Origin of the sequence: Paraburkholderia sp. A1RI_3L (assembly GCF_048957895.1) — a bacterium.
Classification (GTDB): Bacteria; Pseudomonadota; Gammaproteobacteria; order Burkholderiales; family Burkholderiaceae; genus Paraburkholderia; species Paraburkholderia kururiensis.
In genome coordinates, this window is the sequence record NZ_JARCHA010000005.1 from 1 (window position 1) to 57,671 (window position 57,671).

46 protein-coding genes (1 of these 46 running past the window's edge) are annotated in these 57,671 nt (G+C 65.0%); 27 read left to right on the plus strand and 19 right to left on the minus strand.

Annotation, left to right across the window (positions count from 1 at the left end):
• Positions 1-950 precede the first annotated feature (950 nt).
• Positions 951-1,781: an IclR family transcriptional regulator gene (locus tag PXJ20_RS15375; RefSeq protein ID WP_017776488.1), complete on the minus strand. Its 831-nt coding sequence runs from the start codon at positions 1,779-1,781 to the stop codon at positions 951-953.
• Between the two features lie 652 nt (positions 1,782-2,433).
• Here PXJ20_RS15375 and PXJ20_RS15380 point away from each other — a divergent pair.
• The 3 genes from PXJ20_RS15380 to PXJ20_RS15390 are packed head-to-tail and all read left to right on the plus strand — an operon-like array spanning position 2,434 to position 5,258.
• The gene (locus tag PXJ20_RS15380; RefSeq protein ID WP_421030923.1) at positions 2,434-3,108 is read left to right on the plus strand and encodes a response regulator transcription factor; all 675 of its coding nucleotides are present in this window, start codon (positions 2,434-2,436) and stop codon (positions 3,106-3,108) included.
• Between the two features lie 50 nt (positions 3,109-3,158).
• Positions 3,159-4,556, plus strand: a complete 1,398-nt coding sequence (locus PXJ20_RS15385) for a sensor histidine kinase (protein WP_413213892.1) — start codon at positions 3,159-3,161, stop codon at positions 4,554-4,556.
• A gap of 21 nt (positions 4,557-4,577) precedes the next feature.
• Complete coding sequence (locus PXJ20_RS15390; protein WP_199539843.1) at positions 4,578-5,258, plus strand: response regulator transcription factor; 681 nt, start codon at positions 4,578-4,580, stop codon at positions 5,256-5,258.
• Positions 5,259-5,315: 57 nt separating this feature from the next.
• On the opposite strand, the gene PXJ20_RS15395 is transcribed toward PXJ20_RS15390, so the two are convergent.
• Positions 5,316-5,471, minus strand: coding sequence for a hypothetical protein (locus tag PXJ20_RS15395; RefSeq protein WP_156125654.1), 156 nt, complete (start codon positions 5,469-5,471; stop codon positions 5,316-5,318).
• Positions 5,472-5,562: 91 nt separating this feature from the next.
• Positions 5,563-5,838: a DUF4148 domain-containing protein gene (locus PXJ20_RS15400; protein WP_421029472.1), complete on the minus strand. Its 276-nt coding sequence runs from the start codon at positions 5,836-5,838 to the stop codon at positions 5,563-5,565.
• A gap of 351 nt (positions 5,839-6,189) precedes the next feature.
• Between PXJ20_RS15400 and PXJ20_RS15405 the strand changes: the two genes are divergently transcribed.
• Positions 6,190-7,371 carry a porin gene (locus tag PXJ20_RS15405; RefSeq protein WP_421029471.1) on the plus strand — a complete coding sequence of 394 codons (1,182 nt, stop codon included), beginning with the start codon at positions 6,190-6,192 and terminating at the stop codon, positions 7,369-7,371.
• A gap of 165 nt (positions 7,372-7,536) precedes the next feature.
• Here PXJ20_RS15405 and PXJ20_RS15410 read toward each other — a convergent pair whose 3' ends face one another.
• The 7 genes from PXJ20_RS15410 to PXJ20_RS15440 all read right to left on the minus strand — a co-directional run bounded on the left by PXJ20_RS15410 (position 7,537) and on the right by PXJ20_RS15440 (position 16,022).
• Positions 7,537-8,979 carry an efflux transporter outer membrane subunit gene (locus PXJ20_RS15410; protein ID WP_421029470.1) on the minus strand — a complete coding sequence of 481 codons (1,443 nt, stop codon included), beginning with the start codon at positions 8,977-8,979 and terminating at the stop codon, positions 7,537-7,539.
• A complete protein-coding gene (locus tag PXJ20_RS15415; protein WP_421029469.1) occupies positions 8,972-10,183 on the minus strand; it encodes an efflux RND transporter periplasmic adaptor subunit in 1,212 nt (403 codons plus the stop codon). The genes PXJ20_RS15410 and PXJ20_RS15415 overlap by 8 nt, the downstream gene beginning before the upstream one ends.
• Entirely contained in the window at positions 10,173-13,409 is a 3,237-nt protein-coding gene (locus PXJ20_RS15420) for an efflux RND transporter permease subunit (RefSeq protein WP_421029468.1), read from the minus strand. Before PXJ20_RS15420 ends, PXJ20_RS15415 begins: the two co-directional genes overlap by 11 nt.
• A gap of 214 nt (positions 13,410-13,623) precedes the next feature.
• Positions 13,624-14,298 (minus strand): response regulator transcription factor, encoded by a 675-nt coding sequence (locus tag PXJ20_RS15425; protein WP_017776498.1) that lies wholly within the window; start codon positions 14,296-14,298, stop codon positions 13,624-13,626.
• Between the two features lie 31 nt (positions 14,299-14,329).
• Positions 14,330-15,298: a LysR family transcriptional regulator gene (locus PXJ20_RS15430; protein ID WP_277596355.1), complete on the minus strand. Its 969-nt coding sequence runs from the start codon at positions 15,296-15,298 to the stop codon at positions 14,330-14,332.
• 11 nt (positions 15,299-15,309) lie between these two features.
• A complete protein-coding gene (locus PXJ20_RS15435) occupies positions 15,310-15,693 on the minus strand; it encodes a hypothetical protein (protein WP_033351536.1) in 384 nt (127 codons plus the stop codon).
• A gap of 29 nt (positions 15,694-15,722) precedes the next feature.
• On the minus strand, positions 15,723-16,022 hold the full coding sequence (locus PXJ20_RS15440) for a hypothetical protein (RefSeq protein WP_421029467.1): 300 nt from the start codon (positions 16,020-16,022) through the stop codon (positions 15,723-15,725).
• 103 nt (positions 16,023-16,125) lie between these two features.
• Between PXJ20_RS15440 and PXJ20_RS15445 the strand changes: the two genes are divergently transcribed.
• Complete coding sequence (locus PXJ20_RS15445; RefSeq protein WP_421030922.1) at positions 16,126-17,286, plus strand: porin; 1,161 nt, start codon at positions 16,126-16,128, stop codon at positions 17,284-17,286.
• A gap of 124 nt (positions 17,287-17,410) precedes the next feature.
• Here the strand turns inward: PXJ20_RS15445 and PXJ20_RS15450 are convergent, their stop codons facing one another.
• Entirely contained in the window at positions 17,411-17,719 is a 309-nt protein-coding gene (locus PXJ20_RS15450; protein WP_126876229.1) for a DUF4148 domain-containing protein, read from the minus strand.
• A gap of 11 nt (positions 17,720-17,730) precedes the next feature.
• Here PXJ20_RS15450 and PXJ20_RS15455 point away from each other — a divergent pair, with 11 nt between their 5' ends.
• A complete protein-coding gene (locus tag PXJ20_RS15455; RefSeq protein WP_421029466.1) occupies positions 17,731-17,874 on the plus strand; it encodes a hypothetical protein in 144 nt (47 codons plus the stop codon).
• Between the two features lie 117 nt (positions 17,875-17,991).
• Here PXJ20_RS15455 and lhpI read toward each other — a convergent pair whose 3' ends face one another.
• From lhpI to PXJ20_RS15470, 3 genes are all read right to left on the minus strand, one after another.
• A complete protein-coding gene (lhpI, locus tag PXJ20_RS15460) occupies positions 17,992-18,906 on the minus strand; it encodes a bifunctional Delta(1)-pyrroline-2-carboxylate/Delta(1)-piperideine-2-carboxylate reductase (protein WP_421029465.1) in 915 nt (304 codons plus the stop codon).
• Between the two features lie 15 nt (positions 18,907-18,921).
• On the minus strand, positions 18,922-20,196 hold the full coding sequence (locus tag PXJ20_RS15465) for an NAD(P)/FAD-dependent oxidoreductase (protein ID WP_421029464.1): 1,275 nt from the start codon (positions 20,194-20,196) through the stop codon (positions 18,922-18,924).
• Between the two features lie 69 nt (positions 20,197-20,265).
• The gene (locus PXJ20_RS15470; protein WP_421029463.1) at positions 20,266-21,198 is read right to left on the minus strand and encodes a LysR family transcriptional regulator; all 933 of its coding nucleotides are present in this window, start codon (positions 21,196-21,198) and stop codon (positions 20,266-20,268) included.
• 156 nt (positions 21,199-21,354) lie between these two features.
• Here PXJ20_RS15470 and PXJ20_RS15475 point away from each other — a divergent pair, with 156 nt between their 5' ends.
• The 9 genes from PXJ20_RS15475 (at position 21,355) to PXJ20_RS15515 (ending at position 34,061) form a co-directional block, all read left to right on the plus strand.
• On the plus strand, positions 21,355-22,383 hold the full coding sequence (locus PXJ20_RS15475; RefSeq protein WP_126876232.1) for a DUF1338 domain-containing protein: 1,029 nt from the start codon (positions 21,355-21,357) through the stop codon (positions 22,381-22,383).
• 10 nt (positions 22,384-22,393) lie between these two features.
• On the plus strand, positions 22,394-25,372 hold the full coding sequence (locus tag PXJ20_RS15480; protein ID WP_421029462.1) for an FAD-binding and (Fe-S)-binding domain-containing protein: 2,979 nt from the start codon (positions 22,394-22,396) through the stop codon (positions 25,370-25,372).
• A 334-nt stretch (positions 25,373-25,706) separates the two neighbouring features.
• Complete coding sequence (locus PXJ20_RS15485; RefSeq protein WP_421029461.1) at positions 25,707-26,858, plus strand: branched-chain amino acid ABC transporter substrate-binding protein; 1,152 nt, start codon at positions 25,707-25,709, stop codon at positions 26,856-26,858.
• Between the two features lie 120 nt (positions 26,859-26,978).
• Entirely contained in the window at positions 26,979-28,478 is a 1,500-nt protein-coding gene (locus tag PXJ20_RS15490; protein ID WP_421029460.1) for an aldehyde dehydrogenase family protein, read from the plus strand.
• Positions 28,479-28,583: 105 nt separating this feature from the next.
• Positions 28,584-29,756: an NAD(P)/FAD-dependent oxidoreductase gene (locus tag PXJ20_RS15495; RefSeq protein WP_421029459.1), complete on the plus strand. Its 1,173-nt coding sequence runs from the start codon at positions 28,584-28,586 to the stop codon at positions 29,754-29,756.
• Positions 29,757-29,801: 45 nt separating this feature from the next.
• The gene (locus tag PXJ20_RS15500; RefSeq protein WP_421029458.1) at positions 29,802-31,019 is read left to right on the plus strand and encodes a PLP-dependent aminotransferase family protein; all 1,218 of its coding nucleotides are present in this window, start codon (positions 29,802-29,804) and stop codon (positions 31,017-31,019) included.
• 21 nt (positions 31,020-31,040) lie between these two features.
• Positions 31,041-31,790, plus strand: a complete 750-nt coding sequence (locus PXJ20_RS15505; RefSeq protein WP_421029457.1) for an electron transfer flavoprotein subunit beta/FixA family protein — start codon at positions 31,041-31,043, stop codon at positions 31,788-31,790.
• A gap of 9 nt (positions 31,791-31,799) precedes the next feature.
• Positions 31,800-32,741: an electron transfer flavoprotein subunit alpha/FixB family protein gene (locus PXJ20_RS15510; protein WP_421029456.1), complete on the plus strand. Its 942-nt coding sequence runs from the start codon at positions 31,800-31,802 to the stop codon at positions 32,739-32,741.
• Positions 32,742-32,915: 174 nt separating this feature from the next.
• On the plus strand, positions 32,916-34,061 hold the full coding sequence (locus tag PXJ20_RS15515) for a porin (protein ID WP_017776515.1): 1,146 nt from the start codon (positions 32,916-32,918) through the stop codon (positions 34,059-34,061).
• An 88-nt stretch (positions 34,062-34,149) separates the two neighbouring features.
• On the opposite strand, the gene crcB is transcribed toward PXJ20_RS15515, so the two are convergent.
• Entirely contained in the window at positions 34,150-34,536 is a 387-nt protein-coding gene (gene crcB, locus PXJ20_RS15520; RefSeq protein WP_017776516.1) for a fluoride efflux transporter CrcB, read from the minus strand.
• Between the two features lie 240 nt (positions 34,537-34,776).
• On the opposite strand from crcB, the gene PXJ20_RS15525 reads away from it, so the two are divergent.
• Positions 34,777-35,112, plus strand: coding sequence for a DUF190 domain-containing protein (locus PXJ20_RS15525; RefSeq protein ID WP_421029455.1), 336 nt, complete (start codon positions 34,777-34,779; stop codon positions 35,110-35,112).
• Positions 35,113-35,208: 96 nt separating this feature from the next.
• On the opposite strand, the gene PXJ20_RS15530 is transcribed toward PXJ20_RS15525, so the two are convergent.
• Complete coding sequence (locus PXJ20_RS15530; protein ID WP_421029454.1) at positions 35,209-36,411, minus strand: ammonium transporter; 1,203 nt, start codon at positions 36,409-36,411, stop codon at positions 35,209-35,211.
• 463 nt (positions 36,412-36,874) lie between these two features.
• Between PXJ20_RS15530 and PXJ20_RS15535 the strand changes: the two genes are divergently transcribed.
• The gene (locus PXJ20_RS15535) at positions 36,875-38,509 is read left to right on the plus strand and encodes a sensor histidine kinase (RefSeq protein ID WP_026121800.1); all 1,635 of its coding nucleotides are present in this window, start codon (positions 36,875-36,877) and stop codon (positions 38,507-38,509) included.
• Positions 38,510-38,692: 183 nt separating this feature from the next.
• Here PXJ20_RS15535 and PXJ20_RS15540 read toward each other — a convergent pair whose 3' ends face one another.
• Positions 38,693-39,274, minus strand: a complete 582-nt coding sequence (locus PXJ20_RS15540; RefSeq protein WP_126876241.1) for a DJ-1/PfpI family protein — start codon at positions 39,272-39,274, stop codon at positions 38,693-38,695.
• Positions 39,275-39,358: 84 nt separating this feature from the next.
• Here PXJ20_RS15540 and PXJ20_RS15545 point away from each other — a divergent pair, with 84 nt between their 5' ends.
• The 5 genes from PXJ20_RS15545 to PXJ20_RS15565 all read left to right on the plus strand — a co-directional run bounded on the left by PXJ20_RS15545 (position 39,359) and on the right by PXJ20_RS15565 (position 44,597).
• Entirely contained in the window at positions 39,359-39,874 is a 516-nt protein-coding gene (locus PXJ20_RS15545) for a GNAT family N-acetyltransferase (protein ID WP_421029453.1), read from the plus strand.
• Entirely contained in the window at positions 39,871-40,446 is a 576-nt protein-coding gene (locus tag PXJ20_RS15550) for a hypothetical protein (protein WP_421029452.1), read from the plus strand. The genes PXJ20_RS15545 and PXJ20_RS15550 overlap by 4 nt, the downstream gene beginning before the upstream one ends.
• Positions 40,447-40,518: 72 nt before the next feature.
• Positions 40,519-40,977 carry an Rrf2 family transcriptional regulator gene (locus tag PXJ20_RS15555; RefSeq protein ID WP_421029451.1) on the plus strand — a complete coding sequence of 153 codons (459 nt, stop codon included), beginning with the start codon at positions 40,519-40,521 and terminating at the stop codon, positions 40,975-40,977.
• A 153-nt stretch (positions 40,978-41,130) separates the two neighbouring features.
• Positions 41,131-41,778, plus strand: coding sequence for an NAD(P)-dependent oxidoreductase (locus tag PXJ20_RS15560; RefSeq protein ID WP_017776524.1), 648 nt, complete (start codon positions 41,131-41,133; stop codon positions 41,776-41,778).
• A 320-nt stretch (positions 41,779-42,098) separates the two neighbouring features.
• Positions 42,099-44,597: a mechanosensitive ion channel domain-containing protein gene (locus PXJ20_RS15565; protein WP_421029450.1), complete on the plus strand. Its 2,499-nt coding sequence runs from the start codon at positions 42,099-42,101 to the stop codon at positions 44,595-44,597.
• Here PXJ20_RS15565 and PXJ20_RS15570 read toward each other — a convergent pair.
• Positions 44,594-45,307, minus strand: coding sequence for a cysteine dioxygenase (locus PXJ20_RS15570; protein ID WP_421029449.1), 714 nt, complete (start codon positions 45,305-45,307; stop codon positions 44,594-44,596). The genes PXJ20_RS15565 and PXJ20_RS15570 overlap by 4 nt on opposite strands.
• 135 nt (positions 45,308-45,442) lie before the next feature.
• Between PXJ20_RS15570 and PXJ20_RS15575 the strand changes: the two genes are divergently transcribed.
• Both PXJ20_RS15575 and PXJ20_RS15580 read left to right on the plus strand, forming a co-directional pair.
• Positions 45,443-45,919 (plus strand): Lrp/AsnC family transcriptional regulator, encoded by a 477-nt coding sequence (locus tag PXJ20_RS15575; protein WP_017776527.1) that lies wholly within the window; start codon positions 45,443-45,445, stop codon positions 45,917-45,919.
• Positions 45,920-46,051: 132 nt separating this feature from the next.
• Entirely contained in the window at positions 46,052-46,279 is a 228-nt protein-coding gene (locus PXJ20_RS15580) for a hypothetical protein (RefSeq protein WP_017776528.1), read from the plus strand.
• Between the two features lie 215 nt (positions 46,280-46,494).
• On the opposite strand, the gene PXJ20_RS15585 is transcribed toward PXJ20_RS15580, so the two are convergent.
• Positions 46,495-48,918: an FUSC family protein gene (locus tag PXJ20_RS15585; protein WP_421029448.1), complete on the minus strand. Its 2,424-nt coding sequence runs from the start codon at positions 48,916-48,918 to the stop codon at positions 46,495-46,497.
• Positions 48,919-49,188: 270 nt separating this feature from the next.
• On the opposite strand from PXJ20_RS15585, the gene recC reads away from it, so the two are divergent.
• The 3 genes in view from recC to PXJ20_RS15600 are tightly spaced (at most 41 nt apart) and all read left to right on the plus strand, a layout consistent with a single transcriptional unit that may run on beyond the window.
• Entirely contained in the window at positions 49,189-52,626 is a 3,438-nt protein-coding gene (gene recC / locus PXJ20_RS15590) for an exodeoxyribonuclease V subunit gamma (RefSeq protein ID WP_421029447.1), read from the plus strand.
• Complete coding sequence (recB, locus tag PXJ20_RS15595; RefSeq protein ID WP_421029446.1) at positions 52,623-56,393, plus strand: exodeoxyribonuclease V subunit beta; 3,771 nt, start codon at positions 52,623-52,625, stop codon at positions 56,391-56,393. Before recC ends, recB begins: the two co-directional genes overlap by 4 nt.
• A gap of 41 nt (positions 56,394-56,434) precedes the next feature.
• Positions 56,435-57,671 carry the 5' portion of an AAA family ATPase gene (locus PXJ20_RS15600; RefSeq protein ID WP_421030921.1) on the plus strand. It continues 860 nt past the right edge of the window, so 1,237 of the gene's 2,097 nt are visible here — the first part of the coding sequence; its start codon is at positions 56,435-56,437; the stop codon falls past the right edge of the window.

The window sequence follows — 57,671 nt, forward strand, 5'->3', positions numbered from 1 at the left end:
GGCACGGCCGCGGCCGCGCGGCTTTTGCGGCGGCGGGTTGCCGCCCGGCGAGCCTTGCGTGCCGTGTGTGTCCTGAGGTCCGGTCGGCGCGGACGGCGTCCGCGATGCCTGGGCGGGCTCGTCGTTGCGCGGCGTGTCGAGAGGCTTTTGTTGTTCGTCCATCGGTCAGATCGGTAACTGGCGTGTAGGTGGAAGCGGCGCGGCCGGTGCGGCGGGCGCCTGCGGAGTGGTCACGTGGCGCGGGCGCCGGTCCCGCAGCGGTACGGCGGCCGAGGCGCGCGGAATCGGCTCGATGCTACGCGAGGAACGTGGAAGAAGCGGTGACGTTCCCGCGATGACGCTCATCGGAATGGGCGGTCAGGCCGCGCGGTGGCCTGGGTTGCGGTCTGCCCGGTGCGCCGGTCCGCGGCCTTTCGCTGGCCGCATGCGCCGCGCCTTGTCCTGGGAGGCTCGTTCTCGGCGAACGGGACGAAGAGGTGGCAACGGGTATCGGATGTGCAATCGGTTGAGTGAGCGGGTGTGGTCGGCATGTGCGGCAAAAACAGTGCAAGCGAACGGCGCGACAGCGGTGCGTGCGGTGCATGCGGCGCGTGGGCGCCGGACCGTGAGGATGCGGGCAGCGGACAGGGCAGCGGGACACTGCGCCGCGCAACGGCCCCTCGCTCGCGCCTCGCCGGAACGGCACGCAAGCCGCACCGGCGGCCGTGTCGAAGAACCATGATGCTACGTCCGCGCCCAAGTTACAGTCCAGCGACGTATTTTTCGGTGGATTACGCGCGGGTCATGCACGCCGCGCGGGAGGGGTAACTGGCACGGCTGGCGCAGCTTCGGTGCCGACGGTGGCGTGATGGAGTGCCCGACGGCCGGGGTCAAACAAGAGGCGACCAGCAGACGGGCGCCGCCGCCCCTTGTCCCGCGGGCCAGGCCGCGAATGCGACAGACCGCCCGGCCTAGTTGTCCAGCCGCTGCCCCGGCGTGCCGCCGATCTCGCGCACGATGTTCGCAATGCATTCGGCGAGAGCCGGCACGGCGCGCTCGATCAGCCAGTCGCGCGGACACTGGTGCGCCGCTCCGCCGCAATTGACGGCGTAGCGCTCGCCGGCCGGCCCGACGAAGCCCGCGGCGATCGCATTGAGCCCTTCATGCCATTCGCCCGTCGCAATCGCAAAGCCTTGCGTCGCGGTCTCTTGCAGCGCTGCGTCGAGCCGTCCGCCGATCAGCGCCCAGTCGTCGCCTGTGGCTGCCTGCAGCGCGACGAGCATCTTGTCGCGCTCGGGCGCGTCGAGCGCGGCCAGATACGCGCGGCCTACGGCGGTGCGCGGCATGTCGATTCGTGAACCCACTTCGAGCCGCGATACCAGCACCGCGGAGCGCGGCCGGATGGCGTCGATCACGACCATGTCGAGCCGGTCGCGCACGGCGAGATGGACCGAGAGCGCGGTACGCTCGGCAAGCTCGATCAGGAACGGCCGGGAACGCGCCCGGATGTCGAAGTTGCGCAGAAAGCCATGCGAAAGCTCGAGCACGGAGGCCGTCAGCACGAAGCGTTCGCTGTCCGCGAGACGGAGCAGGAAGCCCGCGTTCACGAGCGTCGCAGTGATGCGTGAGAGCGTCGCCTTCGGGATGCCGGTCTGTTCGGTGAGTTCGCGGTTGCTGATGGGCGCGTGGGCTGCGGCGACGCAGCGGAGCACGGCAAGGCCGCGTGCGAGCGCCGTGACTTCGTCGCCGGATCCGTCCTTGTCTTTGGCGGGATTGGCGACCGGGTGGGGCGTCGTGGTCATGGTCAGTGTTTATGAAACATCATTTCAGTTTAGTTGAGCAACCTACGGAGGCCGGCATTGTCGATCTGGCCGCTCATCTCATATTGTGAGTCTCGTCCTGGGGCATGGGGTTTATCGTCGGAGTGCTGATTTTCGCGACAGATCATTCTACTGTACCGCGGCGTGCCGTCCGGCGCGGGCGATGCGCGCAAAGCCAAATTTTTCTTGACTTCGGCAGCATAAATGGAAAAAATGGAACCCGATTTCGAATTGCTGCTTTGGCGCACTATTTATTCTCGAACCATCGATGTGTGTCAAAATATGCGAATTGCATAATATGCCGCGACAACGAGGGCGCACAGGTGCTTTCATGCACGCTCCAGCCCGGCCGGCTGTGGTGCGCGCGATACCCGCACGAGTCCTCCAGGACTTCGGATTACCGTCTCTCAGGTTCTAGCACGGCCCTCGGAATGGCTAGAACTTTTCAAGCGTCACGCGACAGCGTGGCGCTTTTTTTTCGCCCTGCGTTTCCCTCTCCGAACGGCGTCGATTCGATGGTTCGCGCCTACATCTCGGGCGCAAACATGAATTTATATTCATGAACCGGAGCGCGAGCCGACATCTCGACGCGGGTAAAATCCGCGCATCGAAAAAGGAATGCGATATGGCGCAATTGCGCGTACTGACCGTCGAAGATGATGCCGTCACGGCAAACGAGATCATCGATGAACTCAGGAAATGCGGTTTCGAAGTCGACTGGACCGATAACGGCAAGGAAGGCATGAGCCGGGCGATGAGCGAGCAGTACGATGCCATCACGCTGGACCGCATGCTGCCCGGCGTGGACGGCCTCACGATCCTCACCACCATGCGCACGATCGGCGTGCAGACGCCCGTGCTGATGCTCAGCGCGCTGGGCGATGTCGATGAACGTATTCGCGGCTTGCGCGCCGGCGGCGACGACTATCTCACCAAACCGTTCGATCCCGAGGAACTCACCGCGCGGCTCGAAGTGCTGCTGCGGCGTGCCCAGGCGCGAACCGTGGCGCCGCAGACGGTGCTGTCCGTCGGCCCGCTGAGCCTCGATCTCATTTCGCGCAAGGTGCGCCGCGACGGCGAAGAAATCGCGCTGTTGCCCACGGAGTACCGCGTGCTCGAGTTCATGATGCGTCATGCGGGCAAGACGATTACGCGCACCATGCTGTTCGAGGCCGTCTGGGGTTATCACTTCGATCCCGGCACCAATCTGATCGACGTCCATATGGGGCGTCTGCGCAGAAAGATCGACCCGCCCGGCGTGGCGCCGTTGATCCAGACGGTACGCGGCGCGGGTTACATGATCGGCTGATCTATTAAGTACTCCCCTTGAACGAACTTTCTTCTTCCCCGCCGATCGGCGTGGGCCGGCGTTGGCACACCACGACATTCCGCTGGCTCTCGGGTTATGCGGCGATCTTTGCGGCTTCCATGACGTTGCTCGTGGGCGTCATCGCGTGGGCGGCGACGAACGCGATGGAGCACGACACCGACGACATCATGGCCTGGCAGCTCATCTACTTCGACTCCATACCCGACGTCGAACTGGCGGGCGCCATCCACAGCCGTCTCGAACACGAACGGATGCACACGAACTTCTACGGCCTCTTCACGGCCGACGGCCGCCATATTGCGGGCGACGTCGTGCACTTGCCGCCGCGGCTCACGTTCGACCGCAATGGGCGAACGCTGCGCCACACCCTGAAACTCGTGGACGGACAGCAGTCTCCAATCGTGCGTGCCATGTGCGAACGGCGCACGAACGGCACGATCCTGCTGGTCGCGCGCGACCTCACGCACATTCTCAAGATGCGAGAGGCCGTGATTCGGGCGCTCGTGATAGGCGGTCTTCTGGTCCTCGTTGCAGGTGTTGCCGGCGGGCTCGTACTGAGCGTGCGACAGTTGCGCCGCGTGCGCGAGATTCGGCGCGTCACGCAGCGCATTGCCCGTGGGGACCTCAATCAGCGGCTGCCGATTGGCGGACGCGACGAACTCGACATGCTCTCCCATCTCGTGAATCACATGCTCGAAGAAGTGGAGCGGTTGATGAGCGAGGTGAAGGGAGCGTGCGACGGCATTGCGCACGACCTGCGCACACCGCTTGCACACGTGCATACGCTGCTGGGACGAATCGCGGAGCGCACTGCGCAGTGCGGCGACGACGGCGTCGCGACCTTGCTCACGCGCGCGCGCAGTGAAACGGATACGTTGCTCGAGCGTTTTCGCGCCATGCTGCGTATCTCGGAGATCGGCGCGTTGCAGCGCAGAGGCGGTTTCGGTCGCGTCGATCTGCGTCTGCTCATTGAGGAGCTCGGCGAACTCTACGAGCCGCTGGCCGAGAGCCGGAACATGGGTTGGACACTGCTCGCCGAACCGGTCGATGAAATTCATGGCGACCGCGCACTGCTGTTCGAGGCGTTCAGCAACCTGCTCGACAACGCCATCAAGTTTTCGCCGGAAGGCGGGGCGGTGGGCATGACGTTGCGCGCAACGCCGTGGGGCCCGGCCGTCGACGTCTACGACGAGGGTCCCGGCATTCCACCCAACGAGCGGGATGCGGTCCTGCAGCGTTTCTATCGTAGCGAGCAGGGGCGTTACGTGCCGGGCTCGGGGCTCGGGCTCAGCATCGTATCTGCGGTTATGCGTGTGCACGATTTCACGCTGCATATCGAGGACGCAAACCGCCACGAGGTCAACGCGACGCACGCTGGTCCCGGCACGAAGATCACGGTCGAGTGCTGGCCGCGTGCGCTTGCGTGACCCGAACGGAACCGTGACGCCATGCGAATCCTTCTTGTCTCCGCGCCGCACGCAGAGGGCGCGTGGCTGCATAAGGCATTGCGCGAAAGTACCCATAGCGTGCAACGGACCGAAGATTTGCGCGACGGCGTGTTTCTCGCCTCGCAAGAGCCCTACGACGTCATTGTGATCGTGGCAACCGAAGCGGCGACGCTCGCGCCCCTCGTGGAAACGTTGCCGCGCTTCGCGGCCGTCGGCGCGGCGTCGATCATTGTGCTGCTCGGCCGCGCGAGCGCCGGCGATCGGTCCAGAGTGTTGCGCGCGGGCGCCGATGCGTGTTTCGACCAGCCATGGTCGTTCATCGAAATGCACGAACGGATGCAGGCGCTTCAGCGCACGGCAGCCGTGTCCCCGGTCCCGGCGTACGCGCCCGGCAGTATGCCGCGGCTCGATGGACTGACACGCGAACTGGTCGAGGAGCGCCGGCGCGTACCGCTGACCAAGCGCGAGTATCTGCTGATGGAGTGCCTGCTGCGTCAGACCAATGCGCCCGTGCCGCGCGAACAGTTGATTCGCTACGCGTGGCCCGAAAGGGAAGACATCGAACCGTCGAGCGTCAATCTCGTCGTGTCCAGGCTGCGTCGCAAACTTGAGGCGCACGCGCTTCGCGCGCGCATCGAAACCGTCAGCCGGTACGGCTACGAACTGAATACCGGCCAATAGAAACAAAAGAAGGAGGGCAACGGCGTGGCGCCGTTGCCCTCAGGACGAACGCGGTTTTCAGGAGCCGAAGTAGGGCACGCAGAAACTGGGCGGCCCCACGCAATCGGACTTTGCGCTGTTGGCCGGCGGCAGCGCGCAGCCGGCCAGCGCCGCGGCGGCAATCGCCGCGATGGCGTAGCGCGAGGACTTCTTCAAGAGGCTCATCGGGTTCAAGGTTGCCGCTCCACAGGCGGGCTATCCGGCGAGTACGCGGAGCCTTGCCGGCGCCGCGTACGGTCGTGCCGCCTATGCGCCGGCAAAGCGATCAGTGAGCGTAGATGGTGGAATTGAGGTATGCGAGCTGCCCGTCCTTCTCTGCTTCCACGAGTTCCTGATAGACCTGGGCACGCGTTTTCTGCATGACAGGCTGCCCATAGGGCGGCACCCAGCCGCCTTGCGAAGGCGTTGCCGCGGTGTTCTGGGCGACTTGAGTGGCTGCCGTGACCGGGCTCGAAGCGCTGGCGGACGGCGTGGACTGCGCGAAAGCGGACGTGGCCGAAGCGAGACCGACAAAGGTGGCAGCGATCAGCAGCGTTTTCATGTTGGCTATCCTCATTGACTGGATTGATGATCCGGTGTGCCAGGCAAGTTGTGCCGTTGCATTCCGGTCAGAGTCAGGATAGTGAGCAGCGCCTATCGAATTGAATGCGCGACCATGAAGAAAGTTTTAGAGATTGGCATGCGCCGGGGAAGTGCTGGCGGCCGTTCTGAAAAAAGGGTGTCGCGAAGATGAACGAAGTTTCATTTTTCACCTGCTTTTTAACACGCCGCTGTCACCGCCCAATCCTACATTTTCCGCTCCCACCAGGCGGTGGCGAGGATGCGCATACGAGGCAAATCACGCTTCGCGAGGCGCAACAGATTTTCATTCTTTTCCGCGGAAAACTTGAACATGAAAAAAGCGTTGTTGACTACGCTCGCTGTGGCAGCGGGGACGGTTTCATCATTTGCCCACGCGCAAAGCAGCGTCACGCTGTACGGTACGGTCGATGCCGGTATCGACTACGTGAGCAACCAGAAGGGCGCCGCGGGTGCGGGACACAACAACTGGATCATGGAGTCCGGCAACGTGAGCACGGACCGCTGGGGCCTGCGCGGCTCCGAAGACCTGGGCGGCGGCCTGAAGGCCGTGTTCGACCTCGAAAACGGCTTCAATATTGCGAACGGCAAGCTAGGCAACGGCGGCGACGAGTTCGGGCGCCAGGCGTGGGTGGGGATCGGCAGCAACGCATACGGCACCGTTACGCTGGGTCGCCAGTACGACGCGCTGGTTGATTTCGTCGCGCCGCTTTCGGCCACGGGCTCCGGTTTCGGCGGCAACATTGCGGACCATCCCTTCGACAACGACAACCTCAACAACGACTTCCGCATGAACAATGCGATGAAGTTTCGCAGCGCGAATTACGCCGGTTTCTCGTTCGAAGGCGCGTACGCGTTCAGCAACATGGCGGGCGGCTTCTCGAACAACAACGCCTATACGCTCGGCGCAGCCTATGACGGCGGCCCGCTCAATCTTGCGCTCGCCTACTTCCAGTCGAACCAGCCGGGCGGCGTGAACAGCCCGACGAACACGGGCGGCGCGATGAGCAGCAACGACGGCAACGCGACCATCACCGGGGCGCGGGAACGCATTCTGGGCGCGGGCGGCCGCTATGCCTTCGGCAACGCGACAGTGGGGCTCGTGTTCACTCGCACGACGGTCGACGACCCGCGCCAGATCGCACAGGGCGGCTCATACGGCGCAGTCAGTGGCGACTACCTCACGTTCAACAACTACGAACTGAACGGCCGCTACGCGCTCACGTCGCGCTTCAGCCTGGGCGGCTCGTATACGTTCACGGACGGACACTTCGGAATGGCGACGGGTGCTGTTTCGCCGAAATGGAATCAGTTCATGCTGCAGGCCGACTATGCGATGAGCCGCCGCACCGACCTCTATCTCGAAGGGGTGTACCAGCACGTCTCGGGTGCGGATGGCATCGCGGTGCTCGGCAACGCGTCGATCTATTCGCTCGCGGCGTCGTCGAACGACAAGCAGGTGGTGGTGGCGGCCGGTATCCGCCATCGCTTCTGAGGCAAGGGCTCGCGGCGACGCGACAAGAGGGCTGTAACGTATAACGCAGTGATCTTGAGGCCGCCTGCATTGCAGGCGGCCTTTTTTTCGACTGCTCCGGCGCTCGTTTGCAGGATTCTTTGCCGCACTTGTGCCGCGGTCAAACTGTGCCGTGCTGGCGACGCATCAGGATGCCGCAGCCGCTGTGGTCTGCAGCGATTGCGCCGACCAGCCGCCACCCAGCGCCTCGATCAAACCGACAGCTGCTTTCAGCCGCCGCGTGTGCAACTCCAGCGCTGAAATCTGCGTGGTGAGCGCGGTGGTTTGAGCCGTGACCACGTCGAGATAGCTCACCACGCCATCGCGATAACGCGACATGGAAAGCGCGAGCGTGCGCTGCGCGGCGTCGAGCGCAGCATTCTCTCGCGTGGATTCGTCTCCGAGATGATGGAGCAGCGCGAGATTGTCTTCGACCTGCTGGAAAGCGAGCAGCACGGTGGCCTTGTAGTCGGCGCCGTTTTCGGCAAGCTGTGCGCGCGCTTCGCGCACGACCGCGGCACGCCGTCCGCCGTCGAAGAGCGTCATCATCAGATCGGGGCCGATCGACCAGAGTTCGTTGGGTGCCGCGAGCCACGGCGAGAACGTGTCGCTCTGGAAGCCGCCTGCGAGGCCAAGCGAAATGTCGGGAAAGAATGCCGCCTTTGCCACGCCGATCTGCGCGTTGGCGGCGGCCACGCGACGCTCGGCGGCGGCCACGTCGGGACGGCGCTGCAGCAGCGCGGCGGGAATGCCGACGGGAATGTGCGGCACGTGCGGTGTCGCGGTTGCGGGTTCGAGCGAGAACTGCGAGGCCGGCACGCCCGTCACCGTGGCGATGGCGTGCTCGAAGAGCGCCCGGCGTGCCTTGATGTCTTCCGCGGCGGCCTGGGCGGATTCGAGCTGCGTCTGCGCACGCGAGACGTCGAGTGCCGAAGCGATGCCGCCGTTGTGGCGGCTCACCGTGAGTTGCAACGCGCGGCGATACGCGGCAATGGTGTCGTCGAGCAGTTGCGCCTGCCGGTCCAGACCGTTCAGCTCGAAGTACGCGGTGGCGAGGCTCGCCTCCAGACTCAGGCGCAGCGAGGCGAGATCCGCGCTGGCCGCGTCGAGTTCCGCGCCACCCGCCTTCACCTCGTTGCGTACCTTGCCCCAGAGGTCGAGGTCGTAGCTCGCGCCCAACTCCAGCGTATTCGAACCGTAGACGTTGGGTTGATCCACGCCTCGCAGAGGGCGGCGTGCGGATTGCCGGTCGCGCTCCACGTCCACCTCGGCGCCCACGGTGGGGAAGAGCCCCGCGCGGGCCTGCGTCAACAGCGCCGCGGCTTCATCGTGACGAGCCACGGCTGCCGCCACGTCTGGATTGGCCGCCGCGACTTGCGGCTCCAGCCTGTCGAGCACGGGGTCGTTGAATACGCGCCACCAGCCGTCGCGCTCAATGCGGTCGGCAGGGCGGGCCGTTTGCCACGGTCCGGCTTCCTTGAAGTGCGTCGGAATGGCGGTAGCAGGCGCGTGGTAGGGCGGCGCAAACGAGCACGCGCCCAGCGTGGCCACGACAAGCGCCACCGCCACGGCGAGGGTCTTCTTAGCCATGCGTCTGCTCCGCGTCGTGGGCCGCGGGTGTTGCCGCGACCTTCTCTGTCGACGCTACGCGCACGGCGTCGCCTTGCGCGAGCGAGTCGGGCGGGTTGTCGATCACACGGTCGTCAGGCTGAAGCCCGGAGGCGATTTCGACCTGCGTTCCGAGGTCCGTGCCGATGCTCACGTGGCGCAGCTGCACGTGGCCCTGTGCGTCGGCTACGGCCACTTGCAGCCCGCTCTGCCGGAAGATGAGCGCGCTGGCCGGAATCATGAGTCCGTGCGCGTTGCCGGCCAGCGCGAGATGCACTTCGGTGTATTCGCCCGGAAACAGCAGCCCTGCGCGGTTGTCCACGGCGAGTTGCACGAGCAGCGTGCCCGACGACGGCGTGATGGCGTGATCGGTGTCCACGAGCTTCGCGTCGAACCGCATGTCCGGACGCTCGGGCACGGTCAGCGTCGCTGTCATGCCGGGATGGATGGCGGCCGACTCGCTTTGCGGCACGCTCACGTAGACGCGCAGTTGATGCGCGTCCGAAACGGCGAAGAGCTCGGGGCCGCTGCCGCTGCCGGCGTCGATCAGCGCGCCCACGTCGGTCTTGCGCGCCGTGACCACGCCGTCGAACGGCGCCGTGATGCGCTTGAACGATTCGAGCGCTTCGAGGCGCCGCACGTTCGCCTCGTTGGCTTCGACGGTGGCCTGCCGCGCGAGCAGGTCCGCCGTTTTCTCATCGGCCTCCTGCTGCGAGACCGAGTCCTGCTTGAGCATCTCGGTCCAACGGCGTGCGGTGGTGGCCGCGAGCTTTTCGTTGGCGATCGAGTTCTGCAGATCGGCCTTGGCCTGCTGCAACTGCTCGTCGAGGTCCGGTGTGTCGATCAGGCCGAGCAATTGCCCCGCCTTCACATGCGTGCCGATGTCGGCATACCACGCATGCAGATAGCCCGAAACGCGTGCATAGATGGGCGCGTTGACGAACGCGGCAAGGCGGCCGGGCAGCACGAGCGACTGGCTGGCCGCCGTGTGCTGCGGCGTCACGGTGACGACGGTGGGAATCGCCTGCGCCTGGGTCCACGTCGTGAGTTCCTGTCTGGCGTGAACGCGGCTAAAGATGCCGCCCGACACGACACCGGCCACAACGAGGATGGCAACTGCGCCGGCCGACTTCAAGGCACGCAGCCGCTGCGGCTGGCTGATCTCGATCTGCACTTCAGTGGACATGGGTTTCTCCCGGTTCCATGGCTGGGTGATCTGAATGGTGGGCACCGTCGCGGCGATGCACGAGGCTGAAAACGACGGGGACGAACAGCAGCGTGGCGCACGTGGCCCAGACGAGCCCGCCGATGACCGCGCGTCCGAGCGGTGCGTTCTGTTCGCCGCCGTCGCCGAGTCCGAGCGCCATCGGCGCCATGCCGATGATCATGGCGAGCGCCGTCATCAGCACCGGACGAAAGCGCGTGAAGCCCGCTTCGAGCGCGGCCACGAGCGCGTTGCCCGTGACGGCGAGCCGCTCGCGTGCGAACGAAACGACCAGGATGCTGTTGGCCGTGGCCACGCCCATGCACAGAATCGCGCCGGTGAGCGCGGGCACCGAAAGCGGCGTGTGTGTGGTGAACAGCATCCACACGATGCCGGCGAGCGCGGCGGGCAGGGCCGTGACGATTACGAACGCGTCGCTCCACGAATGGAAGTTCACGACGATGAGCAGGTAGATCAGCACGATGGCGCCGACGAGACCCAGCAGCAGGCCCGTAAATGCGCTGTTCATGGTCTCTACCTGGCCGCGCAGCGTCACGACCGACCCTTTGGGCACGTCGTGCGCGGTGGCATGAATTGCATCGGCGATGCGCGTGGCGACCGCGCCCAGGTCGAGCCCTTGCGGCGTGGCGAAGATGTCGTAGAGCGGCTCGATGTTGTAGTGCGAGACCACGGCATCGGTCTCGCCGCGCGTGATCGTGGCGATGCCGCCCAGAATCTGCGAGGCGCCGCTCTTGTCCGTGACGGGCAGATTCTCGAGGTCCGAGAGCGTGGTCATGCGGTACTGCGGCGTCTGCGCAATGATCGGATACGACACCCCGTTGTGCGGGTTCAGCCAGAAAGTGGGCGCGACCTGGCCCGTGCCGGACAGGCTCGCCACCACGGAATTGGTCACGTCCTGTTCCGTGATGCCGAGTTCGTCGGCGCGCGAGCGATCCACGGATACGGTGAACTGCGGATAGGTGGACGCCTGCTGGATGCGCGTGTCCGCGATGCCGGGAATAAGCTGCAGGCGGCGCAGGAGTTCGTTCGCATAGCGGCGATTCGCGGGCTGGTTGGGACCGCTCACCTGCACGTCGATGGGGGCGGGCGCACCGAAGTTCAGGATCTGGCTCACGATGTCGGCCGGCAGGAACGAAAACGTCGTGCCGGGGAACGCGCGCGGCAGGACGGTGCGCAGTTCGTGCACATAGCGGGCGGTCGGCGCGTGGTCCGCGGTGAGCGAGATCAGGATGTCGCCGTCCTGCGGGCCAATCGTGCCGCTGTTGCTGTACGTGAGGTTGATACCGCTATTGGGCAGCCCGATGTTGTCCACGATGTTCGCGAGTTCGGCGGGCGGTATCACGCTGCGCACGGTGGCTTCGATACGATCGAATTCGGCTGCGGTGTCTTCGATCCGCGTACCGATGGGCGCGCGTACGTGCAGCGCGATTTCGCCCGTGTCCACGTCCGGAAAGAAGTTGCGTCCCAGCCACGGCACGAGCAGGAACGACAGCGCCACCACCGCGAGGAAGCCCCCGATGAAGCGCTTGCGATGCATCAGCGCCAGCCCGAGCACCATGCGATACAGGGCGCGCGCGCGCTCGAACCTACGCTCGAAGGCACGCTGGAAAAGTACGAGCGGGTTACGCGAACGCGGCGCACGCGGATGCGCTCCGTGCGGCGACATCACCGCCGCCAGTTCGCCGGACGCGTGGCCGCCCGACGCGTGCGGCCGCAGCAGGTAGCGCGCCATCATGGGCACGAACGTGCGCGACAGCACGAACGAAGCGATCATCGCGAACATTACGGATTCGGCCATCGGCACGAACAGGAAGCGCGCCACGCCGTTGAGCAGCAGCATCGGCACGAACACGATGCAGATGCACAGTAGCGAAACGAACGCGGGCCCCACGATTTGCGCGGCGCCGTCGAGAATCGCGGCGCGCACGTTCTTGCCCTGTTCGAGGTGCCAGTTGATGTTCTCGATGGTGACCGTCGCGTCGTCGACGAGAATGCCCACTGCGAGCGCGAGCCCGCCTAGTGTCATCACGTTGAGTGTTTCGCCCATCGCCGAAAGGGCTGCAATGGCCGCCAGCACCGCGAGCGGAATCGAAGCCGCGATGATGAGCGTGGAGCGCCAGCTCCCGAGGAAAAGCAGGATCATCAGCGACGTCAGCGCCGCTGCAATGACGCCTTCGCGCGCCACGCCGCTCACGGCGCCTTTGACGAAGGTGGACTGGTCGCTCATGGTGACGAGCTTGAGGCCGGGCGGCAGCGTGGCTTCGATACGCGGCAGCTTCGCCTTGACGCCCGCGATGATGTCGAGTGTCGAAGCCGAACCGTTCTTCAGGATGCTCATGAGCACGGCACGATGGCCGTCCACGCGCACGACGTTCGTTTGCGGCGGATAGCCGTCGCGCACGTGTGCGACGTCGCGAATGTAGATCACCGCGCCGTCCACGGTCTTTACGGGCAGGTCGTTGAGTTCGTCCAGCGTGAGCGGGCTGTTGTTGAGTGCGATGTTGTATTCGAACGGGCCGATCTTCTGCGTGCCTGCGGGAATGATCTGGTTCTGCTGCGCGAGCGCGGTGGCCACGTCTTCGGCCGAGAGCTTCTTTTCCTGCAGCGCTTGCGGATCGAGGTCGATCTGCACGTCGCGCACTTTGCCGCCGTAGGGCGTGGGGATCGCGACGCCCGGCACCGAAATCAGCTGCGGCCGGATGAAGTTGGTGGCGTAGTCGGCGAGCTTCTGTTCGTCGAGCGTATTGCTCGTGAGTGCGAGCTGCAGCACGGGAACAGTCGACGCGTTGTAGTTGAGAATCTGCGGAGGCGTGGTGCCCGGCGGCATCTGCTTGAGCACCGTTTGCGAGATGGAGGTCACCTGGGCGGTGGCGGTGCGCACGTCCACGGTGGGCTGGAAGAAGATCTTCACGATGCCGTAGCCGCGATACGACTGCGACTCGATGTGGGCCACGTCGTTGACCGCGGTGCCGAGCGTGCGCTCGTAGTACGTCACGATACGGCCAGCCATGTCCGCGGGCGGCAGGCCGGTGTAGTTCCACACCACGCTGATCACGGGAATGCGGATGTTCGGGAAGATGTCGGTGGGTGTGCGCAGCGCGGCGAGCGGGCCAGCCAGAAGAATCAGCATGGCCAGCACGATGAAGGTGTAGGGCCGGTTCAGGGCTAGCCGGACTATTTTCAGCATCAGGAATGACTCCGTTCGAAACGCCTTGGACCGCGGCAAGCCCGGTGAGCGCGAAGGCTTTGCGCGGTGCCGCATTCATGCGGCGATTGCATTCTGGCGGGGTAGCGCTAACAGCGACGGGCCAAAAAAATGAAAGAAGTTTTAGGACGGCTGGAGAGAGGCGAAAGAGGGAGTCGCGAGAAAGCGGAAGGCCCGCTTGCGCGGGCCCCGAGGCTCAACCGAGGAGATAACCGGAGCCCCGGATCGTACGGATGAGGGAGCGCTCGCCGGCCTCATCGAGTTTCTTGCGCAAACGGCCCATGTGGACGTCGATGAGATTGGTGCCCGGATCGAACCGGCCGCCCCATACGGACTCGAAGATCATCGTGCGCGTGAGCACCTGGCCCGCGTGGCGCATCATGAATTCGAGCACACGCAATTCCGTGGGCTGAAGCTTCAATACATGCGAGCGGTACGTGGCCCGGCGCTTGACGAGGTCGAGTTCGAGCGGGCCGACGCGCAGCACCGTTTCGTCCGCAGCGGGCTTCGAGCGGCGGCGCAGCAGCGCTTCGATGCGCGCGTAGACCTCGTCGGACGAGAAGGGCTTCGGAACGTAGTCGTCGGCGCCTGCGCGCAGGCCCTGAATGCGATCTTCCACGCCGGTCATGGAACTGATCATGAGCACCGGTGTTTCCATGCCGACGCCGCGCATGGTCGTGACGATGGCGAGTCCGTCGAGGTCGGGCAGCCGGCGATCGAGCGTGACGGCGTCGTAGTCGCCCGCCATGACCATGGCGATGCCTTCGCGTCCCGTACGCGCGACGTCGACGATGAATCCGGTATGACTGAGCACGCGCACCAGGTCTTCGGCCGTGAGCTCGTCATCCTCTATGGTGAGTATCTTCGGCATGCTGACTATAGGGTGAAGCGTGTGCGGAATGTCATGCCACAGCGCGCAATACCGCGCCGGGACTTGCATTCGAAACGGTGGCAGGCGAAGCGCCGTCGGAAGACGGCGTGCCGGTCGGCCCGCGGTACTGCTCCACGGCGAAGTCGATGAAGCTGCGCACTTTCATCGTGAGGTAATGGCGCCCGGAATACACGATCGAGATACGTTGCAGGCCGCCGTTGATCTCGTAGCGGTCCAGCACGGTGACGAGCAGCCCGCGCGCGAGGTCTTCCACGACGAACGGCATGGGCAGCACGGCGATGCCCATGTCGGCGAGTGCGGCCGCGCGAACCATCGCGCCGCTCGTTGCGGCCAGGGTGCTGTTGACCGACACGCGATGCGCGCCTGTCGGCCCGTGAAATTCCCATACGCGTGTGCCGTTCGAAACGGCGAGCAGATCGTGCCTCGCAAGCGCAACGGGGTCGCGCGGCATTCCGCAGCGCGCAACGTAGGCGGGCGAGGCCACCGCGATTTCTTTCACCGAAGTCAGATGTCGGCTCACGAGCGACGCGTTCACGGTCTGATGTTCTGTCGTGAAGATGACGTCGAAGCCGCCTTCGATCATATCGATGGGTGCGTCATAGAGCGTGACGTCGAAGTCCACGCGCGGATTGAGCCCGCGCCATGTGGCGAGCAAAGGCGCGAGGCCCGCCGCAAAGACCGTCGGCGCGGCGACGCGCAGCACACCGCTTGGGTCGCGCACGGCGCGAACCAGTTCGGACTCCACCTCGTCGAGCTTTTCGATCACGGCCCGGCAGCCTTCCAGATAGACGCGTCCGGCTTCCGTCAACGAAAGGCTGCGCGTGGAGCGATTGAGCAGACGTACGTTCAGGTGCGCCTCCAGCATGCCGACACTGCGCGTCACCGCGGCAGCCGACATGCCAAGCTGCTTGCCTGCAAGATTGAAGCTGCTCAATTCGACGACGCGGGTGAATACCCGCATGGCTTGTAGCTGGTTCATGTGCGGTCCGTTCAGTTCGGCAAGGCGTGAGCGTGAACCGACATGGCCATGTCGGGCTCCGACGAAGCGATCGCTTCTTTCATGCGGGCGAGGCTTTCGGTGGGAATCGCAAAACCGGTCCAGCCGAACCCGGTGTGCCGGAGGAAAAGCACGATGCCGTCGAAGAGCGGATTGCGTTCGATGTACCAGCACGGGTCGATTTCGAGCAGATATTGATGCGTACGCGAGGGCTGTGTCGCAACCGCGGGTTGCATGTGCGCCCGGATCTTGCCCAGCTCTTCGATCAACCCATCGACTTCGGCTGCGTCGAGCATGGCTTCGTGCTCTGCAATCGCCACGCGTACCGCGTGCGCGCCGTATTCGTTGACCATCTCGACAGACATTGGATATCGCATCTTCATGACCTCCTGATTCGACAGGCGGATTATCGAACCCCGATTCGGTAAAGAGATTGAAGAAGTCGCGAGCCGAACATGAAAAGTTGTTTAAGGAAGCTGCCCTTTGCCGCGCGCTGCAACTGCTGACCACTATGTAGACGCGCAATGTTGGTCAAGACGTCCATCGGCAAAAAAACAACGACGCCGCAGCGCGTGATCGAACGGATATTCGTAGCTGATCCGCGCGCAAACAGGTGCGCGGTGTGCGCGCCGCATTTTGTGGAAGATTGAATTGCAGTATTTCGCGACGTGCCGGTATTTCGGCCTCCATAGACTTCGTCGTCCACTGGTTTTCGCGCCGGCCATTGCCGATGCGCGCCGCCCTGGACCTGGACATTCCAGCACCTCGCATAAGGAACCACGATGATGAAGACAAGACAGAAGAAGACGATGCCGTTGAAACTACGCCTCTGCGCGTGGCTGCCTGCGTTGCTCGTTGCCGGCACCGCGCACGCGCAGTCAAGCATTACGTTGTACGGCCTGATCGACGAAGGGCTGAACTTCACGAGCAACGCCGGCGGACACAACGCATATCAGCTCAAGAGCGGCGACACCTACGGTAGCCGCTGGGGGCTCAAGGGCAGCGAGGACCTGGGCGGTGGTTACCACGCGATCTTCCTGCTCGAAAACGGCTTCGACAACAATAGCGGGACGCTTGGCCAGGGCCAGCGCATGTTCGGGCGCCAGGCCTACGTGGGTCTGTCATCGGACCAGTACGGCACGATCACGCTGGGACGTCAATACGACACGAGCGTCGATGCGCTCGGTTTCGGCGCGTTGACGGCGGCCGGCGGCTGGGCCGGCGACGTGAACTCGCACCCGTTCGACAACGACAACGCGGACTGGGATTTTCGTATCGACAACGCGGTCAAGTACGTCAGCCCGACCTACCGCGGCCTGACGGCAGAAGCGATGTACGGGTTCGGCAATCAGGCGGGCGGTTTTGCCGACAACCGCATGTGGGGCGGCACGCTTAACTATCAGAATGGCGGGCTCAGCATGGCCGCGTCGTACCTGAAGTTCAACAGTCCTGGCGCGACCGCCGCGGGCGCTGTGGGAAGCGACGCGCTCTTCGTCGGTTCATCGGAGCAGAACATCGGCGTTGCCGCGTCGTACCGGTTCACGAAGGTGCTTGTGGGCGTCGCCTACTCGCACGTGGATGTGTACGATCCAACGGCCAACGCGTACTTCACGACGGCAGGTACGCAGCCTTCAGGTGGCCAATGGAATGCGTGGAAATTCGACAACTTCGAGCTGAACGGTCAGTACTACTTCAAGCCGAATTTCTGGCTCGGTGCCGGCTATACCTTCACGCAGGCTCACCTGCATTCCACGGCGGGCTCGTTCGAGCCGAAGTGGCATCAGATCGGGCTGATGCTCGACTATGACGTGAGCCGGCGCACGTCGCTTTACGTGCAGGGCGCCTATCAGCACGTGGTCAGCGCGCACACGGGTACGGATTTCGACTTCGCGGATATTCCTGCCGCGGCCGGTATGTCGACGAGCGAAAACCAGATGGTGTATCGCGTGGCGATGATTCACCGGTTCTAGCAGACCGCCCGTCGCTACTGCGACATCAGGTCCGGCGATGCTGAAACGCCGGTCTGCCGCACGCGTCTTTGCGTGGGGCAGACCGGCGGATGAGGTCGCGCCTGGAGCTGGCGCTCAATCGTGCTCAATTCGCTGCAGCGTTGTTGGCGGCAACATGATCCGCAGGGTGGCAGTCGGCCTCGTATTTCGCGTGCAGCCGTTGCTCTGCCGTGTCGATATCGCTGGGATAGTCCGCGTCGTCACCTGCGGACGGGTTGTATCCAACCGATTCGAGTTCCTCCAGTTCCTGCATCAGTTGTGCGTGCGTCACCTCGCCTTTGAGCGGGACGAACGGGTAGTCGTTGCATTCCTGCGGCGTAAGCTTCGCGGCGAGTGCGCTGGTGCTGGCGACGAGAGCAAAGGCGGAAATCAGCATTCTGGACGTGCGGTTCATGGCATTCCTCATTGAACATCGATCAGACAAGCTCGGGCGCGTCGCCCGAACGGGCGTGGCTGCGGCTGACGATGAAAAGCATAAGGAACACGAACTATCGCAACGGTATGCGCTTCGTGAAAGATATTTCACCGAAGCCCACGCCGAACGCTTGAGGAACCCGAATCCAGGCGTAGGGCAGTTACTGTCTGTCTGGACGAAGTCTTTCAAACGGCTTCCTCGTCTCAGCACGCACAAGTGCTGAGACGACAGGTACGGCTTGATCGTTGAATTCAACGGCCCCGGATCGCCGAACGCGCGACGCGGCACGCCGCCAGGTCCCATGCGCCGCTGCCTACGGTCTTCAGCAGGACCGGCTTGTCCTTCGGTACCGGCTCTTTGGAGGCCGACGCCAGCGAGCGCACCGCCGGCCAGTCCACCGCCGCCTGAATCAGATCGCCGGCTTCCTCGCGCGTGGCGTTGAGGTCATCGACAAAGACGGTGCTTGCTTTGACGGTCTGCGGTGCGATTTCGGCGGCGTCGGGCGTGAATGCACCCACGCCGATGACGAGCCGGCCCGCATTCGCTGCTTCGGTATAAACGGGGGTTTTGCTTGTGGTGACAGTGATCACTGTGTCGATGTCATGCGGCTTTCCTTCGCACGCGGACATGACGGCCACACCTGACTGTTTCATCGTCGCGCAAAAGTCGCGCTCCGCTTCCATGTGCAATCCGCGAACGTACAGGGATGCGTCGGGGTACAACTGACCGATTGCGGCGGCATGGAACCGGGCCTGTTGACCGGTGCCGATTAACAGGAAAGAGGAGGGCGTGTGGGGATGAAGCAGACGGACGCCCAACATGGAGAGCGCGGCGGTTCGCCGCCCTGTGACCGTTGGGCCGTCCAGGATGAACTCCGGCTGTCCCGTCGCTCCGTCGCAAACCGTCACCATGCCGAAGATGGTCGGCAGATTCTTCGCGACGTTTGCAGGGCTCACGCTGACGAGCTTATGGATGGCAATCTCCGCGGCGCTTGCAGGCATCGAGAGAAACACGCCGCCGTCCTCAAGCGGCACGCTCATCCGGACCGGTGCGTGGATGAGTCCTGCCGCATGCTCAAGCGTAGCTTGCTTCAACGCTTCCACCAGAGCGCTGAAGTCGAGAAGTCGTGCCGTCGCCCTGGCGTCGAAAACCTCGATCGGTTCCATACTTTCTTCTCCTTATTAAATGCGCCGATGCGAACGGTCTTTGCCTCGCAAGAAACGGTCTACGCGGAATGGAAGCAGATCGACTTCGGGCGTAGCGCGACCCATCAACTGCGTGACGAGTTCACCCGTCAGGGGGCCGAGCGTCAGACCCAGGTGCTGATGTCCCGTTGCAACGAAGACATTTCGTGCGTGGGGCAACTCGCCGATCATGGGCAGATAGTCGGGTAGGGTAGGGCGGTCACCGTGCCATCGCGACGCGACTTCGGGTATTGCACCCTCCGGAAACAGTTCGCGAAAGTGAGCCGCGAGAATGTCGGCGCGTTTCCAGTCGGGTTCGCTGCCTGCGCCAAGCTCTACCGTGCCGGCAAGACGAATGCCGTCCGCCATGGGATTACAGGTGAAGCCTCGCTCCATGAAGCTCACCGGCACCTTCAGCAAGTCGGTCTTCGGTTGAGAAAGTTCGACGTGGTAACCCCGTTCCGGCGTGAGCGGAACGTTGCTGCCCAGCGCTTCCAGGAATTGGCGACTTCGCGCGCCCGCGGCAATCAGAACCTTATCGGCAAGGGTTCGTTCGCCGTTGATGAGCAACTCGATCTTGCCGCCGGACGAAGGCTTGATGCCATCGACGGATGCCAGTCTGAAACGCGCGCCGGCGTTCAGCGCCGCATCGAACAGGCCTTGCACGACCTGATGCGGATTCGCGACTGAAGCCATGCCCGGAAAGTAGCGCGCATGGCTGATGTGCGGCGTCAACGTCGGGAGAAATTCGCGGCGAACTTCGTGTGCCGTCAGATTCCGATACTGCACGCCGTAGTGGTCCAGCAAGGAAAGCGCCCGGTGCTCCGCGTTGCGAGCAACCGGTTTCTCGAATACGTAGAGCGAACCGATATCCCGGAAGAGGTCGCGCGCAATGTGCTGGTCAAGCAGGCGATGCCATGCCGCCGCTGCACGCGTGATGATGCTGGCGAGTGCCGCCGTATTGCGTTCGAAATTCTGTTGCCGTGACTGACGTAGAAACTCGACCATCCACGGCGTCATGCGCGGCACGCTGCATGGGTGAAGGCGCAGCGGACTATCGGAGCGCAGGAGCATGCGCGGAACGCCCGACAGCGTGTCGGGACTGGCAAGCGGGGCGACGTGATCGACCGCTATCAGTCCAGCGTTGCCGAACGAGCAGCCCATTCCGGGCGGCGCGGTGTCGACAAGCGTCATTCGGAATCCTGACTTCGCCAGATTGAATGCCGCGGCGGTTCCCACTACGCCGGCGCCGATGACAACGACGTCCTCCACATGAGTCTCCTGCCGAATGGATCGTTCGGCAGATACTACCGCATCAATTTCTGATGTGAAATAAATTTCTTATCGGAAACCGGCGCTACCGGGCTGCCTGCCCTTTGTCGCGCTGTACGAGCCGGCTTCTTCAAGGAGCCACGCGCGAAACATCTCCAGCGGTTTGCCGTGCGACAGCTCAGTGGGATACACGAGGTAATAGCCGGAATCGCCCTCTGTCGAGGCGTTGAACGGAACGATCAGGCCGAGTTGCTCGAGACGGTCTTCAACGAAGAACTTCGGCACCAGCGCGATGCCGAGGCCGGCCGCCGCCGCCGCAATCAGCATGGTGTGTAGTTCGTAGCGCACGCCGTGCATGGTCGAATTGTCTTCGACACCCAGGTCCGAGAACCAGCGCGTCCATGCGTCGGGGCGCGTGGTGGAGTGCAGCAACGGATACCCCAGCAGCTCATGCGGCTTCTTCACCGCCCGGGCAAGCAGGCGAGGGGAGCAGACGGGAACGGTTTCTTCGCCGAACAGGTAGTCGGCGGCGGTGCCGGGCCACGTTGGTTTGCCGTAATGGATGGCCGCTTCGAAATGGGATTCCTCGAACGAGAACATGTCGGTGCGCACGCCCATGTTGACTCTCACGTCCGGCGCGCGGTCGTAGAAAGCCTTGATGCGCGGAATCAGCCACTGCGACGCGAAGGTTGGCAGTACTGCGAGTTCCAGATATCCGCCGCCGCCGCCGTGGGCGATGATCGAAAGGGTGTCCCGGTCAAGATTTTCCAGCGCGCGGCGCACCTGTGTGCCGTACAGACGTCCCGCCCGGGTCAGCACGACGCGCTGTTTCGCGCGGACAAAGAGCCGTACGCCCAGTTGCGATTCGAGCGTCGCAATCTGACGGGAGACGGCGCTCTCCGTGAGGAACAGTTCCTTCGCGGCGTGCGTGAAGCTCTCGTGCCGCGCAGCCGCTTCGAACGCCGTCAGCGCGCCCATGTTTGGAATTTTGAATTTGCGCATCTTAATTCCGAAAACTCATCACGTGGCAATTTTATCTCGCTTTACGCAAGGCACAACGATTTCAATAATGCGCAGCATGCAGAGTTGGTGTGCGCGCAGTACGCCAACGCGAGCTTCCCCGCCGCGCTTGCGCGGACATGCCTGAGAGAACCAATCATGCGTAATTCGAACGTCGAACGTTTGCTGGAAAAACTGCTCGGACCGGAAAAGACCGGCCGGCTCTTTGCCACCCTCAATTTCCCCACCGTGCTCACGGACTGGGAGGACGGCAATGTGACCCGTGCCGAACTGGCGCAGGCCATGAACATGGCGCTGTTCGACGATCTTCTCGAGCGCTCGCCGAACGGGCGCGCCTACACCGAGGACGCGATCGCGAACGGCGGCTCCGTCTATTTCGATCACGGCGCGTTGCGCACGGTGCGTTGGGCAGACAATGGCGCGCTGCCGCCGGGAGAGGCCGCGTTCACGCGCATCCTTCGTCCGTTGGGTTTCAGGCTCAATGGCCGTTATCCGCTCGACAAGCTGGGCATGACGGGCCGCGCATACGTGCACGCCGACGCGCCGGACGAGATCGCGCAGTTCTTCGTCAGTGAACTGCACCCTGAGCGTTTTTCGAGCGAGTTCCAGCAGGCCGTCTCCAACGTGCTGCGTTCGTCGAAAGACCCGCTCACGCCGCTCGCGGTCTCCCAGCTTTCCGAGCTGGAGCGCGACGGCCACCTGCCGATCGAGGCAGCACATGAACTGCTGCCCGTCATCGTGAGTGCATTCGCGCGTCAGCACGACATGCCGCATCTCAAGGACTACGAGGCCATTCTTCTGGAGTCCGCCGAAATGGCGTGGATTTCGACGGAGGGCAACGCATTCAATCACGCGACGGATCGCGTGGCGAACGTGTTCCAGCTCTCCGACGACGAAAAGGCGAAGGGACGCCCCATCAAGCCCGATGTCGAGCGGTCGCGTTCCGGCCGCGTGTTTCAGACCGCTTATCGCGCGGACGTCGTGAAGCGCGAGTTTCGTAGCGCCGACGGCAGCATCGTGACGCGCGAAGTACCCGGCTCGTTCTATGAATTCATTACCCGCAAGCGCGAGTTCGACGAAGCCGCGCGCAACTGGAAGACGGACCTGCGTTTTGACGCCGGCAACGCGACGGGCATCTTCAAGATGACGGCCAACGCGGCAAGGTAGGGTAGAAGCCGTGAAAGCAGCCACGCCGTTTCAGGCAAGCAGGAGCCTGCTTCAGCAGGTGGAAAGCGAACTGCGTCGCGCCACGCGCGGCGAAGTTCGGTTCGACGCGGGCTCGAAAGCTTTGTATGCTTCCGACGCTTCGAACTACCGGCAGATTCCGCTCGGCGTGGTGTTGCCCGCAGACGTGGACGACCTCGTGGCGGCCCTCGACACGTGCCGCTGCATGGACGTGCCGTTCCTCACGCGAGGCGGCGGCACGTCGCAGAACGGGCAGTGCGTCAATGTCGCGGTGGTGGCCGACACAAGCAAGTACGTCAATCGCGTGGTGAGCGTCGACCCGGTCGGCCGAACCGCGATCGTCGAACCGGGCGTGGTCTGCGACACGCTGCGCGAAGCGGCCGAGCGGCACGGCCTGACCTTCGCACCCGATCCGGCCACGCACAGCCGTTGCACGCTGGGCGGCATGATCGCGAACAACTCGTGCGGCGCGCATTCGGTGATGGCGGGCAAGACCGTCGAGAATATCGAAGCGCTCGAGATCGCCACTTACGACGGCGCACGCTTCTGGGTCGGTCCGACCGACGACGCCGAACTCGAAAGCATCATTGCCGGGGGCGGCCGCAAAGGCGAGATATACGCGAAGCTGCGCGATCTGCGCGACCGGTACGCAGAACAGATTCGCGCCGAATTTCCGCAAATCAAACGACGCGTGTCGGGATTCAACCTCGACCAGTTGCTGCCTGAAAACGGCTTCAACGTTGCCCGCGCGCTGGTGGGCACCGAAGGCACCTGTGCCGTCACGCTGCAGGCCAGGGTTCGCCTTGTCCACAGTCCTTCCTGCCGTGTGCTGCTCCTGCTCGGCTTCAAGGACATCTACACCGCGGCCGACGCAGTGCCGCACTTCAACCGCTTCTCGCCCATTGCCATCGAGGGCCTGGACCGCGCCATTATTCGCGGCCTTCAGGCGCGCGGGCTGAAGAAGGACGAAATCGCGCTGCTGCCGGATGGCGACGCATGGGTTGTGCTCGAATTCGGCGCCGACACGCATGCCGAAGCGGTGCAACAGGTGCAGGAGGCTCATGCGTATTTCAGGTCCGGCCAGGGTGGCGCCGACGTAACGGGCTTTGTGGTGGAAGCGAAGACGCAGCAGCAGAAGGTATGGTCGATCCGAGAAACGGGCGCATCGGCGGTGGCGCTTTCGGTTGACCCTTCAGCCCCGGATCCGATGGTGGGCTGGGAAGATGCTGCAGTGGACCCGATGCGGCTGGGTGACTATCTGCGCCAGTTCCAGGCACTGGTCGACCGCTACGGCTACGAGACGTGTCTCTACGGCCACTTCGGCGACGGTTGCGTCCACGCGCGCATTACCTTCGACGTCCGAACAGTAGAAGGCGTACAGAAATGGCGCGGGTTTCTGCGCGAGGCCGCGCAACTCGTGGTCGACTTCGGTGGCTCGCTTTCGGGCGAACATGGCGACGGCCAGGCGAAGGCCGAGTTTCTGCCCATCATGTACGGGCCCGAAATCATGCGCGCCATGGAGGAATTCAAGGCGATCTGGGACCCGGCCAATCGATTGAATCCGGGCAAGGTCGTGCACGCTTATCGTGCTGACGAGAACCTGCGCATGGGCCCGGCGTACAAGACCGTTACGCTGAATACGAAGCTGACGTTTGCGAGTCCGGAAGGCAACGGCATGCAGCGCGCGATCGAGCGCTGCATCGGGATGGGCAAATGCCGTTCGCTCGACGGCGGCACGATGTGTCCTAGCTATCGTGCGACTCGCGAAGAGCAGTTCTCGACGCGGGGGCGTGCCCACCTGTTCTGGGAAATGCTGCAGGGGGAGGTGATTGCGGACGGCTGGGACAGCGAGCCCCTGAAAGACGCGCTGGATGCCTGTCTGGCCTGCAAGGGCTGCAAATCGGATTGCCCGACCCACACGGATATGGCGTCGTACAAGGCCGAGTTTCTGTCGCACTACTACGAGAAACATCGTCGGCCGCGGCAGGCGATGTTCATGGGGAGAATCGGGCAATGGGCACCGCTGGCGAGCCGCTTTCCGTGGCTTACGAATTTTATGACTTCCTCCCGTCCCTTGGCTCGTATCAGCAAGTGGGTGGCTGGCGTGGCACCGCAGCGCAATCTTCCCGTGTTCGCCCCGAAGACGTACCGCGCATTGGCGCGTCGTCGCCGGCAAGCGAACGATGCGACGAGGGCGGCCAGGTCCGGCAAGGTGATTCTCTGGGTTGACACCTTCAACGAGCACTTCTCGCCCGAGGTCGCGATGGCTGCAACCAACGTGCTGGCGCATCTGGGCTACGAAGTCGTTCTGCCGCGCAAGCGACTGTGCTGCGGCCGGCCGCTTTACGACTATGGCCTGCTCGACGAGGCGCGTGCGCTGCTGCGACATGCAGTCGATGAGCTATGCGAAGACATCCGCGCTGGCGTACCGGTGGTCGGGCTTGAACCAGGCTGTCTTTCTGTATTCAAGGACGAATTGCTGAAGCAGTTGCCGGACGACGCCATGGCTAAAAGGCTCGCGGAGCAGACGTTTCTCTTCTCGGACTTTGTGGCGCGCGCGGACTTTCAGTGGCCACAACTCGACGCCGATGTAGTCGTGCACGGGCACTGTCATCAAAAGGCGGTGTTTGGAATGAAGGGCGAGACCGCGCTGCTCGACAAGCTGGGTGTCCGCTGGTCGTTGCTCGATACGGGCTGCTGCGGCATGGCGGGTTCGTTCGGATTCAATGCGCAACATTACGACCTCTCGCTGAAAATCGGTGAAGACAAGTTGCTGCCGCTGGTGCGCGATGCAGCGCCCGAAACGATCGTCGTGACGAATGGCTTCAGTTGTCGCGAACAGATTCAACAGGGCGCCGGCAGGCACACCCTGCATATCGCTCAGCTTGCGCAAAGAGCAATCAAGCTGGCGCACCTTCCTCAAACCGATCTGCCTCTTGAAGCGGTGAGCGAAGTCGTGTCGGTATCCTGAACAGATTGATTGGTTCTTGATGAGCAAGGGGACGCGCAGCGTCCCCTTTTTGCTATCGAATCGAAGCAATGAGGGAATGCCCTGTGCGCCTGCAACGGAATTCCGGCTGCGTCGAACACCTCGGAATTTGCGGGGTTGATGATCAGAACGCATCACGTCGTGCATAGATATCGTTTGATGCAGGTCTATTGGCTACTGACAATCGCTCCACATCATCACCGGACGTGTGTTAGCCGCCAGTGGTTGGCCGGGAGATGAGTGTGTTGCGCGCGGTCGTCGAGGCAATCGTGCCGTGCGCAGTGTGTCGATTACAAATATCAAAGGAACTCTCCCCATGCTCTCCCGTATTTGCGTGTCCCGTCGCCCTCTCGTTGTCGCTCTTTCCCTTTGCTTCGTCTCCGCGGCTGCTTGCGCCCAGGAAGCGGAAGTCAAGATCGGCATCGCCGGTCCGCTCACGGGCGGCGGCGCGGCCTACGGCAAAGACATCGAGAACGGTGTGCGAATGGCCATCGAAGAAGCCAATGCGAATCATCCCACTATCGGCGGCAAGCCGGTCAAGTTCGTCATCGATTCGCAGGACGATCAGAGCGACCCGCGCGTGAGCGTGCAGGTCGCTCAACGGCTCGTGGACGACCAGGTGTCGGTGGTCATTGGCCATTTCAACTCGGGCACCACGCTGCCGTCGTCGAAGATCTACGCGAAGGCGGGTATTCCGATGATCACGCCCGCGGCAACGAATCCGACCATTACGCAAGCAGGGCTCTCCACCATTTACCGTGTTATAGCAACCGATGCGCAGAACGCAGGCAACGCGGGCACTTATGCGGCCACGGTGACGAAGGCGAAGCGTATTGCCATCATCGACGACAGAACGGCATTCGGGCAGGGCGAAGCAGATGAATTCGAGAAGGCCGTGAAGGCAAGCGGCGGCACCATCGTCGACCGACAGTTCACCAACGACAAGGCAGTGGATTTTTCCGCCCAACTGACGGCCATCAAGAGCACCAATCCCGACCTCGTGTTTTTCGGCGGACTTGATACCCAGGCAGCCATGATCGTCAAGCGGATGCGCCAGCTCGGCATGAAGGCGCAGTTTCTCGCCGGCGGCGGCGTGATGGACGCGAACTTCATCAAGATTGCGGGCGAGGCCGCCAACGGTTCGTCCGTGTGGGAATACGGCCAGCCGCTGTCGACGCTGCCCAAGGGCAAGGATTTCGAGGCGAAGTTCAAGCAGAAGTACGGCGCCGACATGCTTGCCTATGCGCCGTTCGCGTACGACGCAACGTGGGTCGCCATCAAGGCGATGCAAAAGGCCAATTCCGTGAAGCCCGCGGACTTCAACACAGCGATGAAAGGCACCGACTATCAGGGCGTTACGGGCCGTATCGCATTCACGCAAACGGGCGATCTGAAGAATCCCAGTTCGACCATGTATCAAGTCAAGAACGTGGCCTGGACGCCGATTACGACGAAGACCGCCGACTAGGCATCTAAGCGTGCAGCGAAGGATGCGTGAGGCACACGTCAGAGGTTCCACGCATCTTTCGCACGCCGACGCGCGGCTTCGGCCCGGCACCTGGATTGGAAACACTGAAGAGGCTCTACTGTGAAAGCATCAACCATTCTCTCCGAACTCGGCATTGCGCACCTTGCAGAAGCGGGCGATATCGCGGTTCATTCGCCCATCAACGGCGAGCTTATTGGCCGCGTGGCGAGCCAGTCTGTGGCCGACGTGGATGCGGCGCTCGCGAAAGCTCACGAGGCATTCAAGATCTGGCGCAACGTGCCGGCCCCGCGCCGCGGGGAACTGGTTCGCCTGCTGGGCAACAAACTGCGCGAAAAGAAGCACGCACTCGGCAGCATCATCACGCTCGAAACCGGCAAGATTCTCCAGGAAGGTTTGGGCGAAGTGCAGGAGATGATCGACATCTGCGACTTCGCCGTGGGGCTCTCGCGTCAGCTGTATGGGCTGACGATCGCATCGGAGCGGCCGGGCCACCGGATGGCCGAGACGTGGCATCCGATGGGTGTTTGCGCGGTGATCTCGGCGTTCAATTTTCCGGCGGCCGTGTGGTCGTGGAACGCTGCGCTCGCACTCGTTTGCGGCAATGCCGTGCTCTGGAAACCGTCGGAGAAGACGCCGCTCACCGCGTTGGCCGTAAACAAGATTCTTCAGGATGCCTTGACGGAATTCGGCTCGGCACCTGAAGGCCTGACTGCGCTCGTCAATGGAGGCCGCGATGTAGGTGCAAAGCTCGTCGCCGATCCGCGCTCGAATATCGTGAGCGCCACGGGCAGCACCGAGATGGGCCGCGCGGTCGGCGTGGAAGTGGCGCGTCGATTCGGCCGGGCGATTCTCGAACTGGGCGGCAACAATGCCGGCATTGTGTCGGGAACGGCGGACATGGAACTCGCGTTGCGCGGCATCCTGTTTTCCGCGGTCGGCACGGCGGGGCAGCGTTGTACGTCACTGCGTCGCCTGTTCGTACACGAAAGCGTGTATGACAAGACCGTGGAGCGGTTGAAGACACTCTATAGCAAGGTCACGATCGGCAACCCGCTGGAGCAAGGCACGCTCATGGGGCCGCTCATCGACGAGCCGTCGTTCAATCGTATGCAGGCGGCGCTCGAACAGGCGAAGCGTGAAGGCGGCAAGGTGTTCGGCGGCGAACGTCAGAGCATCGCGGGTAACGAGAAGGGCTTCTACGTTCGTCCTGCCATCGTGGAAATGCCGACGCAAACTGACGTCGTGCTCACGGAGACCTTCGCGCCAATTCTCTATGTGCTCAAGTATTCGCGCTTCGACGATGCGATCGAAGCCAACAACGCGGCGCATCACGGTCTGTCGTCGTGCGTGTTCACCACGGACATGCGCGAGAGCGAGCGTTTCCTGTCGGCGTCCGGCAGTGACTGCGGCATCGCGAACGTGAACATCGGACCAAGCGGCGCGGAGATCGGCGGGGCATTCGGCGGCGAGAAGGAGACCGGTGGCGGCCGCGAATCGGGTTCGGACGCGTGGAAGGGGTACATGCGTCGCGCAACCAACACCGTCAACTTCTCTTCAGCGCTGCCGCTCGCACAGGGCGTCGATTTCAACATCGAATAGCAACGCGCATGGGGCGTGGGAGGCGTTTCGCGCGCAATGGAGCGGGCGATAAGGTGGACGAGATCTCACGCCGTGCATCGAACCATCTGCAATCTGGAGCATGTCGTGAGTTCTAAAGTCGTTATCGTTGGCGGCGGCGTCATCGGTAGTTCTATCGCTTACTTTCTGCGCGCTTCCGACCCGACGATTTCGGTGACGGTCATCGAACGCGATCCGAGCTATGCGAGGTCGTCGTCTGCGCTGTCGGCTGCCTCTATCCGGCAGCAGTTTTCTACGCCGTTGTCCATCCAGATGTCGTTGTACGGCATCGAATTTCTGCGCGATATCGGCGAACGTCTCGAAGTGGAGGGCCACCGGCCGTCCATCGACCTGCACGAAGGCGGTTATCTCTTTCTGGCGACGGAAGCCGGGGAAGCCACGCTGCGTGAAAACCATGCGCTGCAAACGAGCCTGGGCGCCGATATCGCGCTGCTGTCTCCCGACGAACTGGCGCAGAAGTTCCCGTGGCTCAACGTCGACGACATCGTGGCCGGCGCATACGGTCTTTCGGGTGAAGGCTGGTTCGACGGCTACGGTCTCGTGCAGGCACTGCGAAAGAAGGCTCAGTCGCTTGGCGCACGCTACGTGGCTGCCGATGTGACTGGCCTTGAGCGCGACGGACGCAAAGTGACCCACGTTCTGACCGGCGACGGCGAACGTTATGCATGCGACACGCTGGTGAATGCCGCTGGTGCATGGGCACGGCGCATTTCGGAACTGATGGGCGTGGATATTCCGGTCTACGCGCGCCGCCGCAGCATCTTCAACGTGTCGTCGCCGGCGCAACTTGCGAACAGCCCGCTGCTGATCGACCCCAGTGGCGTGTACTTCAGACCGGAAGGCAAGACGTACATCACGGGTACCTCGCCGGGCGAAGACAACGATCCGAACGACCTGCCGCTCGACGAGGTGGATCACGACCTCTTCGACGAGGTGATCTGGCCGACGCTCGCCAATCGCGTGCCCGGCTTCGAAGCATTGCGTGTGGAGAACTGCTGGTCCGGCTATTACGAATACAACGTGTTCGACCACAACGCGATTATCGGCTATCACCCGGATGTCGAGAACTGCGTGTTCGCGAACGGCTACAGCGGCCACGGCCTGCAGCAGGGCCCGGCGACTGGACGTGGTGTGAGCGAACTCATCATCAATGGCCGGTACACGACGCTGGATCTGTCGTCGCTCAGTTGGGAACGCGTTCTGGAGAACCGGCCCATCGTCGAAAAGAACGTCGTATAGCGGGCCACTTCGTTTTTTATCGGCCGGCTTATCGCAAACGAAGACATGTACGAATTCACTGCACCTTTTCAGCAACCTGCCGGCTCGCCAATACGAGAGTTGTTCAAGTACCTCGGAGAGCCAGGCATGATTTCGTTCGCGGGTGGCTATCCCGCGAGCGACCTTTTCGACGTCGAAGGGCTCAATGCGGCTGCAACGCGTGCGTATCAGGCGCCTGCGCAATGCCTGCAATATGGGCCGACCGACGGGTTGCCGGCGCTCAAGGCACAACTCGTTCAATTGATGGGGAGGCGCGGCGTATCGTGTGCGACGGACGAGCTCGTCGTCACCACGGGCTCGCAGCAGGGCCTTGACCTGCTTCTGCGTGTGCTCGTCAGCCCCGGCGACGTCGTTCTCACGGAACAACCCGCGTATCCCGCCACGCTTCAGGCGTTGCGTTTGCAGCAAGCGGAGATCGTCACGATTCCGGTGGATCGCGATGGCCTCGATGTAGAACGCCTTGCGAAGCGGCTCGCGTCGGGTGTGGTATCCCGGCCTCGGCTCTTGTATACCGTTCCGACGTTCGCCAATCCGACAGGTGCAACGCTGACGCGCGAACGCCGTATTGCGCTGCTCAAACTCGCGGTGCAGTACCGGTTCCTGATTGTCGAAGACGATCCCTACGGCGACCTTCGGTTCTCGGGCGAGCCTATCCCTTCGATACTCGCGTTGACGAGCGAAGTGGAAGGCTCGCGCGACTGGGTCGTGCATTTCTCCAGTCTCTCGAAAATCGTGGCGCCGGGGTTGCGGGTGGGCTGGACCATTGCGCCCGCGGCAATCGCACGGCGCTGCGTCATTGCCAAGCAGACCGTCGACCTGTGCAGCGCGCCGTGGACGCAGGCCATCTCCGCGGAGTACCTCGCAGAGGGGGCGCTGGAGCGGCACGTGCCCAGGATCGTCGCGGCATATCGCGACAAGAATCACGCGCTGTGCCACGCGCTTCGCGTCGAGCTGGATGATCGGATCGAATTTCACGCGCCTTTGGGCGGCATGTTCGTATGGGCGCGCATTCCAGGCCTCGACGCGGCAGCATTGCTTGCCCGCGCCATCGAGCACAAGGTGATCTTCGTGCCGGGCAACGCGTTTTTCGCGGATCACGCCGACACCTCCAGCTTGCGCCTTTCCTTCGCTGCGCCCGATATCGCCGCGATTGAGGAGGGCGTGCGCCGGCTCAAACGTGCATACGAAGCAGCGACCGGTACGTCGGTTCGGATGACGAAATGAACAATGAATAGAGGTCGATGAATGAAGATTGTAGTTGCCGTAAAACGCGTGGCGGATTTCAACGTGAAGATTCGCGTCAAGGCGGATCAGTCCGGCGTTGAACTCGCCAACGTGAAGATGTCGATGAATCCGTTCGACGAAATCGCTGTGGAGGCGGCTGTCCGGTTGAAGGAGGGCGGGCAGGCGAGCGAAGTGATCGTGGTGTCGGCCGGGCCGGTGCAGAGCCAGGAGACGTTGCGCACGGCGCTGGCCATGGGCGCAGACCGCGGCATCCATGTGAAGGTGGAGAGCGAACTGCAGCAACTCGGCGTGGCACGCATTCTCCGCGCGGTGATGGAGCGTGAGCAGCCGGGCCTCGTGATGCTCGGCAAACAGGCCATTGACGACGACGCCAATCAAACCGGTCAGATGCTCGCCGCGCTGGCAGGATTGCCGCAAGCCACTTTCGCGTCCCATCTGCAAGTGGAGGACGGCGCAGCCAGCGTGACGCGCGAAGTCGATGGTGGCTCGGAGACGGTGAATGTCCGTTTGCCGGCCGTGGTGACGACGGACTTGCGACTCAACGAGCCGCGTTACGTCACGTTGCCCAACATCATGAAGGCGAAGAAAAAACCGATCGATGTGATCGACGTGGCCGAGCTCGGCCTCGACATCCAGCCACGCATCAGGACGCTGAAAGTCAGCGAGCCCCCGAAACGGGCTGCGGGCGAATGCGTGGCCGATGTCGACGCGCTTGTCCAGAAACTGAAGAACGATATGAAAGTGATGTGAGGTCAAGCCATGACGATTCTGGTGATTGCGGAACACGACGACACAACCCTGAAGGCTTCGACGTTGAATGCGCTCGCCGCGGCGAGGCAACTCGGTGCGGCGGTGCACGTGCTCGTGGCGGGGCACAACGTCCACGCGCTGGCGGCTGAAGCTGCCACATTCGAAGGCGTGCAGAAAGTGCTGCACGCCGATGCGAGTCATCTCGCGGGCGGCCTTGCGGAAAACATCGAACCGACCATCGTTGCCGTTGGCGATCGGTACACGTACATCGTGTTTCCGGCCACGGCATACGGCAAGAACATTGCGCCGCGCGTGGCGGCGAAGCTCGCAGTGGGACAGATCTCCGACGTGACAGCGGTACTCAGCGCGGACACCTTCGAGCGCCCCGTCTACGCGGGCAATGCGATCGCGACCGTTCAGTCGCTCGATCCGGTGAAGGTCATCACCGTGCGCCTCTCGGCGTTCGCGCCTGTCAGTGCGCGTGTGGCCGACCCTGCTCCGATCGAAGCGCTCGAGCCCGCGCCGGATTCAGGCCTCGCAACGCTCGTCAGCCGCGAACTGACGAGGCTCGAGCGGCCCGAATTGACCGCTGCGAAGATTGTCGTGTCGGGCGGGCGGGGGCTGGGGTCGGCGCAACAATACAAGGCGGTTCTCGAGCCGCTCGCCGACAAACTGCAGGCGGCGTTGGGCGCTTCGCGCGCAGCCGTCGATGCCGGCTACGTGTCCAACGACTTCCAGGTCGGGCAGACCGGAAAGATCGTGGCGCCGGACGTTTACTTCGCGGTCGGCATTTCCGGCGCGATTCAGCATCTGGCCGGCATGAAAGACTCGAAGACCATCATCGCCATCAACAAGGACGCAGAGGCACCCATCTTCGGCGTTGCCGATCTCGGCCTGGTAGCGGACCTTTTTCAGGCCGTGCCGGAACTGACCGGCAAACTCGGTGCGTAATCTCGTGCGTCAGCCGTAACAGTACGGGCCGGCGCAGGCAGTTTGGTATTTCCGTGCGGGACGGGGTCACCCGCGAGGTGTTGAGTTGGTACGTCGTGCCCATTGCAGTTGCAGTAACGAGCAAGAAGTGAATTATTAACGGCCGTCCTGCGGCCCATAAAGTTTGGAGAACTTGTGAAAAAGACCATCATTGGCGCAGCGCTCGCTGCCGCCGCCTTGCCTGCCTTCGCGCAGAACACCGTGACGCTCTACGGTCTCATCGACGAGGGTTTCGATTTCACGAACAACGTGAACGGTTCGAAGGTGTACGAGTTGCAGAGCGGCTATGCGCAGGGCAGCCGCTGGGGCCTGAAGGGCACGGAAGACCTGGGCGGGGGCCTCAAAGCCGTTTTCCAGCTGGAAAACGGCTTCAACGTGAACAACGGGAAGTTGGGGCAGGGCGGCTTGATGTTCGGTCGCCAGGCGTACGTCGGCCTCGTCAGCGACCAGTACGGCAGCGTCACGTTCGGGCGCCAGTATGACTCGCTCGTGGACTTCCTCGCGCAAACCACCGCCAACGGCAACTGGGGCGGCTATCTGTTTTCGCACCCGTACGACAACGACAACACCGACAACTCGTTCCGCGTGAACAACACGGTGAAGTACACAAGCCCGACCTTTGCAGGGCTCCAGTTCGGCGGCACCTACAGCTTCAGCAACGACACGAATTTCGCGAACAATCGCCAGTACAGCGTCGGCATGCAGTACGCGACCGGTGGGCTGCTGCTCGCAGCGGCCTATCTCCAGGCGAACAATCCTTCGGCATCGGCGGGCGGCGCCATCAACAACGGCGGCGACGAGAACTTCGTCGCAAGCCGCCTGCGCGTGTTCGGCGCGGGTATCAACTACACGTTCGGCAGTGCAACGCTCGGGTTCGCGTACACGAATACCCTTGTTCAGCAGCCTTTGAGTTCGGGCTACGTGGGCGCCATCACGCCGACCGGAGGCGCAACGTTGTCGTCGCTCAGGTTCAATAACTTCGAGGTGAACGCGAAGTATCAGGTGACGCCGGCCTTCTTCGTCGGCGCGGCGTACACGTACACGCGCACGAGCTTCAATGCGACGAGTGGTCAGCTTCATCCGCAATACCACAGCGTGGGGTTGATGGCGGACTACAACCTGTCGAAGCGAACGGACGTCTACGTGCAGGGCGGCTACCAGCATGCGGGTGGCGACAAGACCGGTACGGTGCTCGATGTCGCCTATGTGCCGGGCGCGGATGCGGTCTCGTCCACGTCGAGCCAGTTCGTGCTTCGCGCAGCCATTCGCCACAAGTTCTGATGACGTAGAAAGGCATGACACGGTGAGGCCATACGCGTGTCCTCACCGTGCCCGTGCTGCTGTTGCGCGTCTTTCGCGGAACGGGCCGTTATGCCGGCCGCGCGAGCAGCGTGACCGTGAGGAGTCCGAGCACGGTCATCGCGAGCGAGATGCCCACGTGAATGGCGATCTCGCCCACCGCCCAGCCAAGCCGGCCTTCCTGAAGGTGCGAGACGACTTCCGCGGAGAAGGTCGAGAAGGTAGAGAGGCCGCCCATCAGGCCCGTGATGACGAAGAGCCGCCATTCGGGCGCGAGGCCCGGATAGCGCGCGAATACGCCGACCGCCACGCCGATGATGTAACCCGCCATCGTGTTGGCCGCGAGCGTGCCGAGCGGCAGGGCCGGGAAGAGGCCGTTGAGCCGGATGCCGAGCAGCCAGCGCAGCAGCGAACCGAGCGCACCACCCATGGCGACGGCAAGAATCGACAGATACATAGCGGGAAAGAAATCTGTAGAGGAAAAGAAACCTGCGCCTGGCTACGGGGCAAAGGTGGCTCGGGTCGTGGCCGAAAGGTGGCCGAAAGATGGTCGAAGCGGGACCATTGCGCCTGCCGTTTTCAGCGCGAGAGTCTAGCATCGGGCGAATTTCGGTGCGCTTACGTCGCGCTGCCGTGGTCCATGCCGTGGCCTAAAATCGCAAGAGCGGCGGTTGCTGCGACTTCACGGGGACACGACATGAAAGGCTATCAACTCACGTTCTACACGGAGCAGAGCCGGCGCCACGAGCACCAGCCGGTTGTCGACTGGCTCATGGCCCGCGCAAAGCAGATGGGCGTGCAAGGCGCGACGGTCATTGCGGCGGCCGAAGGCATCGGCCATGCCGGGGCGCGCCACGCCGCGCGGTTCTTCGAACTGGCGGACCAGCCGATGCAGGTCATCTTCGCCGTCACGGAGATGGAGTCCGAACTGTTGCTCGATGCCGTACGCCGCGCCAATGTGCACGTGTTCTACACGCGCTGTCCCATCGAGTTCGGCGTGCTGGGCCTGCCCGGCGGCGATCTCGCACCGTGATCGCAGTGCAGGCGTGAGCCACGCCACGCCTGCGTTTCGCGGACGGCTTGGCTTCGCAGCGGCCGTCGCGCAAGCACGGCCGCACCCGCGCCGCGTTCAGCTCGCGGTTTCCCGCTCCGGCGTCGCGGAAATGCGGTGAATCGAGAGGTCCGCGCCGTTGTACTCCGCTTCCTGTTCGATGCGCAGCCCCACGGTGGCACGCAGCGCGCCGTACACCAGCGCACCCCCCAGCGTCGCAATGACGATGCCGCCAAGCGTGCCCACGATCTGCGCGCCGAGCGACACGCCGCCCAGTCCGCCCAGCGCCCGCAGGCCGAAGATGCCCGCCGCGATACCGCCCCAGGCACCGCAGATGCCGTGCAGCGGCCACACGCCGAGTACGTCGTCGATGCGCCAGCGGTTTTGCACCAGCGTGAACAGGTGCACGAACAGCACGCCGGCCACCGCGCCGGTGATGAGCGCGCCAAGCGGATGCATGACGTCCGAGCCCGCGCAGACCGCCACGAGCCCCGCGAGCGGACCGTTGTAGGTGAAGCCGGGGTCGTTGCGGCCCGCGAGCCACGCCGTGAGCGTGCCGCCCACCATCGCCATTAGCGAGTTCACGGCCACGAGGCCGCTGATCTTGTCGACGGTCTGCGCGCTCATCACGTTGAAGCCGAACCAGCCTACGGCCAGCACCCAGGCGCCGAGCGCGAGGAACGGAATGTTCGACGGCGGATGCGCGGCCACGCGTCCGTCGCGCTGGTAGCGTCCGTGGCGGGCGCCGAGCAGCAGCACGGCCGGCAGCGCGACCCAGCCGCCAAACGCGTGCACTACCACGGAACCCGCGAAGTCGTGGAACTGCGCGCCGAAGAACTGCTCGAGCGCGGCCTGCACGCCGAAGCGGCCGTTCCACACGATGCCCTCGAAGAACGGATAGACGAAGCCGACGATCACGAACGTCGCGAACAGCTGCGGGTTGAACTTCGAGCGTTCGGCGATGCCGCCCGAGACGATGGCCGGAATCGCGGCGGCGAAGGTGAGCAGGAAGAAAAAGCGCACGAGGCCGTAGCCGTTGCGGGCGGCGAGCACGTCGGCGGGATCGAAGAACTGCACGCCGTAGGCGATCGTATAGCCGATGAAGAAGTACGCGAGGGTCGATACCGAGAAGTCGACCAGGATCTTCACGAGCGCGTTGACCTGGTTCTTTTTCCGCACGGTGCCGAGTTCCAGAAACGCGAAGCCCGCGTGCATGGCCAGCACCATGGCGGCGCCGAGCAACAGAAAGAGCGTGTCGGTGCCGGTCTTGAGGTTTTCCATCTGTCCGTCCTGCTATGCGCAAAAAACGGGCAGAGAAAGCAAGATACGGGCCAAAATGGATCAAGAGAGCCTCATGAAGGTGCAATAACGCACCGCCGTGGGCGGATCGGGTGAATCGCCTCACATGCCGGCGCCGAGATATCAGCAGCGCGCGTGCACTGAATTCAGGCAAATAGCACCTAATGTGTGCGTACGATCCGGGAGAGGGCCGTCGCACGCCAATTTGAGGCATTTTCTTAAAACTGCCTTACGTCCTCGCCGTCGCCATGCCGCGCGCATGGCGATGCGCGTGGTTGTCGGTGCCGGCTTCACGCGCCATGCCCCGCCCGGCAAGGCCCTCGCGCCGTCGCGCCGCGGCCCGGGCGCGTGCGCCTTTGTCCCCGGGCTCAAAGGCGACATAATGAGACCCCCGCCATGAGTCTGACGTATGCCGCCCGGCGGACTCACGAACCTTCCTGCGCGCATGAGACTGACGACCAAAGGGCTGCTGCTGATCGCCATTCCGGCCGTGTTCGAGCTGACGCTTCTCTCGGGAATCGTCAAGGCACAGGCCGATGCGCTCGAAGCCGAGCGCGCCGCGCAGCACAGCCAGGACGTGCTGACCCAGACGTCGCGCATTCTCGAACCTGTCCTGCTCGAATCGGCGCGCCTGCGCGGCGCCGTAGCCGCGACCGACACGACCTACGCGACGCCCGTTTCGCTCTGGATGGACATCGACCGCCGCATCGACGGGCTTGTCGAACTCGTGGCCGACAATCCCGGGCAGGTCGAGCGTGCCGCGCAGGTCCGTCAGGCGGTGCAGGCCTACCGCCAATGGTCGGACCGCGTGCAGGACCTGCTGCGCTCGGGGCGCCGCGCCGACGTGCTCGCGCGCTTTCGCGACCTCGGCGTGACCGATGTGCTGGACCGCGTGCGCGTGCAGGTAATCTCGTTCCAGGCGGAGGAAAAGCGTCTCGACGTGCTGCGCGCCACGGCGGCCGAAGCGGCGCGTGCGCGGCAGCAGACGCTCGTCGTCACGGCGGTGGTGGCGTCCATCGTATTTGTCGCGCTTGCGGTGTATCTGTTCACGCGCGGTCTGCGCGGGCGCCTCGCGCTGCTTTCGGACAACGCCGGGCGTCTCGCCGGCAACGAGCCGCTCGCCCCGCTCACGGGCGGCGACGACGAGATCTCGCGGCTCGACCTGGTGCTCCACGAGACGAGCCGGCGCCTGATCGAAGCCGAGCGTCTGCAGGTGCGCTTCCAGTCGGATCTCGGCCGCCGCGCCGCGGAACTCGCGAACATCAACGAAAGCCTGCGGCAGCAGACCCAGGAAAACGAGATGTTCATCTATAGCGTCTCGCATGATCTGCGCGCGCCGCTCGTCAACCTGCAAGGCTTTTCGAAAGAGCTGACGCACGCGTGCGAGGACCTGCGCCGCGTGGTGGCGCAGTCGTCGCTCTCGCCCGAGCAGCGCGCGCACATCGAGCAGCTCATCAACGACGACATCGCGGTCGCGCTGCGTTACCTGCAGTCGGCGGTCTTGCGCGCCTCGCACATCATCGACGCGTTGCTGCGGCTCTCGCGGGTAGGGCGCGTCGAGTACCGCCGTCAACCCGTGGACGTGGAGGATATCGTGCAACGCGTGATCGACGCCATGCGCGTCTCGATCCGCGCGCGGCACGCCGAAACCGTGGTGCATGAGTTGCCCGCGGTGTGGGGCGACCCGACCGCGCTCGAACAGGTGTTCGCCAACCTCATCGGCAATGCGGTCAACTATTTGAGCCCCGCACGCGAAGGCCGCATCGAAATCGGCACGACGGCCGCGCCGCCCGGCGTGCAGACGTTGCGCATTTTCTACGTGAAGGACAACGGCCTCGGTATTCCCGAGGTCGCGCTGCCGCGGCTCTTCAATGCATTCCAGCGCATGCACGGCAACGTCGCCGCGGGCGAGGGCATCGGGCTTGCGCTCGTGCGGCGCGTAGTGGAGCGGCACGGCGGCCGAATCTGGGTGGAATCCACCGAAGGCGTGGGCACGACGTTCTACTTCTCGCTGCCCGAGGCAGCGGCGAAGGCGCAGTTGACGGCCGAGGCGATGGGGTCGTCGGAGACGCAGGGGTAAGGGGGCGTTGCGGGCTCTCGCGTGCCGTTGTGCGGCCGCCCGATGTGGGCGCGCCGTGCCACGGGTCTTTGTGGCACGGCGCGGGTTTGAGAGGGTGAGGGCGGCTCTCTCGTCGTGCTGCGCGTCAGTGTGTCAGCACGTTGCGAGCACGCGAGACGGATGCGGCACGACGGCGGGCCGCGCTCAAAGCTCGATGCGCGTGCCGAGCAGGATGAGGAACTGGCGCAGCCATTCGGGATGCGCGGGCCATGCGGGTGCCGTGACGAACGGCGCATCGGTGATGGCGGCGTCGACCGGGATATCGGCATAGTCGCCGCCCGCCAGCCGCACTTCGGGAGCGCAGGCCGGGTAGGCGGAGATTCGCTTGCCGCGGATCACGTCGGCGGCGGCGAGCAACTGGGCCGCGTGGCAGATCGCCGCGATCGGCTTCTGGGCCGAGGCGAAGTGGCGCACGAGGTCGATCACGCGTTTGTCGAGCCGCAGATATTCGGGCGCGCGGCCGCCCGCAATGGCGATGGCGTCGTAGCGAGCCGGGTCGATATCGTCGAACGACGCATTGAGCGTGAACTGGTGCCCCGGTTTTTCCGTGTACGTCTGGTCGCCCTCGAAGTCGTGGATGGCGGTCTTCACGCGCTCGCCGGCCTTCTTGCCCGGGCACACGGCGTCCACCGTATGGCCCACGGCCTGTAGCGCCTGGAACGGCACCATCGTTTCGTAGTCTTCGGCGAAGTCGCCGGTGAGAAACAGAATCTTCTTCGCTGCCATCGTAAGTCTCCGGTTGAGGAACGGAACACTGCGGACGTCGGTGGAGTCTACTCCAGCATCGTTGATGAATCGGTGACGCAGTCGATGGATGCTTTCCGATGGCGGCGCTACGCGCGCCGCGACGCCCCGGTGCTGGCCGCGCTGTTTCGCGAGGCGGTGTTGGCCGCGACACACTACGACGTGCGCGCCCGCACCGCGTGGGCGCACGGCGCCGACGACCTCGATGCGTTCCGGCGCGCGCTCGCGCACGGCCTGACACTCGTCGCCGTAGCCCAGCCCCGCGACGATGAAGCCGCGCATGGCGAAGAAGCGCTGGCAGCGTTTGCCCAGCTGCATCCCGCCGACCACGTCGAGATGCTTTACACGGCGCCACGCTGGGCCGGGCGGGGGCTCGCGTCGAGCCTGCTCGCGCGGCTCGAAGGCGCGGCTCGCGAGGCGGGTGCGGTGGTGCTCACGGCCGACGCGAGTGCCGCGGCCAGACGCGTGTTCGAGCGGGCGGGCTTCGGCTGTGCCGGGGACGAGGTGGTCTGGCGCGAGGGCGTATCATTGCGCCGTTTTCGTATGTGCAAGCCGCTCAACGCGACACAGGATTTCCGATGACCTTCCGTAACAGTGCTCACGCTTCCCGTCGTACGGGCCACTCCGGGTGTTCTGGCGGGGCTTCTCGTCGTCGCTTCACGATCGCCTCGCGCACCGCGCTCGCGTGGATGTTCGCGCCGCTCGTGCTGCTCGCGGGCTGCGAGAAGCAGACTTCGCCGTCGGACGCCGACGCAAAGCTCAACGACGCCGCGAAGCAGGCCGGCCAGAAGCTCGACCAGGCGGCGAGCTTCGTCGGTCAGCAGCTCGACGCGGCACGCGCCGCGGCGCAGAAGCATATCGACAAGGCGGCGTCTGCCGCGTCTGCGGCCGTGGGGGCATCCGCGCCGACGTTGTCTATCGACCCGGGCGCGCTTGCCTCGATGGCGCAAGGCCATCTGCAGGGCGCCGCAAGCGCAGTGGCCGGCGCGGCTGCCGCGGCAGCAGGCAACAGTCTCGAACAGGCGGGCCGCAAGCTCCAGCAATGGGCGAGCACGGTGGCGGGGGCTTCGTCCGTGGCAGGAGGGGCGACGACTCAAGGGTCAGCATCTGGCGCCGCAGGCGCGAGCGGGGCACCGGCGCGTACCAGCCCGTGAAGCCCGATCCCGGATTGACTGCTTCGATAAATGTAACTACCATGCGTACACTTTTTGTCGTGCAGGTGCGTGATGAACACGAGTAGCCGCTTCGCGTTTGCGGTGCACGTGCTTGCGCTGCTGGCGCAGCAGGAGGGCGTGCCGCTGTCGTCGGAGATCATCGCTGGCAGCGTGAACACGAATCCGGCGTTGATTCGCCGGCTGCTGACCATGCTGGCGCAGGCGGGGCTGACCACTTCGCAACTGGGTGCGGGCGGCGGGGCGCTGCTGGCCCGTGCGCCCGAAGACATCACGCTGCTCGAGGTCTACCGCGCGGTGGAAGACCCGCAGCTGTTCGGCCTGCATCGCGAGGAGCCGAACCCGGCGTGCATGGTGGGCCGCAACATCCAGCAGGTGCTGCGCGGCATCATGGACGACGCGCAGCGCGCCATGGAGGCATCGCTTGCGACACGCACGGTTGCCGATACGTTCTCAGACGTGGTGCGCCGCGAACGGCTTCGCAAGCGGCGCACGGCGCGCAGCGAGGGTTGATGCGGCGTGAGAGCGGGTGGGCGGAGTGGTTGCCGGCCAGGGGATGTGCAGGCAGGGAACAGTAGTCAGGAACGGGGCATTGCCCCGGTTTTTTTCGCTGTATATGTAATCGAGTTAGTTACATTTTTTGATCCTCACAAAGGGAGTATCGACATGAGCAAGACGTTGAAAATCGCGCTGTTTGGCGCAACCGGCATGATCGGTTCACGCATTGCCGCCGAAGCCGCGCGCCGCGGGCACCGGGTCACCGCGCTCGTACGCAATCCACAGCGCGTGCCGACGGACACCGCGAACATCCATGCGTCGCAGGCCGATCTGCTCGATGCGGCGAGCGTGGCGGCGGCCGTGCGCGGCCATGACGTGGTCGCGAGCGCCTATGCTCCCGCCCTCGACAACACGGCGACGCTCGACACCGCCACCCGCGCGCTGGTGGCCGGTGTGCGCGAAGCGGGGCTCAAGCGTCTCGTGGTGGTGGGTGGCGCGGGTTCGCTCGAAGTTGCGCCGGGCAAGCAGCTCGTCGATGCCGAAGGGTTCCCGGAAGCCTACAAGGCCGTTGCGCTCGCGCACCGCGAGGCGCTCCACTACTACCGCACGGTCTCTGACCTCGACTGGACGTTCTTCGCCCCCGCCGCGATGATCGCGCCGGGCGAACGTACGGGCCAGTTCCGCACGGGCGCCGGCACGCTGATCGCCGACGCCGCGGGTACGAGCCGCATTTCCGCCGAAGACTACGCGATTGCATTCGTCGACGAGCTGGAGCAAGCGCGCTTCGTGCGTCAGATCGCAACGGTCGCGTACTAAGACGTAGTAAGGCGGTAAGGGCAGATCGGACTGGCGCGCGCAAGCGCGCTGACAATCTGTTACGCACGCTCACGCAGCTTCACGCGTCCGGTGCCGGAGGACAGCTAAACTTGTGCGTCCTTTTCGTACCCGTCCCGCTCGCCATGAAGTCAAGCCTGGAGCAGCGTGATGCAGGCACGCCGGCCCTTGCGCCGGCGCGCCGGACCGCCGCTCGTTCTCCTCGTCGTTCCGGTCGTCGCTGCGGGTGTTCCCGCACTGGCCGGCCGTTCTGCGCGCGCCTCGCGGCGCCGTTCCTTGCCCTCTGGCTCGTCGCGTTCGCGATGCTAGCGAGCTTTGCCTGCGTGCCCGGCGTCGCCCGTGCGGCAGGTGCGTCCGGTGCGCCGGGCCTGCCCAGCGCGCCGGCGCCCGGCGCGGCCACGCCCGTGCTGCCGGCGCTCCAGAGCCTCATCAGCAGCGCGACGGCGTCGGCGGCGGTATCCGCCTCGGCGCCCGATGCCGCTTCGGCGGCGTCGCCCGCCAGCGAGGCGGAGTTCGCGCGTTCGCTCGACAGCGTGATTTCGACGCTCGACAACGACCGCCAGCGTCGGGCCCTCGTGACCCAGTTGAAGAAGCTGCGCGACGTTTCGCAGCATGCGGCGCCGCCTGCCGCGGCGTCGGCCGCGCAGGGCGCGGCGGGGTTGCTCGGCGCCATCGCTTCGGGCCTTGCGTCGGTTGCCGCGGACGTGCACCAGGGCCGCACACCGGCGCGTTACTGGGGCGGGCGCATCAACGCCGCCGCCAACGAGTTGTACGCCATCGTCGCGAGCCAGGGTTCCGAGCATTTCGGCAAGGTCGTGCTGGACATGCTGGCGATGCTCGCCGGCTGGGGCGCCTGCGCGGGCAGCCTGATCTGGCTGCAGCGCCGTTTGCATGCGCGCTTCGGCATCGTGGAGGGGCTGAAGCCGAACCCGGCGACGCGCGAGTTGCTGATCTTCGCCTTGCGCCGCGTCGGACCCTGGGTCGTCGCGTTCGTCGCGGCGCTCGCCTTCGTGCGCGCGATGCCCGAGGCGCTGGGCCGCACGCTCGGCATGGTGATCGCTTACGCGATCGTGGCGGGCGCGGTGTTTTCGGCAATCTGTCTCATCATGTTTTCGCTGTTCGGCTCCGGGCACCGGCGCGCGGCCGTGCACGTGCTGCTGCGCGACGCGCGCCGGCTGCTGTTCGCGATCGGCGTGTGCGGGGCGCTGGGCGACGCCGCCGTCAACTACGACGTCGCGCATCAGCTTGGCCCCAATCTGGCGGGGCTCGTCTCGACGGTGGCCAACATGACGGCCGCGGTGCTCACGGCGTATTTCGCGCTGGCGTTCCGGCAGCCCGTTGCGCATCTGATCCGCAACCGGTCCTACGAGCAGCGGCACGATCACCGCGCGGCGACCGAGGGCTTCGAGGTGCTCGCCTCGCTCTGGCATTTGCCGATGCTGCTGCTCGCGGGGGCGTCGATCGTCGCGACGCTGGGCGGGCTCGATTCGAGCGAGGACGTCCTGCAGATTTCGGTGGTCACGGCGCTGCTGCTCGTGATCGCGTTCTTCCTTTCGGCCATCGTGCTGCGCCTGACGCGCCCGCGTCTCAACGACACGCATCGCCGCCGGCGCCACCGTTCGCCGTATCTCTGGCGGCTGCTGCGCTTCGCCGGCACGCTCGTGATGCTGTTCGTCTGGCTCGCGTTTCTCGAGTTCTCGTCGCGGTTATGGGGCGTGTCGCTCGCGGGCATGATCGAGGACAGCGTGACCGCGCGCGGCATCGCCCATGCGGTCACGGCCATACTCACCACCGTCTTCGTCGCGTGGCTGATCTGGATTCTCGTGGATACCGCGATCCAGGAGGCGCTCAATCCGGGCGGTCCGCGCAGCAAGTCGCGCAACCCCGGCACCCGCGCGCGCACCATGCTGCCGCTCGTGCGCAACGCGCTCGCGGTCACCATCCTCACCATCGCGGCCATCGTGACGGCGGCCAATCTCGGCATCAACGTGACGCCGCTGCTGGCGGGCGCGGGCGTGATCGGGCTCGCGGTGGGCTTCGGCGCGCAGTCGCTCGTGACCGACCTCATCACGGGCCTCTTCATCATTCTCGAGGACACGATTTCGGTAGGCGACTGGATCGAGATAGACGGCGGCCATGCGGGCACGGTCGAGCATCTGACCATACGCACCGTGCGGCTGCGCGACGGGCAGGGCGCCATTCACGCCATTCCGTTCTCGCAGATCAAGATCGTGAAGAACCTCTCGCGCGACTTCGCTTATGCGGTGTTCGAGGTGCGCGTGCCGTTCTCGGCGGACGTGGACATGATTACGGCGCTGATTCGCGAAGTCGGCGCCGATCTTGCCGCCGACTTCCGCTATCGGAACGAAATGCTGGGGCCCGTGGAAGTGTGGGGGCTGGACCGTTTCGATCCGAACTGGATGGTGGTGAAAGGCCAGATCAAGACGCGGCCGCTGCAGCAATGGAGCGTGGCGCGCGCGTTCAACGTGCGGCTGAAGCGGCGCATGGACGAGGCGGGCATCGAGATTCCGGTGCCGCAGATGCAGGTGTACACGTCGTCGAGAACGCACGGGCGGCAGGCGGATGGGGCAGAGGAAAGGTCGTCCGCGACGCGGCACGAGGTAGGAGCCGCTCACGAGCAACCGGCGGCGGGCGTTACGGCGGCAAGGTCGTCTGTCGACGTGCCGCAGGCGCAGGCTCGCGACGTCTCGCACGAACCGCGGCCGGCGCCGGCGCCGACCGGCGGCTCGATGGCCGCGCCGCCGCAGATTCCCGTGGCCGGCGACGCGCCGAAAGGCTAGGTGAGCGCGGCCTCGCGTACGGGCGTTTGCGCGACGACGTCTGGCGCAACGGTTTGCCCGTCGCGGTTCAAGCCGCTCGATATTGCGCCGATGGTGCTTTCGACGCCGCTTTCGATGCCACTTTCGGCCACGCGAACCAGATCGTTCACGTGCGTCGCGATCTGCGCGCCCGCCACGCCGTAGACGTGTAACGACACGGCGCGCCGGCCACTCTCGTTGGCAAGCCGATGGATGGCCGCATGTCCCGCGCGCGTGAACGACGCTGCGCCGGCCGCGCGCGGCTGCGTGCGAAACGCAGTGGCGCAGGCGCCAGCCTCGTCCCAGCGATACAGCGATTCCGTGAGTTCGCCTTCGACCACCGCATAGCCGCACCACGTGTGATGCGCATGCACCGGGCTCGCCTGGCCCGGCATCCAGACGAGCGCGGCGATGGCGTAGCGGCCGTGCGCGTCGGCGGCGAGCAGGTGGCGGCGGTACCCGTGGGCGTCGCCCTCGCAGGCAGACTCGTCGAGCAGTCCCGGGTCGGCAATGGCCTCGGCCAGCGCCGAGCGGACGCGCTGCGCGAACGCGGCATTGCTTGAGCGAAGCCGCGAGTCGCTGGCTGGCGCGGTGCTCTCGAAAGCCTCGTTCAAGTGATCGCACAGGCGCTGGATGGCGGCGCGCGCGGACGAACACGGCTGGAAGAGCGGGGCAGCGGCGGTCGATTTCATGGCGGTCGTCGGGACGGCACCGGTTGTGGTTCGATACTGCGATTTATACCGGCTTGCGCAGAGAAACGGTTTCCATATAATTTCCCGCTTAGACTGAAAAGTAGAATAAATTTCTATTCAAAGGGGTGTGTGGGAATGGACATCATCGACCGGAAGCTGCTGGAGCTGCTCCAGCAGGACGCCACGATGCCGGTGGCGGAACTGGCGCAGCGGGTGAATCTGTCGCAGACGCCGTGCTGGAAACGGGTGCAGCGTCTCAAGGAAACCGGCGTGATACGCGGCCAGGTGGCGCTATGCGATCCGAAGAAGCTGGGCGTGGGCACGACGGTCTTCGTCGCGGTGCGCACCAACGAGCACACCGAAGCGTGGGCACAGCAGTTCACGCGCGCCGTGCAGGACATTCCCGAGGTGGTCGAGGTCTATCGCATGAGCGGTGAAACGGACTACCTGCTGCGCGTGGTGGTGTCCGACATCGAGGACTACGACCGCGTCTACAAGCAGCTGATTCGCGCGGTGCCGCTGTTCGACGTGAGTTCGAGCTTCGCAATGGAGCAGATCAAGTATTCCACGGCGTTGCCGGTGCGGCCGGCGGCATTGCTGGACGGGCGCTGACAGGCGTTGCGTGGGGTGCAAACCGCAAGGCGGACGCAAGGTGTGGCGGCGTAGAATGCCTGGTCTGCCGAAGTTGGACAGACCCGGCAGCCCAACCTGTCGGCCACACCCATCGGATTCCGAGTCTCTCCCATGAACGACCAGCGAAAGAAGAACCCCACCCTTGGCGTTGCCGTTTTCATCGTGGTGGCGGTGCTGCTCGTGATCGGCACGCTGCTCTTCAATGCGATTCGCGGCAAGCGCGAATACGACGAAACGAACGAGGCGCCGTCCGCTGCGGCTTCCGCTGCATCGGCCGCAACGGAGCTTACGGCGCCGGCGAGCGCACCGGCTGTCGCGGCAAGCGCGGCTTCGCAGTGAGCTGTGCAACTGGCTATGCGGTGAGGCGTGCAGCGACGCCTGTGGCAGCGACCCGTGCGGCAGCGATGCCTATTGGTGGCGTCATGTTGGGCGGTGTCACGTCGGGCGGCGTCACGTCGCGCTCTGCCGCTCGTCGGGCGGCCCGTCGATAACGCGCTTCGCTTCGTGTTCCCTGCTTCGTATCGCGCGTCATATTCCGTGGCCTATCCCGCTTTCTAACCCTCTTCGGGCAGCCGGATCACGCTCGCGTCCTTGCGGATCAGCCACGAGGCCGCCAGCATCTGCTTGCACTGGTGCGCGAGCAGTTTCAACTCGTGCACCGCATCGGCCGGGCAATCCGGCGACTTTTCCGCCTCCACCACCATCGCGTCGAGTTCGCGGGAGACCCGCTTCGTGATCTCGGCGTGATCGGCGGGCGGCGCGATGCCGTCGTCGGCGGCAGAGAGGTTCTCGCGCACGATGAGAAGGACGCGCTGCAGCGGTTGGAGCGACGTATGTTCCTGCAGCGGCGCGGTGGTCTTGAGGAGCGGCGCGGCGGCCGTGATCTGGGAAGCGAGCGCGTGGCTGCGGACCAGCAGGTCGTTGAGTTCTGCCACGAACATTTGCGCCGTTTTCGGCTCCAGCATCATGCGCTGGAATGCCTGGCCGAGATTGGCGAACGCGATGTGCACGTTCTTGCGCGCGAGGCGATAGCGGAAGTCGCGGTCGAGCGCGTTCGCCGCCGCCGACGCGCCCGCCGTAGCCGACGCCGTAGCAGCCGCGGCCCGGCTACCCACGGCCGCTACTATCGGCTGGGCCGGACTTGCAGCCGCTGCCGGGACGCCGCTGGCCGCGGGCTGCGCGGCAGCCGCCATCGCGATGGTCGGCACGCGTGCCGCTGTTTCGGTCGCGAGCTCCGCGCTGGTCGCCATGGCGGCCGCGGGCCGTGCGATCCACGACCAGGTGGCGTCCAGATACTGGCGCATCGCGGCGATCATGTCGGTGACGAGCTTGCCCATGAGCCGGTATTCCCAGTAGGGGAACAGGTGGCTCGCGGCAATCGCGATGGCGCAGCCCACCACGGTGTCGATGACGCGCTCGCCGATGATCCGCATGCTGCCCGGTGCGAGCAGGTGGAACAGCAGCAGCACGTACGACGACGTGAACACGACGCTTGCCGCGTAATTGAAGAGCAGCAGGCTGTAGCTCATCACCATCGAGGCGAACATCACCACGATCAGCACGTGCGGTTCCTTCACGAAGAGGATCAGCGCGATGCTGGCGGCACAGCCGATCAGCGTGCCGATAATCCGCTGCGTGTTGCGTTGCCTTGTGAGCGAATAGCCCGGCTTCAGGATGATGACCGTGGTCATCACGATCCAGTAGGCGTTCGTGAGCGGCAGCAGGCGGCCCAGCCAGAAGCCGACCGCGACGGCGATCGTCACGCGCAGCGCATGCCGGAAGCTGGGCGACGCCATGGTGAGGTTCGAGAAGATCTGGCGGAACGGCACGCGGCGGTTGGACACGAAGCGCGAGAGCGCTTCGTCGATGCGCAGCTCGGTTTGCGTGGTCGGCGTTTCGCTCGTGAGGCTCTTGCGCATGCGGTCGATGAGCCGCGTGGCGCTCCAGATGCGCCGGAACGTGGCAGCCACGGCCGCGTAGGCTTCCGGATTCTTCGTGGGCAACTCGTTTTCGCGCATGAGTTCGATTTCGTACTCGATGGCGCGCAATTCCGCCTTGACGTTGATGCGCCCGCGCGGCGACTGGTTCTGCAGTACGGCGAGGCCGATGTCTTCCAGGTCTGCCGCGGCCTTGTCGATCAGGTCGCGGTAGAACACGAGCAGGTCGGAGCCGCCGAACGTGGTGCGCACGAGCGGGTAGTCGGTGTGCGCACCCACGAACAGCTCATGCAGATCGACCGTGTTGATGAACAGATTGAAGTGCATCGCGCGGCGCGGATCGAGTTTGCCGCTGCGCAGCCGCGGCAGGTTGCGCAGCACGATGTCGCGTGCGGCGTCCTGGCGCTCCACCGCGCCGATCTGCCTCGCAACGAGGTTGCGATAGCACTCGTCGAGGTCGTTGGCGAGGTCGTAGAACTGGCCCCGCGCGCGCAGATAGTCGGCACATGCGAACACGCTTTCGGCAATGGCCTGCTGCTCGATGCGGTCCATGAGCAGACGGCTCACGAGCGTGGCCCAGTATGTGTACCAGAGGCCGCCCGCCAGAATCCACGCGGCGTTGACGAGGGCCTCGTGCGGCGTGAAGTGCTCCTCGAGCGTCATGATCATCATGAACAGCGTGGCGAAGCTGATCTGCGGCCAGCGGTTGCCGTAGACCACGATCAGCGAGAGCACAAACGTGAGCGGCACCACCGTGCACCACAACGCCACCGAATTGACGGTGGCGAGACCGGTGGCCAGCGCGGAAAGGAAGCCGATCACGCTGCACGCCAGCATCTCGTTGTGCTTGTACTTGAGCGGCCCCGGCATGTCCACGACGCAGGCGCCAAGGGCGCCCGTGGCGATGGTGAAACCCACCTCGCTGTTGTGGAACACGATCAGGCTCAGCACCGCGGGCAGGGACACCCCGAACGCGATGCGCAGACCGCCGTAGAAGTACTGGCTGTAGAGGAATTTCTTGATCTCGATGGAATAGCGCATCGACTGCCGGTGTCTCGAAAACGGGCGAGGCAAAAAGGGAAAGGCCGAACGTCAAACGGAACGCCATGAAGCGTGTGCGATGGCGAGACTGCACGCAAGCCCGCGTGGCGCCTCGCTCGACAGACTGCGGGTGAGTCTAACTGATTTAGCCTCCCCTCAGACCTCGTCCGTTCGGCCGGGTTCAGCCCGAAAGTCCTCTTTGTTATGCTGTCGCCTCATCCGTGATCCATGCCGCTTTGGCCGGGTTCGCCGTCTCTTTCGCAAAGGCCCATGCTGCAGCTTTTCTATTCCAACCGGTACGAGACGCTCGCGAGTGCGCTGCTCGAAGACCTGCGGCACGCGCCGGAAGACCCGTGGAGCGCGCAGCCGGTCATCGTGCCGAACGCCGCCGTGCGGCGTCAGCTGGAACTCGACATCGCGAGGCGATATGGCGTGTGCGCGAACATCGCGTTCGGTTACCTCGCGAGCTGGCTGTGGGCGCAGATCGGCCGCGTGATTCCGGTGCCCGAGCATTCGCCGTTCGCGCCGGACAGGCTCGTGTGGCGTTGCTACCGGCTGCTCGATCCGGCGTCCGGCGCGGAAGTGTCGCCCTGGCTCGCCTCGCCGCGGCTCGGAACCTATCTGCGTGCCGCCGACGAAACAATGCGCTACGAACTGGCCCGGCGCATCGCCATGGTCTTCGATCACTACCTGACGTATCGGCCCGAATGGCTGCTGCAATGGCAGGCTGGCCATTCGATTCTGGCCGCGGGCGCAAGTGATGGCGACAAAGTCCCGCTGGCGAGCGGGCCGCGTCTGCAACTGCCTGGTGCGAGCGACGCCCAGCACGAAGACGAGCGTTGGCAGGCGGCGTTGTGGCGCGCGCTGCTGCAGGAGGTGGCGGGCGAGGGGCGCCCGCTCGCTGAGGCGACACCGCCCGCTTACCGCTTTCTCGATGTCGTGCGCACGCTCGACCTCGATGCCGTGGCGCGGGCGCGCTGGCCCGAGGCCGTGAGCGTGTTCGCGCTGCCCACCATGCCGCCGCTGCACGTGGCGCTGTTGCGCGAACTTTCGCGCTGGATGGACGTGCGGCTCTACATGCTCAATCCGTGCCGCGAATTCTGGTTCGACATCGTGACCGAGGCGCGGCTCGAAGCGCTGGATGCGGCTGGCGAGCGCGACTATCACGAAGTGGGGCATCCGCTGCTGGCGGAATGGGGACGGCAGACGCAGGCGCAGTTGCACATGGTCCACGAACTCACGGAGAGCGCGGCATCGGGCGAGGCGTCGGCGTACGAGGAAAACCCGCAGTCCACCTGGCTCGCGTGTATTCAGAACGCGATGCTCAATCTCGAGCCCGAAACGCAGGGGGGGGCGGCACCAGCGGAGCGCGGCATCGAAGTGCACGTTTGCCATAGCCTCTCGCGTCAGCTCGAAGTGCTGCACGACCGGCTGCTCGGCTGGTTCGACGAGATCGAAGACCTGCAGCCGTCCGACGTGCTCGTCGCGGTGCCCGATCTGGGCGCCGCGGGCCCGCTGATCGACGCGGTATTCGGCACGGCCGCGCCTGGCGATACGCGTCGCATTCCCTATCGCATCACCGGGTTGCCGCCGTCGCAGGCGAACCCTGTGGCGCGCGTGCTGCTCGACTGGCTCGCGTTGCCGGAGCGCAGCGTCGGCGCGCCGGAGTTGATCGAGTGGTTGCGCGTCGATGCGATCGCGGCGCGTTACGGCATCGACGCCGCGGCGCTCGAAGCGGCCCAGACCTGGCTTGCTGCCGCGGGCGCGCGGCGTGGGCTCGTGCCCGGCGAGCCCGCGGGCGAGGACGTGCCGGTTGCACGCCATACGTTTTCCGACGCACTCACGCGGCTCTTTCTGGGCTACGCGCTGCCCGAGGGCGGCGAACCGGTCGACGCCTGGCTGCCCGTGCAAGGCGCGGACGGTTCCGAGGCCGAACTGCTCGGCCGGCTCGCGCGTTTCGTCGACGACATCGACGCGTTCGCGCGCCGCTGCGCCGAAGGCAATACGCCGTCCGGCTGGAGCACGCTCCTGCTGGCCACACTGGCGCAATGCTTCGACACCGGCGTGGCCTTTGCGCCGATGCTCGCGGGCGCACGCGACGCGATCGACGCGATGGTGCGCGCCATGGCCGACGGCATGGGAAACGGTGTCGATGGCGTCGACGGTGCCGATGGCGCCGACATCGCCGTGATTCCCGCGGCGGTGGTGCGCACCGCATTCGCCGAGGCGCTCGACGACCCCGCGCGCGGCGGCGTGCCGTGGGGCAGCGTCACGTTCTCGTCGCTGACGAGCCTGCGCGGCCTGCCGTACCGCGTGGTGTGCCTGCTCGGCATGGACGACGGCGTGTTGCCGAGTCTCGCGCGTGCCGACGAGTTCGACCTCATGGCGTCGTTCAGCAAGCCCGGCGACCGTCAACGGCGCGACGACGAGCGCAATCTGTTCCTCGATCTGCTGCTCGCCGCGCGCGACCGGCTGCTGATCGCCTACACGGGGCGCAGCATTCGCGACAACGCGCCGCTGCCGCCCGCCGCGCTGGTGGACGAACTGCTCGATCATCTGGCCACGGTGTCGGCCGGCCAAGGCGCCGGTCCTGACGAGGTGGAGGCCGCGCGGCGAGCGTTTATCGTGGACCATCCGCTTCAGCCGTTTTCCGCCGACTATTTCGCCGCACGGCCGGCACTGTTCACCTACGACCCCGACCGCGCCGAACTGGCCGAACTGCTCGCATCGCGGCACGTCGAAGCGCGTGTGCCGTTCTTCTCGCAACCGTTGCCGGCCAATACCGCGCCGCTCGTCGCCTTCGACGACTTTCAGCGTTTCTGGCGCCATCCCGCGCGTGCATTGCTGCGCGACCGCCTGGGTATCGTGCTCGCCGATGCCCAGGCGGAACTGCTCGACACCGAGCCGTTCGAACTCGACTACGCGGGCAGCGACGCGCTTGCGGCACGCCTCATGCCCATGCTGCTCGATGCACAAGCGCGCACCGATGCACTGGAACGCGCGCGGCGCGTGGCCGTGGCGAGTCCGGAATTGCCGGGCGGGGCGACAGGCGCCGTGTGGCGGGAGCGCGAACTCAATGCGTTGCGGCTGCTTGCCGAGAGGGTGCAGAGCGAAATGGCAGGCGGCGTTGAACGGCTGCCTTTTGCGCTCACTATCGATCCGCGCTGGCCGGATACAGCGGACGTTTCGCTCTTCGGTACGCACGAGCGCGTGTTGCGCGAAGCGGCGCAGGCCACGCCGCTCGAACTGCACGGTTCGCTGAATCTGCTTACCGGGAACGGCCAGGTGATTTTCCGTTATGCCCGTCCCAGCGCGCGCGACTATCTGGCCGCCTGGCTTGCGCATCTCGTCTATTGCGCGGCGCAGCCGGGCGGCCCTCGCCGCACGGTGTGGCACGGCAACGGCGAAACGTTCGAATTTGCGCCCGTCGATGCGCCGCTGGATAAGCTCGCGCCGCTTGCCGCGCTCTATCGCGCCGGGCAGATGTTGCCGCTGCGCTTCTTTCCGAGAAGCGCGTGGAAGAAGTTCACCGAGAGTGAATCCGCAGCCCAAGGGGCGTGGATCAATGACCGCACAGGCGGCGAGTCCGACGACCCGGCCTGGCGCATCGCGCTGCGCGGCACGCCGCTCACGCTGGACGAGCCGTTCGGCACGCTGAGCTCGCTCGTATTCGAGCCGCTCGTCGCCCATCTGCGGAGCACGTCATGACCGCAGTCACCACGCAGCGCCACGACGTGCCTACCGAACTGGACGTGTTCGCGTGCCCGCTCGACGGCGTCAACCAGATCGAAGCGTCGGCCGGCACCGGCAAGACCTGGAACATCTGCGCGCTCTACGTGCGCCTGTTGCTGGAAAAGGACTGCAAGGCCGACGAGATACTCGTCGTCACCTTCACGAAGGCGGCCACAGCCGAACTGCACGAGCGCATCCGCGGGCGTCTTGCGCAGCTTCACCGCGAGATCGAACGGGCTATCGCAGAAGGAGTGGGCGAGAACGAGGATGGGGCGGAGCAGGGCGACCTCGATCCGTTTGTGGCACGCCTGTTCGAAACCACGCTCGCGCCGGAGCGCGGCATCGATCTGGACACCGCCGCGAAACGCGTGCGGCGCGCGCTGCGCATGTTCGACCAGGCGGCCATCCACACCATCCACGCGTTCTGTCAGCGCGCACTGCAGGAAGCGCCGTTCGCTGCGGCCATGCCGTTCGCGTTCGAGATGGAGGCGGACGACGCCCCACTGCGCTTCGAACTGGCCGCGGACTTCTGGCGCGAGCAGGTCGAACCCATCGCGGCCGCGCATCCCGCGTTTGCTGCGTGGCTCGTGGCGAACCGGGCGGGTCCCGCATCGCTCGATGCGCAGCTGGCGCGCCGGCTCAAGAAGCCGCTCGCCGTGCTGCGTTGGGATGGCGTGGCCGACGCAGCCGCAAGCGGTGAAGACGCGCAGGCGCGCTTCGACGCCGCACGCGAGCTTTGGTGCGCGGAGCGGGACGCCATCGTGAGCCTGCTCGCCGACGCGAGCGAGCGGCTCAGCAAAACGTCGCACAAGCCCGAGGCCGTGAGCGCGGCCATTGCCGCCTGGAGCGACTGGTTTGCCGAAGGCGATTGCCATGCGCCGCCGCCGCGGGCAGCGCTGAAGCTCACCGCGTCGGCGCTCAAGAAGGCGACGAAAACGAAATTCACGCCGCCCGAGCACGCGTTCTTCGCGATGGCCGACACACTCGCGGCCGCCGCCGAGGCAGCCGAGGCGGCGCAGCGCGCGCGCTGGCTCTGGCTCGTCGAGGCGTGGCTCGCGTTCGCGCCCGGGGAACTGGCTGCGCGCAAGCGCGCGCGTCGCGTCGTGTCGTTCGACGACCTGCTCTCGAACCTCTACCGCGCGCTCAGCGAACATCCGTGGCTTGCCCAGACGCTGAGGGCACGCTATCCGGCCGCGCTCATCGACGAATTCCAGGACACCGATCCGCTGCAGTTCGCCATTTTCAGCCGCATCTTCGCGCCGCGCGGTCCGCTCTTTCTCGTCGGCGATCCGAAGCAGGCGATCTACAGCTTCCGCGCCGCGGACCTGCACACCTATCTGGCCGCGCGCGACGCCGCCTCTCACTGCTACACGCTCGCGGTCAATCAGCGCTCCACGCGGCCTATCGTCGACGCCTGCAACCGTCTCTTCGAGGCCAATCCGCGCGCGTTCGTGCTCGATCGGCTCGACTATCAGCCGGTTCGGGCCGGCTCGCGCGAGCGACCGCCGCTGCACGACGACGCGGCGCCGGGCGCGGATTTCCGTGTCTGGATGCTGCCGGACGGCGCGAAGGCCGAGGCGGGCGCGCAGAGCGAAGAGGCAATGCTCAGCAAGAGCGCCGCGCAACGCGCAGCCAGCGAGGCGTGCGCGCAGGAAATCGTGCGGCTGCTACGCGGTGCGCGCGAGGGACACGTCACGATCGGTGCGGTGCCGCTCACGCCCGGCAACATCGCGGTGCTCGTGCAGACGCATCGGCAGGGTAGCCTCGTCAAACGTGTGCTGGCGGCGTGGGGCGTAGGCAGCGTGGAGCTGGCTCAGGCATCGGTGTTCGAGACGCTCGATGCCGAGCAGATCGAGCGCGTGCTGGCGGCCATCGATACGCCGGGCGACCTGCGCCGCCTGCGCGCGGCGCTCGCCACAGACTGGCTTGGTCTCGACGCGGCCGCGCTCTGGCGGCTCGAACAGCTTGCCGATGCGCCGGCTGGGCAGGACGATCCCGCTCACGCCGCCGACGCCATGAGCTGGGTCGAACGCTTTTCGCGTTACCGCACGCTATGGCACGAACGCGGCTTCGCCGTGATGTGGCGCACGCTGATGCGCGAGCTGCGCGTCGCGCAACGCATCGTCAGCGGGCCGGAGGGCGAGCGCCGGCTCACGGACGTGAACCATCTCGCCGAACTCGTGCAGGCACGCGCGGCGCTCACGCCGGGCATTGCGCCCACACTGCGCTGGCTTGCCGCGCAGCGCGCCCAGGGCGGCGGCGAAGAGGCGCAGTTGCGCCTCGAATCCGACCGCAATCTCGTGCAGATCGTGACCGTGCACAAGTCCAAGGGGCTTGAATACGCGGTGGTGTTCTGCCCGTTCCTCAACGACGGCGGGCTGCGCGACGCGCCGTCGTCAGGCCTGCCCGATGCGCGCGAGTACCACGACGAAGCGGGTCATGCCGTGCTCCATTACGGCTGTGGCGAAGACGAAGCACGCGAGGCCGACCGCTACGCGCAGCGCGAGCAGGCGGCGGAGCGCGCGCGGCTCGTCTATGTGGCGCTGACACGCGCGGTTTATCGCTGCTATCTGGTCGCGGGCCCGTATCTCGCTTCGCGCTCCACCAAGGAATCGCAGCGCAGCGTGCTCAACTGGCTCGTGGCCGGCGCGGGTCGTGAATTCGAAACCTGGCTTGCCGATCCGCCCGATGTGTCCGTGCTCGTCGAACAGTGGCACGCACTCGCGGGTGGCCCGATATCGGTCGAACCGTTGCCGAAGGTGGCGGGACGTCTGCCGCTTCAGGCCGATGTCGCGGCCGGCGCGCATATGCAGGCGCGTGCGAGCCGGCGCATCTTGCGCGACCCGTGGCGTCTCGCGAGCTTCAGCTCGCTCGTGGCGGCCGGCGCGAGCCGCGGCGAGGCGGCGTCTGTCAGCGAGGAAGCGCGGCCCGACCACGACGAGCTGGCCGACGCAGCGGGTGAGGCCCCGCCTTGGGTCCCGGCTCGTCCGGCGCTCGCTCTGCCCGCGGACGACATCCTCGCGTTTCCGCGCGGCGCCGCGGCAGGCGAATGCCTGCACCGCATGTTCGAACTGGCCGACTTCTCCGACCCGAACACCTGGCCCGAGGCCGCCCGGCGCGCGCTCGTGGAACGTCCCGCACCCGCGGCGCCCGAACTCGTCCCACGTTTGCCGGCGATGATGCACAAGCTGCTCGCGGACGTGGTTGCCGTCGAACTGGTGCCGGGCATGAAGCTCGCGTCGCTCGATCCCGCGCGCCGTCTCAACGAGTTCGAGTTCGTGTTTCCCGCCGGTGCGCTGGATCTCGCCGCGTTGCGCACGGTGCTCCTTGCGCACGGGTATCCCGACGTCGCGCTGGAACCCGGCACGTTACGCGGCTTCGTGAAGGGCTTCATCGACATGATCGTGGAACACGACGGGCGTTACTGGATCGTCGACTGGAAGTCGAATCATCTCGGCGATGCGCCTGAAGACTACGATGCAGCCTCGCTCGACGAGGCGATGTCGGCTCACGCGTATCCCCTTCAGGCCTTGCTCTACACGGTCGCCCTGCATCGCTATTTGCGGACGCGGTTGCGCGATTACGCGTACGACACGCATATCGGCGGCTATCTGTACCTGTTCGTGCGCGGCGTGCGGGTGGCCTGGCGCGCGGGTGGCAAGGCGGGTGGCGTGCACGTGGGCCGGCCGTCGGCCGCCCTCATCGAGGCGCTCGATGCGCTGATGGCAGGGGGCGAGGCGTGAGTACGACAGAACGACTATCGGGCACACCGGCCGGCGCCGCCATGCCGGCGTCTGCGGACTTCAGTCTCGCGCTCGCGGAGGGCTTCGCGGCGAGGATCGGCATGCTGGCAAGGCGGCTCGGTGCTAACGCGAATAGCGTGCGCTGGGCGCAACGCGCCGCATTTGCGGTCAGCCGCGCGACCTCTGAGGGGCACGTATGCGTGCCGCTATCGGCGCTCGCGACCCGTGGCGGCGACGACGTCCCACAGATCCGCACAGCGCTTCTCGCGAGCGGCGTGGCGTGCGACGGAACGCAGAAGGTCGAGGCCCTGCGGCCACTCGTGATCGACGCCGCAGACCGGCTCTATCTCGCGCGTTACTACGACTACGAGCAACGACTGGCCCGATTGCTGGTGACGCATGCGTGCGGCGCGGATGAGCAGGGCGTGCCAGCGGCTTGCGCTGCTTACGCGAATGAACTGAAGGAAAAACTCGAACGCTTTTTCGGACCCGCGCCGCACGACGAGGTGGACTGGCAGCGTGTGGCGGCAGTGACGGCCTTGTCCGGCGGACTCACCATCGTGAGCGGCGGTCCCGGTACGGGCAAGACGACCACCGTGGCAGGCCTCCTTGCGTGTCTGCTCGACACCCAACCGGACTTGCGCATCGCGCTCGCCGCGCCCACGGGCAAGGCAGCACAGCGTATGCAGGAAGCGCTGCTCACGCGTGCGGCCACGCTTCCCGCCGAACTCGCCGCGCGGTTGCCGGCGACGTCCTGGACGCTTCATCGGCTGCTCGGGCAGTCGCCGGGGGGGCGGTTCCGTTATCACCGCGATAATCCGTTGCCGTACGACGTGGTGGTGGTAGACGAGGCATCGATGATCGACGTTGCGATGGCGACGCATCTGCTCGATGCGCTTGCACCCCGTACGCGGCTCGTCATGCTTGGCGACAAGGACCAACTGGCAGCCGTGGAGGCCGGCGCCGTGTTCGCGGAATTGAGCGCACGCCCCGCGTTCAGCCGACGCGGCGTCGAGCGCATCGCGGCGGCACTGGGAATCGGGGCGGAGCAGTTCGAGACGGCATTGCCCGATACGCACGTGAGGAAAGAGGATTCCCCGCATGAGACGGGTCACGTGGGCGATGCGGCCGCGGCAAACCAGACGGTTCATCGCAGCGGTGCGAGCGATGCGGCGCTCGGCGACCTGTTCGATCGGCTGCCGGTCGAAGAAGAACCGAAGCCCGCAGCGGCATCCGGCCCGACTGTCGGCGCGCCTCGTGTACTCACCGACTGCGTCG

What these genes read in the sequence shown, in the direction of transcription:
- PXJ20_RS15575 (WP_017776527.1), top strand. Translation starts at nt 45,443, where the DNA reads ATGGACATCATCGACCGGAAGCTGCTGGAGCTGCTCCAGCAGGACGCC.
- PXJ20_RS15400 (WP_421029472.1), bottom strand. Translation starts at nt 5,838, where the DNA reads ATGAAAACGCTGCTGATCGCTGCCACCTTTGTCGGTCTCGCTTCGGCC.
- PXJ20_RS15580 (WP_017776528.1), top strand. Translation starts at nt 46,052, where the DNA reads ATGAACGACCAGCGAAAGAAGAACCCCACCCTTGGCGTTGCCGTTTTC.
- PXJ20_RS15550 (WP_421029452.1), top strand. Translation starts at nt 39,871, where the DNA reads ATGACCTTCCGTAACAGTGCTCACGCTTCCCGTCGTACGGGCCACTCC.
- PXJ20_RS15410 (WP_421029470.1), bottom strand. Translation starts at nt 8,979, where the DNA reads ATGGCTAAGAAGACCCTCGCCGTGGCGGTGGCGCTTGTCGTGGCCACG.
- PXJ20_RS15505 (WP_421029457.1), top strand. Translation starts at nt 31,041, where the DNA reads ATGAAGATTGTAGTTGCCGTAAAACGCGTGGCGGATTTCAACGTGAAG.
- PXJ20_RS15415 (WP_421029469.1), bottom strand. Translation starts at nt 10,183, where the DNA reads ATGTCCACTGAAGTGCAGATCGAGATCAGCCAGCCGCAGCGGCTGCGT.
- PXJ20_RS15425 (WP_017776498.1), bottom strand. Translation starts at nt 14,298, where the DNA reads ATGCCGAAGATACTCACCATAGAGGATGACGAGCTCACGGCCGAAGAC.
- PXJ20_RS15510 (WP_421029456.1), top strand. Translation starts at nt 31,800, where the DNA reads ATGACGATTCTGGTGATTGCGGAACACGACGACACAACCCTGAAGGCT.
- recC (WP_421029447.1), top strand. Translation starts at nt 49,189, where the DNA reads ATGCTGCAGCTTTTCTATTCCAACCGGTACGAGACGCTCGCGAGTGCG.
- PXJ20_RS15430 (WP_277596355.1), bottom strand. Translation starts at nt 15,298, where the DNA reads ATGAACCAGCTACAAGCCATGCGGGTATTCACCCGCGTCGTCGAATTG.
- PXJ20_RS15570 (WP_421029449.1), bottom strand. Translation starts at nt 45,307, where the DNA reads ATGAAATCGACCGCCGCTGCCCCGCTCTTCCAGCCGTGTTCGTCCGCG.
- PXJ20_RS15375 (WP_017776488.1), bottom strand. Translation starts at nt 1,781, where the DNA reads ATGACCACGACGCCCCACCCGGTCGCCAATCCCGCCAAAGACAAGGAC.
- PXJ20_RS15500 (WP_421029458.1), top strand. Translation starts at nt 29,802, where the DNA reads ATGTACGAATTCACTGCACCTTTTCAGCAACCTGCCGGCTCGCCAATA.
- PXJ20_RS15390 (WP_199539843.1), top strand. Translation starts at nt 4,578, where the DNA reads ATGCGAATCCTTCTTGTCTCCGCGCCGCACGCAGAGGGCGCGTGGCTG.
- PXJ20_RS15450 (WP_126876229.1), bottom strand. Translation starts at nt 17,719, where the DNA reads ATGAACCGCACGTCCAGAATGCTGATTTCCGCCTTTGCTCTCGTCGCC.
- PXJ20_RS15560 (WP_017776524.1), top strand. Translation starts at nt 41,131, where the DNA reads ATGAGCAAGACGTTGAAAATCGCGCTGTTTGGCGCAACCGGCATGATC.
- PXJ20_RS15485 (WP_421029461.1), top strand. Translation starts at nt 25,707, where the DNA reads ATGCTCTCCCGTATTTGCGTGTCCCGTCGCCCTCTCGTTGTCGCTCTT.
- PXJ20_RS15530 (WP_421029454.1), bottom strand. Translation starts at nt 36,411, where the DNA reads ATGGAAAACCTCAAGACCGGCACCGACACGCTCTTTCTGTTGCTCGGC.
- recB (WP_421029446.1), top strand. Translation starts at nt 52,623, where the DNA reads ATGACCGCAGTCACCACGCAGCGCCACGACGTGCCTACCGAACTGGAC.
- PXJ20_RS15585 (WP_421029448.1), bottom strand. Translation starts at nt 48,918, where the DNA reads ATGCGCTATTCCATCGAGATCAAGAAATTCCTCTACAGCCAGTACTTC.
- PXJ20_RS15540 (WP_126876241.1), bottom strand. Translation starts at nt 39,274, where the DNA reads ATGGCAGCGAAGAAGATTCTGTTTCTCACCGGCGACTTCGCCGAAGAC.
- PXJ20_RS15445 (WP_421030922.1), top strand. Translation starts at nt 16,126, where the DNA reads ATGCCGTTGAAACTACGCCTCTGCGCGTGGCTGCCTGCGTTGCTCGTT.
- PXJ20_RS15525 (WP_421029455.1), top strand. Translation starts at nt 34,777, where the DNA reads ATGAAAGGCTATCAACTCACGTTCTACACGGAGCAGAGCCGGCGCCAC.
- PXJ20_RS15405 (WP_421029471.1), top strand. Translation starts at nt 6,190, where the DNA reads ATGAAAAAAGCGTTGTTGACTACGCTCGCTGTGGCAGCGGGGACGGTT.
- PXJ20_RS15535 (WP_026121800.1), top strand. Translation starts at nt 36,875, where the DNA reads ATGAGACTGACGACCAAAGGGCTGCTGCTGATCGCCATTCCGGCCGTG.
- PXJ20_RS15545 (WP_421029453.1), top strand. Translation starts at nt 39,359, where the DNA reads ATGGATGCTTTCCGATGGCGGCGCTACGCGCGCCGCGACGCCCCGGTG.
- PXJ20_RS15565 (WP_421029450.1), top strand. Translation starts at nt 42,099, where the DNA reads ATGCTAGCGAGCTTTGCCTGCGTGCCCGGCGTCGCCCGTGCGGCAGGT.
- PXJ20_RS15435 (WP_033351536.1), bottom strand. Translation starts at nt 15,693, where the DNA reads ATGCGATATCCAATGTCTGTCGAGATGGTCAACGAATACGGCGCGCAC.
- crcB (WP_017776516.1), bottom strand. Translation starts at nt 34,536, where the DNA reads ATGTATCTGTCGATTCTTGCCGTCGCCATGGGTGGTGCGCTCGGTTCG.
- PXJ20_RS15475 (WP_126876232.1), top strand. Translation starts at nt 21,355, where the DNA reads ATGCGTAATTCGAACGTCGAACGTTTGCTGGAAAAACTGCTCGGACCG.
- PXJ20_RS15470 (WP_421029463.1), bottom strand. Translation starts at nt 21,198, where the DNA reads ATGCGCAAATTCAAAATTCCAAACATGGGCGCGCTGACGGCGTTCGAA.
- lhpI (WP_421029465.1), bottom strand. Translation starts at nt 18,906, where the DNA reads ATGGAACCGATCGAGGTTTTCGACGCCAGGGCGACGGCACGACTTCTC.
- PXJ20_RS15555 (WP_421029451.1), top strand. Translation starts at nt 40,519, where the DNA reads ATGAACACGAGTAGCCGCTTCGCGTTTGCGGTGCACGTGCTTGCGCTG.
- PXJ20_RS15420 (WP_421029468.1), bottom strand. Translation starts at nt 13,409, where the DNA reads ATGCTGAAAATAGTCCGGCTAGCCCTGAACCGGCCCTACACCTTCATC.